Genomic DNA, 57,410 nt, shown 5'->3' on the forward strand with positions numbered 1-57,410 from the left:
TCAGCTGGCGCATCGCATCAACAGCGGCGCCATCGCCTTCATTTTTCATGCCACGGCCAACCCAACGGCCAGAAGCCAAGGCAGCTGCCTCGGTCACACGGACAAGCTCCATAGCCAAGTTACGGTCGGGACGAATTGGGGGCTGCTGCGACGTGGTCATTCGCTTGAGTTCTCCTCACGTGGGCACCGAGTGGGTGTCGCACACATGTTGCGGTTTTTAAGAGCAAAGTGGTCGGCCAAAGTTTTTTGGCCATCGCTATTCATTGTGGCACTTTTCCCACTGCTGTGCCCGACTTTTCTTCTGGTTTGTCCGGCTTTATGCCCCGGTTGTGTCCGACAACGCAGTAGGCCCACCCACAATAGGGGGTGGGCGCGCCGCCCGCAGCGCACTCACCCCACCCCCGCCACCACAGCGAAAAAACACCCCGCCACCCACGCCATCCCAACAAGCCCCAACCCCACTAACCGCCCACCCGGCGGCAAGCAAAGCAGTAGCTTGCGGTGTGGAATACTAGTGCCGTGAGTGAATCCAAACCCCGCCTATTCCAAGACTCGCGCGACATCCTCATGTCCCTGCTCGTCATCGTCGTCGTGATGGGTATCGCCGTGAGCTTCACCGGCCTGTGCAGCTTCAACAAAGACGACAAAGAATTCTCGCCGGTTCAAAAAGTGGACGCAGCCCAGATTCTCTCCCTGGAAGCCCGCTCCCTGCCCTTCCCGGTCCGATTCCCCGAAACACCCGAGGGCTGGACCACCATCAACGCCCGCCGCACCATGATCAACAGCACCCCCGCCGTCGTCGTCGGCTATCTCACCGACACCAAAGGCTATGTGCAGGTCATGCAAACAGACCAACCCGAAGACGCAGTCGCCAAAGATTTCGGCGACACCCCACGCGACAAAGACGGGCAGATGAACATCGACGGCGTGGACTTCTCCCACTACCCGCCGGCCGAGAAAAACGACGACGACCTCTGGATCGGACACATCGACGGCGCCACCCTGGCGGTCTCCGGAGTCGCCGACACCGCAGCGCTGATGGAAATGGCCGGCCGCTACACCGCAGCAACCCCACTGCCCGGGCGCGACACCCCCTAAGCCTCACAGCCCCTGAATAGTCGACACGAAAAAATCGTCTGTGGCATCTCACCATCCACGTGAGACGCCACAGACGATTTCTCATATCCCCCCAACTCAGCAAAAAGGGGAGAGGCGACTAGTCTTCCTCCTCCGAGGAGCCGTTATCCACAGCGCCCAAGGCCTTCTCAACCCGCTGCTGGGCCGCCCCCAACTGCTGCTCGCAGCGCCGCGCCAACGCCTCGCCGCGCTCCCAATACGCCAAAGACTCATCCAAGCTCATCTGACCCAACTCGAGAATCTTCACAGTCTCAATCAACTCATCACGGGCCTGCTCGTAGCTCAACGACTGCGGATCCGGAAGCTCAGCCGGGGTACCGCTGCCAAAAGTGTCTGGTGAAGTCATACCCAACATCCTAAAGAACAAACCCAGCCGACAAAGAAAAACACACAAACCCAGCGGGGAAACAAGACACCCAAAACCAGCGCCCGCCCCCCCGCAAACCGACGCTAGTCAGCAGGTTTACTCGCCATCGTCACCGCCACCAAGGAGCCATCAGCCACCCGGATGCGCAACTGAGTCGCCGGAGGAGCCTGCTCAAAAGAGGTCACCACAAATGGCGCCTGACCATCCTTCGGCTGCGCCTGCACCACCGCATAGCCACGCGCCAACGTCGCCGACGGCCCCAACGCACTCACCCGCGCCCGCAAACTCGACACCTCCGCCGACGCGGAAGCCACCGTATGGCGCACCTGGCGGCGCATCTGCTCAGTCACACGCAGCACCTCCTCCCGCCGCGCCTCAATCGAAGCACAAGGATCCGCCAACACCGGGCGACTGCGCAACGCCTCCAGCGACTGCTGCTCACGCCGCACCCAACCGCGCAACGCCTGCGCTGCCCGATCCCGCATACCGGCAATACCATCCAACTCCACCTGCACATCCGGAACCGCCTTCTTCGCAGCATCCGTCGGGGTAGCAGCACGCACATCAGCCACATCATCCAACACCGGATGATCCGGCTCGTGCCCAATCGCACTAATCACCGGCACCGGGCAATCCACCACCGCACGCGCCAAAGCCTCCTGGGAAAAAGGCAACAAATCCTCCACGGACCCGCCGCCACGCGCAATGATGATCACATCCACCCCCTCAGTGCGCGACAGCGTCTGCAACGCCGCCACAATCTCCGGCACCGCATTAGCCCCCTGCACCGCAGTATTTATCACCGCGAAATCCACCGCCGGCCAGCGCGCAGACGCCACCGCCAACACATCCCGCTCCGCCGCCGAACCACGACCAGTAATCAAACCAACACGGCGCGGCAAAAACGGCAACGGCTTCTTGCGCCGCGGATCGCACAATCCTTCCGCAAACAGCTGGCTACGCAACTGCTCAATGCGGGCCAACAACTCACCGACACCCACATGTCGGATATCGCTCACCCACAAACTAAAAGAACCACGGCCCGCATAAAACGCCGGCTTGCCGTACACCACCACCCGATCCCCATCCTTGATGGGAGTAGCCATATTGGCCAACAAACTCGTCGAACACGTCACCTGGACGCTGGCTTCCTCCTGCGGATCCCGCAGCGTCAAATACGACAACCGCCACGACGGCTTGGCATTGACCTGGGTGACCTGCCCCTCCACCCACAAATGCCCCAAACGCTCAATCCACTCCTTGACCTTCTGGTTGACCTCACGCACCGGCCACGGGGAATCCGGACTGGGCTTAGCGCCAGCACCAGAAGAAGAAACAGAGCTAGGACACACGAGCAGGAAACCACCTGAACACTAGGGGACAAACACCACAAACACCGCCGGATGGTCACACAGCACCACCTGGGGATTACACAAGCAATCCACGCCCGCACGCGGCGGGATAGACGCACGTAAACAATCCTAGTGCCCGCTTAGGGCTTCCTGCCCGGCAGGGTCATCGGGTTGTGCGTTAGAGTGTGTCCCATGACTGACCCCCAGGCGGAATCCCAAAAAACAGTGCTGCTGGCAGCCCCCCGCGGCTATTGCGCCGGCGTTGACCGCGCCGTCGAAACCGTCGAGCGCGCCCTCGAAAAATACGGCGCACCCGTCTACGTGCGCAAAGAGATCGTCCACAACCGCTACGTCGTGGACACCCTCGCCGAACGCGGTGCCATCTTCGTCGATGAAACCACCGAAGTTCCCGAAGGCGCCCACCTGGTGTTCTCCGCGCACGGCGTCAGCCCCGCAGTACACCAAGAAGCACGCCAACTGTCGCTGCACACCCTCGACGCCACCTGCCCGCTGGTCACCAAAGTCCACAACGAAGTCAAACGCTTCGCCAAAGCCGGCTACCAAATCCTGCTCATCGGACACGAAGGCCACGAAGAAGTCGAAGGCACCGCCGGTGAAGCCCCCGACGTGGTACACCTCGTCGACGGCGTCGAAGGCGTTGAAAAGCTCAACTTCGCAGACGACGAAAAACTGATCTGGCTGTCACAAACCACCCTGTCGGTGGACGAGACCATGCAAATCGTGCAGCTGCTCAAGCAGAAATTCCCGCACCTGCAAGACCCGCCCAGCGACGACATTTGCTACGCCACCCAAAACCGCCAGGTCGCGGTGAAGGCCATTGCTGAGAAATGCCAGCTGGTCATCGTGGTCGGATCCCAGAATTCCTCCAACTCCAAACGCCTCGTCGAGGTCGCGCTCCAAGCCGGCGCCAACGCCTCCTACCTGGTGGACTACGCCAGCCAGGTCAAACCCGAATGGCTCGACGGCGTCACCACCGTCGGTGTCACCAGTGGTGCCTCTGTGCCTGAGATCCTCGTGCGCGACGTGCTGGAACTGCTCGCAAGCCACGGCTACACCAGCGTCGAAGAAGTCACCACCGCCGCTGAAAAGCTCGTGTTCTCTCTGCCGCGCGAACTGCGCCCCGCAGACCGCGCACAACGCTAAACCAGCCCCGCGCCTGTTTCGCGCATCCGCACTGCCCGCCGTGAGCACAACCCGCTCATAAACGGCGGGCAGCTGGCTTTCTACTCCTCGCCCAGTCGGAGAGTAAAACAAGCACTCTTGCTCGCAAACGATTCAAGCCCCGACCTAAAAGGTCGGGGCTTGAACTGTGTAGGCAGCAATCAGGAGTCGAACAGGTCATCATCCAGGAAACGATTGCGCTTAATTGGAGGCGCCTGCGGGGGCTGCTGAACCCGCGGCACGGAACGCTCCGCACGCGGAATCACACGCCGTTTCCCATCGAACTCCGGGCGGTCGCTCGGATGACGACGAATGGTATCGGGAGCCGGCGGGCGCACCACCTGTCGGCTCGCACCATCGACAGGGCGGGGCTGACGCGCACCCGTGCCGGCGCTGCTCGGGCGCGGACGACGCTCCTGCCCTGCAGCACCCGGATTCGGGCGCATCACCCGCCGCTGACCATCCACCGGACGTGAGACCTGATCGCGAGAAACACGCGCTGCTGGTGACGCCTGCGGTGGCGGTACCCGACGGTAGGCATACTCGCCACCGGCCGCAGCAGCATCCGCATCCACTGCACGACGCTGCCCCTGCGGGCGTGCCCCAGGAACACGTGAGGACGAAGCAGCCGAGGATGCGGTACCCGCAGTGCTAGAACGCCGACGGCGCGTCGGGGTGCCCCGCTTCTTCAACAACTCCTCAACCGTGACCTGCTCCTTGGGATCCTCCAGGGCGCGGCGCGTGCGCGCACGCACCCGAGTGGTGGTCTCCACATTGGCGCGATCACTAGAACTCATCTGGCGGCGCGCCTTCAGCGCCGCAGCAGCGGCCCGCTCATCCTTGCGGCGGGCAGAGAAATACCGCAGCAACGCCAACACAGCACAGCCCACCGTCACGGCGGCCAACACCGGGAAAAACGTTGCCACCGGGAACACCGCAGCCAACAAGCCCGTCGTAGAGAAATCCTTCGGAGCCCCCTCCGGCGAGGTCACATCCTGCACAAACCAACCGGCAACAGGAGTGAACACCGCAAACAGCAACGGAATCTGGGCCACCGTGACGAACAAGCCGCGAGCCTCCACGAGGAGGGTGGTAGCCAAGGCCCCCAGCGCAAACGCAACAAGGTAGCCAACAGAAAGCTCTTTAGTCACCACGCTGAATACCAAACCGGTCATCAGCGCAGCAGCCTGGATGCTCGTCACAGACCACGTGGGCAGGCCAAAGCCACGACGGGCGGGCACGCCGGCGCTTTGAGCGCGTGAAGAAGTCTGTGAAGTCACGGCCGTAATGTTAGACGATGATGGGCCATCGACGGTGAACCGCAGGGCACAACCGGGCAGAAAACCCCAAAAACCCATGCGCACAAAGCCAAGAAAAGTTTTTAAGGTGTTGGCGAATCAGTCCCGCCCCGCATCCCTCACAATGCCCGCCGGGGCAGTGGTCTCCACAAAAAGATCCGCGCGGGCACGCTCCCCAGTTTTCACATCAATCCACTCCCCAACGAAACGCAGCACCACAGCCACCATCGCGGCCAGCGGCACCGCGAAAAACGCGCCAGGAATCCCAAACTGGGACGCCCCCACCGTCACCGACAACAGCACAATCACCGGGTGTAGATCCATCGCCTTCGACTGCAGCAGGGGAGAAAGCACGTTGCCCTCCAATTGCTGCACCGCAATCACCAACACCGCAACCATGATCGCGTGCGACATGCCATGCGACACGAAAGCCACCAGCACCGCCAAAGCCCCGGCCACCACAGCACCCACAATCGGCACGAAACCGGCGGCAAAAGTCAGCACCGCCAACGCCAACGCCATCGGGATACCCATCAACACCAGACCGCCACCAATGCACACAGCATCCACCAAAGACACCACAGCCTGGGCGCGAATAAAACCGCTCAAAGTCACCCAGCAGCGAGTTAACACCTCCCCGAGATAACCCCCAGCCCGCCGACCGGCGACCCTTTGCACCCATGGCAGAAAACGATGGCCATCTTTGAGGATGAAAAAGCACAGGACCGTGACGATCATCAGATTGACGATCACGCTTCCCGCCATCCCCAAACCTGCAAACACCTGGCCGGCGATCACCCCCATGCGCTGCTGCAGCCACACCGCGCCGTCAGTAAACCACCGATCCAGATCCTCATCCCGGATGTTCAGCGGTGGACCCTGCAGCCACAACTCCAACTGCTGCACGCCTTGGAAAGCCTGGAAGTACAAAGTGTGCGACTGGCGCGCCACGCTGGGCGCCAAACTGACAAACAACCCACCAGCGATACCGAAAGTCGACAGCAGCACGAGCAACGCGGAAAGGCCCGAAGGAATACCCCGCGAGGTCAACCAGCGGGCCGGGGCGATCAAAACGGTCGCCACAATCAAGGCGATTGCTAGTGGCAGCAGCGCCTGCCCCGCCGCCTGAATACCCCACCAGGCGGCATAGGCGGTCACACCAATGACGAGCAGGCGAACACACCACCACGCCACCTGTTTGACGCTTTCACCGATGACATCGGTGCGATCGGGGCGCGCGTCCGACCCAGAAACCTCTACCGCTTTCTGGTGATCTTGAAATTCGGAAAACTCGTGCGAAGTCACACCCATATTGTTCCATGTAAACCAGCCACAAAAGCACAACAGTTGTTGAAGATAGAAAAAGCCGCCGCGAAAAAGCCACACCAAAAGTGCGTTGCTTTCCGCGACGGCAGTACATCGACGGTGAAAGAGAAATCAGCCGCTGGTGGCTTTTACTCTTCTTCCTGAGCGATCAGTACGTCATCGGTGGCGTATTCGGCTTCACCGAGAACACCGGAGGCCTCATCGGGGTGTCGTCGAAGGGCCACGATGCTGGCGGCCAGGCCGCCCCAAATAATGACGATGAACAACACCATCATCATGATTGCGATACCGGACATTTACTTTGCCTCCTGCTCGCTCGCGAAACCTGCGTGGCGGGTCTCTTGGGGGGTGTACTTCTGCGGAATCTCGATGGTGCGTTCCATGTCGGGGTCGACACCGAAGTCGGAGCCAGGGGGGCCGATCAGGGAGACCTCGCCGCGCCAGGGCATCACGGACAGCATGAAGGAACCGACGAGGATGACGGCCAGCACGCCCCAGCCCCACATGATCAGCTGGGTGTTCGAGTAGTCGCCGCCGCCGTAGCCTTCACGCACCAGGGTCATCAGCTCCTGCAGCAGGGTGTAGCCCAGCACGATGGTGGTGATGTTGACGACGCAGATGCGCCAGATGGTGCCGACGTGGAAGGAGGACACCGCGTTGAGGTGCAGGGCGAATTCGCCGATGCGGCGCAGGATCCAGTCGATCACCACGATGGAGATCAGTGCGACTGCCACGATGCCCACGTTGTTGGTGAACTTGTCCATGATGTCCAAGGTGGCCAACGCGGAAGTGGTGGAGAACAAGGCCAGGGAGATCAGGGCCATGGCAACACCGACGGAAACAGCCGCAGTCTTGCGGGGCAGATCCAGCTTGTCCTTCACTGCGGAGACAACGACCTCCAGCAGAGAGAACATGGAGGTGAAGCCCGCGACGGTCAGGGAGCCGAAGAACAGGGTGCCGAAGATGGCGCCCATCGGCATCTGGTTGATGATCGTCGGGAATGCGATGAAGGCCAGGCCGATACCGGAGGAAACAACCTCATCGACCGGGACGTTTTGCTGCATGGACATGTAGCCCAGGGCGGCGAAGACGCCGATACCAGCCAGCACCTCGAAGGAGGAGTTCGCGAAACCGGTGACCAGGCCGGTGCCGGTCAGGTTGGTGCGGGGCTTGAGGTAGGAGGAGTAGGTCAGCATGATGCCGAAGCCCACCGATAGGGAGAAGAAGATCTGGCCATAGGCGGCCACCCACACGCTGGGATTCTTCAACGCGCTCCAGTTCGGGGTGAACAGGGCGTCCAAGCCTCCGCTAGCGCCCGGCAGGAACAGAGCCTGAATGACGACGATGATGAACAGGACCGTCAGGATCGGCATGAAGATCTTCGCGGTCTTACCAATGCCTTCATCGACGCCCATAGCCAGAACCACGATGGCCACGATCCAGACCAAGGCCAAGGTGATGGCGATCTGGCTGACGATCGAGGTGGAGAAGGTCTGATCGGCTTCCATCTTCAAGAAGTCGCTGAAGAAGTAGGTGTTGGGGTCGGCACCCCATGCCTTGGTGAAGCTCTTCACGGTGTACAGGCCAGCCCAGGCGATGATGGCGGCGTAGTAGATGGTGATGAAGAAGGAAATGCCGACCTGGATCCAGCCGACCGGCTCAGCCCAAGCCTTGATGCGGCGGAACGCCAGGGGAGCGGAGCCGCGGAAGCGGTGGCCCAGGGCGTAGTCCAGGAAGAGCAGCGGGATGCCCGCAGTCAGCAGGGCGATGATGTAGGGCACGAGGAACGCGCCGCCGCCGTTTTCGTATGCGACATAGGGGAAACGCCAAATGTTACCCAGACCCACGGCGGAGCCGATGGCCGCCAAGAGGAAGGCCAGACGGGAGGAGAACACTTCGCGGCTTGGTGACGCGGTGGTGGTGTCGGTCGACATGCGTGCCAGCCTTTCCGAAAGTTGGTGGAATCAAAACACTTGTGGGGCCACACCCAGTGGGTGTTGGTTTTGGCCCCGGGGAACCACTGGGAGGGGCAGTTGTCGTTGCGGACGCTTTTGCGTACAGCTTTGCGACAGCTGTCATCCAGGAGATTCCCAGTTAGTGATATGACAATATCAAATCTGTTCCACAGTGTGGAATATGTTGTCCAAATCGTTAGCTGAGCTACCCCCGAAAGTCCCCCAATCCAGGCATTGTTTATGTAAAGTCCCAGGTAACGACCCACAGGTAAACAAAACCTGATGAAAGTGGGATCCCAAACCTTGGGATTGGGGTGGTCGACGTTTCGAACGATAGGCGGATGGGGGAGGAATGACCCTCCACTGGGCGCGCCGGCAAGGGGGGTGATATGACTGTAAAAGCAAAAGGGACAATAGGCACTCCACTTGATAGGATTGCCCACCGTGAGCCTTACTCTTGGAATTGTCGGTCTGCCCAACGTGGGCAAGTCCACCCTCTTTAATGCATTGACCCGAAACGACGTCCTGGCGGCGAACTACCCGTTCGCCACCATCGAGCCCAACGTGGGCCTGGTGGAGCTCCCGGACGAGCGCCTAACCAAGCTCGCCGAGATCTTCGGCTCTGAGCGCATTCTCCCGGCCACGGTGTCCTTCGTCGACATTGCCGGCATCGTTAAAGGCGCTTCCGAGGGCGAAGGCTTGGGCAACAAGTTCCTGGCCAACATCCGCGAAGCAGACGCCATTTGTCAGGTCGTGCGCGCTTTTGCCGACGATGACGTCATTCACGTCGACGGCCGTGTCGACCCCCGCAGCGACATCTCTGTCATCGAGACCGAGCTGATCCTGGCCGACCTGCAGACCATCGAAAAGGCACTGCCTCGCCTGGAAAAGGAAGCCAAGAAGGATAAGTCCAAGGCTGAAGAAGTTGAGGCCGTTAAGAAGGCACAGGCTGTGCTCGAGGACGATCGCACCCTGTTCCACGCCAAGGACGAACTGAACTTGGATGCGCTGCGCGAGTTGCACCTGCTGACCGCCAAGCCCTTCCTCTATGTCTTCAACTCCGATGAGGGCGTGTTGACCGACGAGGGCAAAAAGCAGGAGCTGCGCGACATGGTCGCCCCTGCCGACTGTGTCTTCCTCGATGCCAAGACCGAAACTGAGCTGCTGGAACTCGACGAAGAAGAAGCGGCTGAGCTGCTCGAGTCCGTCGGCCAGCACGAGCCGGGCCTGCACTCCCTGGCCAAGGCTGGCTTCGCTACCCTCGGCCTGCAGACCTACCTGACCGCCGGCCCGAAGGAAGCTCGCGCATGGACCATCCACAAGGGCGATACCGCCCCGCAGGCTGCTGGCGTGATCCACACCGACTTTGAGCGTGGCTTCATTAAGGCTGAAATCGTCTCCTTCGACGATCTCGTCGCCGCGGGCTCCATGAACGAAGCCAAGGCTCAGGGCAAGGTCCGCCAGGAAGGCAAGGACTACATCATGAGCGATGGCGACGTGGTGGAGTTCAAGTTCAACGTTTAGCTTAAATAATGGTTTTCCTTGCGGATTGCTCAATGGTCGCAGGTACTTGTGTTTCGACGCTGACGTGTCGTGATGTTTCACGAAGCTTTAATCCCGTGAGCACATAGCAAAGCCGGCTGTTGCGGTGCGAGAATGCACTTTCGCAACAGCCGGCTGTTGTTTATCAAAGAACTGTTGCCGTTGGGCAGTGGGTCTTTGAAAAGCCTTGTGACGCCTTCCTGTGGATCTTAGGTTGCGGAGGCGGTCAGTACGCCCGGGCCGATTTCGCCCACGGGGCCGTTGGTGGAGGTCACAGTGATGACGCCATTGTCGCCCTCAGTGAAGGTCAGCTCGTCGGGAACACCGTCAGTGGTGTATACCCATGCCTCACCCGGAACCAGCTTCGGGGTGTCGTGCGGGCCTGCAAAGCCCTGGGTGGTGCATTCCAGTCCGCCCTTGCCGTCGCGGTAGGTCAGGATTGGTGAGGTCTGATTAGACGGAGGGCAATCCGGCAGTTCGTCTACTGCGGGGGCTTGTTTGGACAAGCACCTCATGTCAATGGTGCTTGCGGGTCCATCGGCAGGGCCGAAGGCAGCGATCTCGCAGCGGGTGGATCCGTCACTGCTGTCTACGGCTTGCATGTCCTTGAGATCCAGGTTCGAGGTATCCGAGGCGGCGACCTGGGTCGTCGTGTTCTCGGGGGTCTTCTCGCCGCTGGTAACGACGACATCTTCTGCCATGACGTCTTGCGTCTTGGTGACGGTTTCTGCCGTGGCGTTTGCCGTTTCGGCGACGGTCGAGGTTGCCTCAGCGTCACCGTCGGTGCTGCAGGCCATCAGTCCCAGGCCAAGGGTTGCGATGGCTGCTGCCCGTGTTGCGGTCTTCAGGTGTTTGCTTGTGATTGGGGACATTGTGCGTGTCCTTTCTTTCGATGTTCGGTGTGCTTCTAGGTGGGGAACCACCATCGAACAAAGCGTCGGAAGACTTGTCACCCTGTTTAGCAAACCCCACCCCAATTTCTCACCCGTTGGGGTGTGTGGTGGGTGGTGTGATGCTGCTGCATGCCCGATACTTCACGTCTGGCTGGGGAAAAGCTGGCAAGGGCAATCGGGGCTTTTCGTGTATTGCAGCCCTACTGTGTCACCAGCGGGCACAGCCGGTGCAGGGCACTTTGCTGTCCTGCAAACCGGGGGAGTGGTGGGCGTTGTGGTTCTGCCGCAAACTAGCAGTTGAGTGATGAAACCCTGTGAATGGGCTTTTTGGTGTCGTGTTGGTGACGACAGCTGGTGTTTTTCAGCGCTGGTGGCGGGGTGGTGCGACGCTACTGATTGTAGGCTGGCTTCATGGACCAACAGCGCAGATGCTTGAGTTTGGTGTCTTTCTATTTCGGTCGCTCGGTAGCGCGGGCGATCGAGGGCAAGGAGTGGGGAGAGGCTGCGGTGCGGTCGATTAGTGAACGCGCGTATCGGGATGTGTGTCGCACCATGCATGGGGTGGGGGCGTGGGAGGGCAATAGGCAGGCCAAGAAGGATGTTGCGGCTTTACTGAAACGTTTTGTTGATGGGCTTTCCGAGGTGAAGTCACAGGATGACTTCGACCTTCGGCATGAGCAGTGGTGCGAGTCGGTGATATCCATATTCACCGATGCTTCTTCCGGCGTGGTTTGTCACTACGGGCAGGTGCAGAAGTGGATCAATATGGCGTTGAAGTACTTTGCGGTCTTGGATCATCCGCAGGTGCGTAAGGCATATTCCTATCTGCATGTTCCGCTCGATAGGGATGTGTTGCAGCAGGCCAAGGATTTTTCTAAGGTGTCGGTGCCCGAGGGGGTGTGGTCGAAGATGTCGAAGTCGGAATACGATCGGGTGCAGCTGGCAATCCGTGATGCTGTGTCGTCGGAATCGCGCGAGGATCGGAAGAGTCCGAAGGATTGGAAATGCCCGATGGATTGGGAGGTGCATGCCTGGATGCAGGCTTGACCCACTGTGTGGGGCGGACGGTGTTGTGGTGTTGGTGGGGTGCTTGTGGCTTAGTTATGGTGTACCTGCAGGTGTTTTGAGTTGGCGAAAAGCCAGATCACGCCGGTGATAACTGCTAGGGCGCCGGCGAGGTAGGGTTGGCCGCCGCGTAGCGCGCCGGCGACGATGGGGGAGATCGCCCCGCCGAGGAAGCGGATTCCGGAGTAGGTGGAGGAGGCGACGGGGCGGGGGAGGTCGGAGACCTCCATCACGACTTCGGTCATCACCGTGTTGACGATGCCGAGGGCGGCGCCGGCGATGATGACGCACGCGATGAGGATGTGCAGGTGGTTGGCTTCCAGGGCCATGATCCCAAGGATGATGGCGAAGGTGATCAGCGCTGCGGCGAGGACGCGGACGTGGCCGTGGGTGTTGGTTAGTCGCGGTGCGACGATGACGGAGGTGATGGCCAATAGGGTGCCCCAGCCGAAGAAGATCAGGCCTAGCTCGTGGGCACCGAAACTGGTGTTGCCGGCAGCGTGTGCGGCGGCTTCCAGGGGGAAGGGGCTGTATGCCAGGAGGGTGAAAAATCCGAAGTTGTAGAGCAGTGCTACCAGGCAGACGGTGCGGATGCCGGGGTGGGTGAGTGCTGTGAAAGCGGCAAAGATGTCGTTGCTTCGGCGCGGGGGAGTTGTCGGGGTGGCGAGGTCACTAGCTGTAGCAGCTGGGCCGCCGCTTTTGGCTTCTGCTTGGTGTAATTCGGCCGTGTTTTGTGCCGCGCGCAGGGATGTCTTTTTGGGCTTTCCTGGCAGCATGATGGCGATGGCGATGACCCCAATGAGCATCAGGGCTGCGGTGCCGTAGAAGGGGCCGCGCCAGCTGATGCCGCCGAGGAAGCCGCCGAGCAGTGGTCCGGTGGCGATGCCGATGCCGAGGGCGGCCTCGTACATGATGATGGCCTGGGCGGTGTTGGCGCAGGCGCCGACGATGGTGGATAGTGCTGTGGAGATAAACAGGGCGTTGCCGAGCCCCCATCCGGCGCGGAAGTTGATGATTGCGCCAATTGAGCCGGCACTGCCGGCGAGTGCTGCGAAGGCCACGATGAGGGTGAGCCCTATCAGCAGGGTGTTTTTGGCGCCGATTTTTCCCGAGATGAAGCTGGAGAAAAACATCGTCGCCGAGGTGATGAACAGGTAGCTGGTGAACAGGAGCATCGACTGCGCTGGGGTGGCGTTGAGTGAGTGGCTGATCGCCGGGAGGATGGGGTCGACTAGGCCGATGCCCATGAAGGCGATGACGCAGGCGAAGGCGACGGCGTAGACGGAGCGGTTGGGTTGTGGTGTGGCAGTCGATGCAGACACGTGGGTGGGCTGTCCTTAGGGGGTCGGTGTGTGAAGGGGGCTTAGTGGTGGGGAGCTGCTGGTGGCTGGTGGGGGCTGGGGTTGTTTAGAGGTTGCTGTCGTGGTTATTCAGGGAGCGGTCGATGATTTCGACGGTGCGGCGCACGGCGGCGATGTCTTCGTCGCTGAGCCATTTGAAGCCGGGGGAGAGGTAGTCGGCGGCGCTTTTGCGGTTGTTGGCCAGGTGCTCGTGTCCTTTGTCGGTGAGGTAGAGGTGGGTGACGCGAGCGTCCTCGCCGGGTTGGCGGCGGACGAGGGCTTCGTCGACGAGTTTGCCGACGAGTCGGGTGGCCACCGGTTGGGAGCAGCCGTATCCGGTGGCGAAGGTGCCGATGGTGATGCCGGGGTATTGGTCGACGACGGACAGTGCCCGCCAGGTGGCGGCGCTGTCGCCGGCGAAGGCTTCGCGGGTGACGCGTCGGATCAGTTGTCCGGCGGCGATGAGGAGCTCGATGCTCACATTTTCTGAGTCGGTGTGCTGGTCTGCCATGAAATATGCCTCGTGGGTGATGGAAGTTTTGTAGATTAACTGGTGGGGGTTTGGTTCCCCCTTAAGTAATATACCTAAGGTATTTAAAGCGCAAGTCCTTTTCTGAGAAAACCTCTTTCACACCCCGCGCAACACAAAAATCACCTAGCCTTTCGACATGAACCCCGCAGCACCAATCCGCGTCGTCATCTGCCCCGACAGCTTCAAAGGCACCTGTACCGCTACCGAAGTCGCCCACGCCATCCGCACCGGATGGGCCGGCGTGCGTAGCGACGATGAGATCGTGCTTGCACCCATGGCCGACGGCGGGGAAGGCACCCGCCACGCATTCCACCTCGCCAACCCCACCCAGCCCGTGGTCGAACTCGCAGAACTCTGCGGCATCGAAACCCTCACAACACTCAATCCTTTCGGCGCCAGCACCCGCCCCTTCGGCGAACAGATCGCGCGTCAACTCCACCACCTATCCCACAGCTCAAGCGACAACAGCCACCACCAAGCCGAACCCACCACCCCCACCACGCTGTACCTGGGCATCGGCTCCAGCGCCTCTACCGACTGCGGGGCAGGAATGCTGCAGGGCATGGGAATCCGCATCCTCGACAAAAATGGCCACGACATCGCCGACGGACTCACCGGCGTGGCCACCGCCGAAAAAATCGACATCACACCAGCAGCCACAGTGCTGTCCCACCTCAACCACACCCAACTCGCCGTCATCACCGACGTCACAGCACCCCTTCTAGGCGCCGGCGGGGCAGTTCAAGCCTTCGGCTCACAAAAAGGCCTCACCCCACAAGACTTCCCGGCCGCCGAAGCAGCCCTCGAACGCTTCGCACACCTCATCGCAGACGCCCTACCCCACACCCCACCACTAGACCTACCCGGCGCCGGTGCCGCCGGCGGGGTCGGATTCGCGCTTGCCTGTCTCGGCGCGCAACTACTACCCGGCGCTGAGCACGTCGCCCAAGCCATTGATCTCAAAACCCACATCGCACACGCCGACGTCGTCATCACCGGTGAAGGCCGCTTCGATGCCACCTCCCAGCAAGGCAAAGTTCCCACCACCGTGCTGCGCCTAAGCCAACAGCACGACACCGAGTGCCTGCTGATCGCCGGAACCATCCCCCACAACACCCCCACCGCAGACTTCGCCGCAAGCATCGGGCTGACCGACATCGTTCCCACCGAACAAGCCCTCAACCAACCTCGCACAGCCATCGCCCAAGCCGCCGCACAACTAGCCCAGCACTACCCGCAACGGCTCGCACACAGCTAAAACACCCCGCCCCCGTTTGCGGTCGCCACACGTGTAGGCCTACAGGTCAGCGACCTTCGCGCACAACACCGGATCGGTGATATAGCCCTGCTGGCAACCGTACTGCGCCTACGACTCACCAGAGGTCGGGTTCGGGTTTCCCTGCGCATCAGTGCCATAGCCACACACCGCCGCCGGGCAATCAGGACTCGGCACATCACCACCAGCCGGCAGCGGCTCCCCACCCAAATTCGCCGGAGTACACAAGGAAGGATCCTTCACAAAAGCATCAGTACCCGGGCACTGATAACCAGCCCCCGGGGCCGTATACGGGGAATCAGCCGGCAAGGAAGCGCCGTAGCGATCCACACACAACTGGGAAAAGCCCTGTGAGCCGTCAGAAAAACGCGCCGGACCCGGCGTCCCAGGCAAACACTCCACCACTGTCGGCGCAGCCTGTGCCGGCGCAGGCGCGGTTGTCGTCAGCGTGGTTGTGGCCGAAAGGGCAGCCGAGGTAGAAGGGGGCGGTGCCGAAGACGTAGTGCTGGCAGCACTCGATGCCACAGACGTAGCCATACTGCTAGTGGGCGCAGACGTGACAACAGTCGATGAGATTTCAGGCTGCTCAGGAGTAGTAGAAGAACACGCCCCCAACAACACACAACCAGCTACCACAACCACACCAGACGCCCAAGAACGCAAAGCGCACCCCTTTTTCATCCACAAAACTCGAAAGATACCCACTGAGGTGTCCGCGCGCGTTAAGCGCCTCAGTGAAAAATACCCCACCAACGTTAGTGGCAAAGCCAAAACAAAAACACCGCGCACCCCCGCAAAAAGGGGAGTACGCGGTGTGACGTGAGGTGTCTGTTCTCACGGGGCGAAGGAAGTTACTTCTGGTCCTTCTTCTGTGCAGCAATCTTCTTGGCGCGAATCGCCTCAGCGGCAGCAGCGGCCGGGTTGTGGGCCGTGGCGCCGGTGCGGCGACCAGCCGCAGCCGCAGCCACAGCACGAGCGCGAGCTGCAGCCTTTTCCTTCGCGTCTACCTCTCGACGCTGGCGCTCCAGGTCGGCGCGAATCCGTGCCTGCTCCAGGGCCTTGCGCTGCGCATATTCCTGGGCCTTGCGCTGAGCTGCAGACTCCGCGACCGCAGCGATGGAACCGGCAGCTGGATCCTCCACGCCGGCAACCTCACGCACCTTTCGCTGTGCTGCCGCGCGGGTCTCTGCCTCAGCCTTGCGACGGGCCTCAGCTTCGGCTCGCTTGTGCGCTTCCATCTGTGCCAGTCGACGGGCTTCTGCTGCAGCCTTTTCACGGGCGAGCTCTGCTGCGTGCTTGCGAGCTGCTTCCTCAGCAGCACGACGTGCTGCATCTTCAGCTGCCCTACGACGAGCTTCTTCGGCAGCACGGCGACGTGCCTCGTCTGCAGCCTGTCGGCGGGCTTCCTCTGCGGCGCGACGGCGTGCCGCTTCTTCGGCTGCGCGCTTGCGGGCAGCTTCCTGCGCTGCGCGTTTGCGGGCTTCTTCCTCGCGGCGGAGACGTTCCCGTTCCTCTGCCTGGCGACGAGCTTCTTCCTCGGCACGGATCTTGGCTTCTGCTTCAGCCCTGATGCGTGCCTCGAGTTCGGCGCGAGCCTGAGCTTCGGCCTCAGCGCGGGCACGAGCTTCTTCCTCGGCCTGGCGGCGGGCTTCTTCTTCGGCGCGGGCCTGAGCTTCGGCTTCTGCTTGGCGGCGGGCTTCTTCTTCGGCGCGGGCCTGAGCTTCGGCTTCTGCTTGGCGGCGGGCTTCTTCTTCGGCGCGGGCCTGAGCTTCGGCTTCTGCTTGGCGGCGGGCTTCTTCTTCAGCACGGGCCTGTGCCTCGGCTTCTGCCTGAAGGCGAGCTTGTTCAGCAGCCAGCTGTCGAGCAGCCTCCTCAGCGGCACGGCGAGCTTCTTCTTCAGCCTGGCGTCGAGCCTCTTCCTCGGCCTTGCGTCGGGCTTCTTCTTCGGCGCGGGCGCGTGCTTCTGCTTCTGCCTTACGTCGGGCTTCTTCTTCGGCGCGGGCGCGAGCTTCGGCCTCGGCCTTACGACGGGCTTCTTCCTCGGCCTTACGACGGGCTTCTTCCTCGGCCTTGCGTCGTGCTTCGGCCTCTGCCTGAAGGCGGGCTTGTTCAGCAGCCAGCTGTCGAGCAGCCTCCTCAGCAGCCCGTCGTGCTTCTTCTTCGGAGCGGGCACGTGCTTCGGCCTCAGCCTGGCGACGGGCTTCTTCTTCGGCCTTGCGTCGGGCTTCTTCCTCAGCGCGGGCGCGAGCTTCAGCCTCGGCCTGGCGACGGGCTTCTTCCTCGGCCTTACGTCGTGCTTCTTCCTCGGCGCGGGCGCGGGCTTCTGCTTCGGCCTGGCGGCGTGCTTCTTCCTCAGCGCGAGCGCGTGCTTCGGCTTCTGCCTTGAGGCGGGCCTGTTCAGCAGCCAACTGTCGTGCAGCTTCTTCCTCGGCCTGGCGGCGGGCTTCTTCCTCAGCACGGGCACGGGCTTCTGCTTCGGCCTGGCGTCGAGCTTCCTCTTCGGCGCGAGCACGTGCTTCAGCTTCGGCTTGGTGGCGTGCTTCTTCCTCTGCACGGGCACGTGCTTCTGCTTCTGCTTGGCGTCGAGCTTCTTCCTGAGCCTTCAGGCGAGCTTCTTCTTCGGCGCGGGCGCGGGCAGCTGCAGCTTCGGCTTCCTGCTTTGCGAGGCGTCGTGCTTCTGCTTCGGCCTGGCGGCGGGCGGCTTCTACTGCGGCTGCAGTGGCGGCGAAACCGCTGGTTGTGGCGGCGGCGCTGAAGATGGTCTCGCTCTTGGCGTCGGATTCCTGCGGGGCAGGGGAGTACAGCTGATCATCCTCGGCCGGCTTGGCGTCCTTTTCGGCGTCGAAGCGGAAGGCGTCGCTAGGTGCGTCGTTGTGTGCCGCCGGCTGGATGTGCTCTTGCGATGCGGCATCTTCGTCGGTGGTTGCCGTCGCTGCCGGGGTGGACTCTTCTTCCAGTACCTCGTCGAAACTCATCACTGCGGGAAGGTCGTCGAAAACGGGGAATGCTTCGACGGGGTTGCTTGCCCGGTTGGTGTCGACCGGCGTTGCAGGGTCGAATGCGGACGGCAGTGCGGATTGCTGCTCGGGGTGCGTTTCGGCCGCAACGTCGTTGGATTCGGTGTAGGTGAAGGCATCGTTGCCTCGTGCCGGTTCGGTGTCCGGGGTGAAGGTGGACGGGCCACCTACGTGCACGGGAACTTCGTCGTCGAAGCTGTCGAGTTCCTCGACCTCCCGCAGCGCGTGGGAAGGGCGTTTCGCGTCGTTGGTGTCGTCTTGGAAGAACTCGTCGTCGTAGACGTCTTCGTCGGCTGCGGCATCTGCTGGCGCGGCTTCGAAGGTGTCGGATTCGGTGAAGCGGAAGGGATCCTCGGTGTGGTGATCCGCATCGGTGGCTTCACTTGCCGGGGTTTCGTGGTGCTCGGGGCGGTACTCGTGGGCACCGTAGGGGGCGTCGTCGGCGGAGTATTGCTCGTCGGCGTCGCCAAAGTCTTCCGGCTGGTGCTCGCCCTCGGGGATGTAGGGGCCTTCGGGAAGGTAGTCGGAGTCGACGGGCATGGTGTCGGGCGCCGGGGCAATGGGGGAGGCGGGAGCAAAATCCTGTTGGAGAACCTCGGCCTGATCCGGCACGTCGTCGTAGTCGTAGTCGTAATCGACTGCTTCCTCGTCGTAGGAGGAGGCGACAGATGCTTCGTCCTGCTCCGTGTTCTCGTCGGCGTCGTCTTCGACCACCGATTCCTCGGCGGCCTTCTTCTTGCGGCCGAACAGGCCGAAGATGCCGCGCTTTTTGGTCTTTGGTTCTTCCTCGGCGGCGGAGTCTTCCTCCGCTACGAGTTCTTCATCATCCTCGAGCTCGTGGGGAAGCTCGGTGTTTTCGTCGGCTGCGAGAGCCGCGGCGAGCTTGTTGACGCGGGCGTCGTAATCGGTGGCGTCGTCTTCGACGGCCGGCAGAACGCCGGTGTCTTCGGCGTCGTAGGTGTGCGGTTCACTAGACACGGCAGCGAACTCCTGGGTCTCGTCGATGGCGGGAGAGGACTCTGTTGCGGCAGCCTGATCCTCGGGGAAGGCAGTGTTGGCGTCGGTGGTGTGCACCGGCAGTTCTGCCTGTTCGGCGGCGGGGAATGCCGTCTCCTTCGCGTCGGCAGTGCCGGCGGGTTCTTCCACGAACTCTTCGTAGGTCGGCTCGAGGTGCTCGACCTGGGTGACGTCATCCGCGTCTTTGGCAGCTGCAAAAGCGGCTGCTGCGCCGACGGCGCCCACCGCACCGGCGGCACCGGCGGCAGCGCGGTTGGTGTGGTCTGCCTCGGGTGCAGCGTCTTCGACTGCAGCATCGGTGGCATCGGTGGCATCTGTATCCGTGTCGGTGGCTGCCGAACGCTTGCGGCCGAACCCGAACAGGCCCTTGCGCTTCTTCGCGGGCTGTTCCTCGGCGTCCGCCTCAGCATCTGCTTGCGCATCCACTTCGGCGTTTGCTGCTTCGGAGTCCTGGGGGAAGGCGTCATCACCGGCGGGGGAGACGCCAGCTGCGGCAAAACCACCCTCGGTAGTCGAGGAGGTGGCGTCGCCAACGAGTTCGGAGGGAACCTGAGTGGCCCGGTGCTCCTCGGCCAGGGCGGCCTGCTTCTTGTTGTGCTCGTAGCTAGCTTCGAATTCACCCGCCTCCGGGGCGGACGCGGGAACCAGCGCGGGGGCCGGCTGGGCTTCCTGCAGCACGGCTTCGTCGTCGTGGTCCTCGCCGTGGCCGAAGGGCAGAACCTTAGCGATGGCCACCAAGATGGCGCCGATGATCAGGCCCAGGATGGTGTACAGGGTGGTGGCGACGATCCAGGACATGGTGCGCCCGGAAGTGGTACGCGGGTTAAAGGAGTGCTCCATGTTGTGCACCACACCCATGGGGCCAGTAAGCCCCAATTCGGCTGCGCCTTGCAGGACGATGTGGCCACCAACCCACAGCATCGCAAAGGTTCCGACATAGGTCAGAATCGTCAAAATCACGGGCATGCCCTTGACTAGGGCTTTGCCGAGGCCGGAGTTGGACTTGCGGCTGAGGATGTGGAATCCCAGGTCGTCCATTTTGACTAGCGCGCCCACCACGCCGTAGACGCCGACGGTGATGATGAAGCCCACCAGGATGAGCACGACCGCCTGCGTTGCAATGTCCTGGTTGCGGACATTGTCGAAGGCGATCAGCATGATTTCCGCCGATAGCACCAAATCGGTGCGGATCGCGCCCTTGACGAGTTTGTCTTCTGCGTCGGGGCCCTTGGCGGCGACGGGGGCTGCGGTCTTGTGCCCGGAGAGCTTGTGATAAATCTTCTCGGCGCCCTCAAAGCACAGATAGAAGCCACCGATCATCAACAGTGGCGTCAGGAGCCAGGGCGCGATCCAGTTGAGGATCAAGGCGATCGGCATGATGATCGCGATCTTGTTGACGAGCGATCCTTGCGCGATGCGCCAAATGATCGGGAGCTCGCGTGCGGGAGTTACTCCCTGAAGGTATTGCGGGGTTACCGCGGTGTCATCAACGATGACGCCAGCTGCTTTTGCGCTGGTCTTTGCGGTCGCCGCGGCGACGTCGTCGACGCTTGACGCTGCTGTTTTAGCGATGAGCGCGACATCGTCGAGAAGGGCTGCCAATCCGCCGGCCATGTAAGTCGTCCTTGGTTGGGTGGTTTTGGGTATGGGCGTACCCCTCTAACAGTAGTTGTCCCCTAGCAACTTCGCAGTAATAGTCAAGGCAAACCTAACGGGATACAGTGGTTGCATGTTGTATTCCCATGCATTAGTTCTTACGCAACGACCTGCCCGCTACGGCAAACAGATGGCTGCTCACTTCGCGCACAAGCTGGAAACCAGCTGGGATGGCGAAATGGGAACCCTGCTTTTTGTGGGCCGCGGAAAAGATTGCGATGATCCCCGCTTCGCCTATGAGGGCACCGCTGTTGTGACGATGACCTGTGTTGAGCAGGGGCTTGACATCGTTATCGACGCGCCGGAGGAGCTTCTCTCGCGCTTCGAAGGCGTAGTCGTGCGTCACCTGGTTCGCTTTGGGGCTAGCGAAGACCTTGCGGTCACCTTCGAACAAAAGCAGCGCGCCGAGTAGGTACGGTGCTTCATCGCGATACCTATTTCTGGGTGAACGGACCCGTGGTGAGGGTGGTGGCTCCCTTGGCGCACACCACTGAGTCGAAAGGCACTGTGGTGGAGTCGTAGGAGTTCGGGGGGTAGATTTTTAGCCCCGCAGCCGGGGTGGGGGCGCATGTCGCCGGATCCATAAGGTGTGCGTTGGTGAGTCTCAGGGTTGCCTGTGCCTGCCCCTTTGGTCCCAGGCGTACGGGGCCTGGATCGTGGGCATCCTCGCGCTCGGCGGCGGCGCCGATCTGTTGACCCTGTGCATCAACCGCGGAAATACCGGGAAATCCTGCCAGGGTGCAGTGCGGGCCATTGTTGGTCGCGGTGATCGCGTAGTACTGGTGGCCTGCGCCGGCGTCGGTGGGGGTGACGCTGATGGCGAGCTGCTGTGGCTGGCAGGCCTCCCGCATGATGGGGTGTTCGGCAGTGTCTGATGGCGCAGCCACTACGTTGCTGTCGGGGGCTTGTGTCGCGTCGGCATCCGGGGTGGGGGTGCGGGTATCGGCGGGGGAGCTGTCCGCGGCGAGCTGTTGGGGTTGAGCAGTGTCCGTTTCCTGCGAATCAAGCAGGCTGCAACCGCTGGTGAGCAGTGCGAGGCAACACGCTCCGGTGAGGGTGAGGCGGCCACCGGCCCGAGTATCAGAAGAAAACAATTGCAACATACGTTAACTCTAGCCTCATGGGGTGAGGTCTGCAGCACAATAGCCACCCACCACCCCCACCGGGAAAGAAAACTCTTTCCCCACGACCCGCCCTGATCACCCATCAGGGATGCCAAAACTTCTGTCACCTCGCACGGAGTTCGCTAACACCGGCCGATGTCTAAGGCAGACCTATCCGCCGGTATGATGAGCACCGTTCCGCGGGAGCCCAGACGCAACTGGGCTGAGAATCTGGCATCACCACCCCAAGCATCCGCGCGGGGGAGATATTTTTCGCGCCAGAGACCGTCAACCACCTGATCCGGATAATGCCGGCGCTAGGGAGAGAGAAAAATCTTCATGACCCAGTCATCCCCATCCACCACATCCACCACATCCACCGCCACCTCCACGCGCTCCTGGCGCATCGTCGACATCGTCGTCGCCAGTGTGCTCGCCGTCGCGGTCGGCCTGATCTTCGTGTTGTGGAACTCCGCAGGCTACGCCTGGTACACCGCAGCCAACACCCTCACCCCGGGCCTGGGTGGCATCGCCACTGGCGGCTGGCTCATCGGTGGCGTGCTGGGCGGACTGATCATCCGGAAGCCCGGTGCTGCCCTGTACGTCGAACTGCTCGCCGCGCTGTTTTCCGTGGCCTTTGGTAGCCCGTGGTCGCTGACGACCTTGTATTCCGGCCTAGCCCAGGGCTTAGGCGCGGAACTAGTGTTCGCGTTGTTTGCCTACCGTGCCTTCGGCGTCAAAACCGCCATGCTCGCAGGTATGGGAGCAGCTGCCGTCGAATTCCTCTACGAGGGCCTGACCGGAACTTTCGCCAAAGGGATTGAGTATTCCGCCATCTACGGCGTCACCATGCTCATTAGCGGTGCGGTGATTGCCGGCTTGTTGATGCACCTTCTGGTGCGGGCGCTGGCCGCCACTGGCGCACTGGATCGTTTTGCTGCCGGCCGTGAACGCCAACAGTTGATCTAACACTTTCTTCTCGCCCCATCGCTCGGATGTTTCCGTGAGGTGGGGCGGTGGTTTTTCACCCCCCAAACTGTTTTCGAAAGGCAGTGCACAGCCAACCATGACCCATCCCGTCACTGCGCTCGGCGTTCGCGCGCGCGACTACGGCTTCCGTCACTCCGGGCGCAAAGACCCGGCCATTTCCCACATCAACCTCGATATCGCGCCTGGGGAGAGAGTGCTTCTGGTGGGGCCGTCAGGTGCTGGAAAATCCACATTGCTGGCTGCCTTGGGTGGCGTACTTGGTTCCAGCGCGGAAGATGGGGAACACACGGGCACTTTGCAGGCGGGCAGCCCCGGTGAGGTGGGGATGGTGCTGCAAGATCCGGAGGCACAAACCATCTACACCCGTGTCGGCGATGACGTTGCCTTCGGGTGCGAGAATCGGGGAATTCCGGCGGACGAGATTTGGCCGCGGGTGCGCCACGGCTTGGATGTCGTCGGCCTGGAGGTGCCGCTGTGGCACAACACCGCTGAGCTGTCTGGTGGACAAAAACAGCGGCTGGCGCTTGCTGGGGTGATCGCCATGGGGGCGGGCTTGATTCTGTTGGATGAGCCCACCGCCAATCTTGACCCGGAGGGTGCCGTTGAGGTGGTGAAGGCCGTCGTCGATGCGGTCAACGATTCAGGGGCGACGCTGGTGGTGGTGGAGCACCGCTTGGAACTGTGGGTCGAACACGTCGATCGGATGATCGTCTTGGGCCATGGGGGCCGGATTGTGGCTGATGGACCGCCACAGGAGATTTTGGATAGTCATGGCGAGCAGCTGGCCACCCAAGGGGTGTGGGTGCCGGAGCAACGCCCCAGCATGCTGGAGGCGACCACGGCCGCCTCATCAGCTACCCAGGCAGACAATGTGCGAGATGCGGCGGTGTGGACCGAGCAGCTGCAGTGCGGTTGGGATGCGCAAACTCCCACGGCGAGTCCACGCACTGTTTCTATCCCGCTGGGGCAGACCACCGCGATCACAGGCGCAAATGGGGTGGGTAAGACCACTTTTGCGTTGACGATTGCAGGGCTTCTACAGCCTTTGAGTGGCACTATGGGGGTGCATGAGTCGATCGCCCAGGGGTTGGCTGGGCGCCCTCATGATTGGTCGAGCACCCAATTGGCGAAAAGGATTTCCTACGTTTTTCAGGACCCGGAAGCCCAGTTTGTTGCCAGCACTGTGCGTGATGAGTTGCTGATTACTGCGGCTGCGGTCTCCGACAGCGTGCCGGCGCGAGGTTCACTGCGCCGGAAAAGAACTGCCGACGTGCCGCAACACTTGCACGAGCGTGCCGATGAGCTGCTTGAGCGCCTCGGGTTGAGCCACCTGGCGCAGGCTAATCCTTTTAGTTTGTCCGGTGGGCAAAAGCGACGTTTGTCGGTGGCGACGGCGCTGGTGGCTTCTCCCAGTTTGGTGTTGTTGGATGAGCCCACTTTCGGCCAGGATCGCAATACGTTCTTCGAGTTGTTGGAGCTGATTAAACAGCTCAACGGCGCTGGGGTGACTGTTGCGGCCATTACCCACGATCCCACCTTCGTATCCCATGTCGCCGACCATCACATTGAATTGGGAGCCTGACACCATGAGCACCCCGCATTCTCCCGCTATCGCCTTTGACCCGGCTTATCCTTCCCGCCCGCCGCGCAGCCCGCAGGCCGGGGTGAACGTGATTGCCGGCACCAACCCGGTTGCCCGGATCCTGGCTGTGATGATTATCGGCACCCCGCTGTTGATCACCGTCGATATTGTTTCTGCTCTGGTGACGGTCGTTATCACCTGGCTGCTTGCGCCACTGTGCGGGGTGAGCTGGAAGAAGATGGCGACCGCGCTGATCCCGGTGTGGATCGCTGCCCCGCTGGCGGGCATCAGCATGTTGCTCTACGGTCAGCCTGGCGGGCAGGAGTACCTCACCCTGTGGCTGATCACGATTAGTGATAATTCCATCACCTTGGCGATCGCTATCATGTTGCGCATCCTGGCGATTGCGAGCCCGGTGGTCATTGCGGCTGCCGGGATGGATCCCACGGAGCTAGGTGATGCGTTGTCTCAGGTGGCGCACCTTCCCAGCCGATTTGTGATTGGCGCGATTGCAGGTGCGCGACTCGGGTCTTTGTTTAGGCGCGATTGGGCGCAGCTGGAACGCTCCCGCCGCAGCAGGGGGCTGGGCGATGAAACCACCCTGGCGCGGTTGTCTAATCAGACCTTTGCGTTGTTGGTGTTGGCGCTTCGGCGGGGCACGAAACTTGCCACCGCTATGGAAGCCCGCGGCTTTGGCGGGCCCACGCGCCGCACCTGGGCGCGACCCTCCCGCCTGCATCGCTGTGACCTGGTCCTGGTGTGCGCCTCTGTCCTCATTCCGACCGCGGCTTTGGGGCTGGCGATCATCACCGGCAGTTTCACCATCTTTGGTCTTTCCTAATCCCTTAATCCGCAGGAGATCTCCCATGACTTCCACAACAGACTCCTACCTTGAGCGCGCCCGCAGCGCCCACATCATCTTGATCGATGGGCCCAGTGGCTCCGGGAAAACCACCTTCGCCACCTATTTGTCCACCGTGTTGGATCGCCCGTTGGTGCACTTGGACGACATCTATCCCGGGTGGGAGGGGTTGGCGGCGGCCGGCACCATCGTTGCCCGCGATGTGCTTGATCCGCACCGGCCGCACCTAACCCGGTGGGATTGGGCCAAAAACACCACTGGCGTCACCGAAACTCTCGACCACTCCCGCGGGTTGATCATTGAAGGTGCCGGCAGCATCACCAGTGACACGCTTGCCGCCGCACAAGCATTGGGCCCCACCTTGACCATCCTCATCGACGCCCCCGAGGCGGTGCGGAAAACCCGGGCGCTGGCCCGGGATGATTCATACGAGCCTTATTGGGACACCTGGGCGGCCCAAGAACGCCAACACTTCGCCAAGCACCCGGGTGCTGACATCACCTATCACCACAAGCAGTTGCCCCTGCTGGTGCTGTCCGCCATGATTATCAGCAACGATGAAGGCGAGATCCTTCACGTCCGGAAAACCGGCACCACCAGCTTCATCATGCCCGGCGGGAAACGCGAGCCAGGGGAGAGCCCGCAGGAGACCGCGCGTCGGGAAATCGCCGAAGAACTTGGCCTGGACACCGCCGGCGAAGCACTGGACTTTGTGGGCACTTTCTATGAAAAAGCCGCCAATGAGGCCAATACCGCGGTGGTGTGCGACGTGTTTCGGCTGTGCCGCAGCCACACTGAGCTGCCCGAGCCCCAAGCGGAAATCGCCGAGGTGCGTTTCCTTTCCCCCGACAGCTCCTTGAGCACCATCGCGCCCCTATCCAGGCGCGTGTTTGCGCATCTGCGCGACAGCATTACCGGCAACCACTAACCTCCGGGCTTCAAGCTAAAACCCCGCCGGCACACCACAAGGTGCCGGCGGGGCAATGCTGCCTGGCTCTAGCTGGAGCCGAAGCTAGAAGTATTCGCGGCTGCCACATCGGGCGACACCGGGGGTTGTGGCACTCCGAACGCCGGGGCCACGACAATGCCTGTGTGTCGGGAAATCCACTCCAGGTGCTCGGCCACCGGAACATAGAATGCGCGGGTGCCGGCCACCGGCAAAGGGGCTGCGGTGTTAGCCATGCTGGCCACCGCCACCACCTCATCACCCATCAACAGCGGGCCACCCGAATCGCCCTTGGTGAGCCGACCGCCGTGGGTTGCCACATCCAGATAGGCGGAGCCGGGCGGCGAGATCATGTTCTCGCCGGCCAAAAACCGGTGGCCTACCGTGCCGGGGGTCTGCTTGGCGACCAATAGCGAGGAACCCCAGCCGGCGATTGTTCCCTGCTGGCCGGGCTGCAGGTGCCCGCGGCCTAACACTGCGGGTCGGGCATCAACTGGGGCGTCCAGGCGCACCAGCGCCAAGTCCGCGTAGGGGCTCATGATGACGTCGGTGGCGCGCCGGGCGTGCCCGCCGATGCCGGCGCCCACAGAGATCGCATTACCGGCGCCTTCGCCAACACAGTGGCGGGCGGTGAGAATCCATTCGGGGGCAATCAGGGTGCCGGTGCAGCTGGCATTACCTAGTTTTAGCGAGGCGACCGCCGACTGGGCCACGCCTGCGGTCACCGGTCCCGCCAAAATCAGCGCGTCGGCGGGCGGTGCAGCACTAAGGGCGGAAATGGCTAGCATCCCGGCGCCCATGAGGCCGGCCAGTGTGGTGGAGCGTGTGCGGTGGGCCATGGCTTAGTGAGCGCTTTCGATCAGTTCGGCAACGGTGCTGGTGGGGCGGCCCAACACGGTCGCGCCGTCGGGCTGTCGGATCACAATGGGGCGGTTGATCAGTTTCGGGAAACGCACCATGGCCGCGATGATCTCGGCATCGGTGCAATCCCGATGAAGGCCTGCTTCGTGGTATTCGGCTTCGCCATCGCGCAACAACTGCGCGGGGCTGAGCCCCGAATTGGCGCAGATGGTTTGCAGTTCTTCCGCGCTCGGCGGGGTGTTGAGGTAGGCGACTACTTCTACGGGGTAGCCGGAATGTTCGAGAAGTGCCAGGGCCGCGCGGGATTTGCTGCAGCGGGGGTTGTGGAGGATGGTGAAGCTCGTCATGGGTGCCAACCTTAGCCGGTAGGGGAGTGAAGCTGATGGGCAACACCCCGCCGACAAAGCGTGGAAAACGTTTTGTGGCGGGGTGAAAAGGAAAAGGTGCGTTGCGACTAGCCGGCGGGGGCCAATTCGACGTTGTCTGCCCAGGTCAACTCGATGCCGATGGATTTCAGCCAGGCCATCGGGTCGTCGCCGTTGCGGGTGATGCCGTCGACGGCGGTGAGGGTGGTTTCGATGGCGCGTTCTGCCTCATCGGCGGTGATCAGCCCGGCGGAGGTGGCGGCGGCCAGCTCGTCGATGTCATCCACATCGACGGGGTTGCCGACGGTGGACAAAAGATCGACGTAGAGATCCCGGGTGGACCACACGTCCCCATCGACGGTGATGTCGGCGATGTCGAAGTAGAAGTCTTCGGTGCGATCGTGTCCGGGGCGGTAGTGGAAGATGTTGGCGCGCAGTCCCAGCTGTGGGATCAGCCAGCTTTCCAGGTAGCCGAAGTCCGGGTGGTCGGCGCCGCGGGCCATGTAGAGGCCGAAGTCGGTGACCTGGTAGGTGTCGACGTCGCGGAGGAAACCTTTGGGGTCGGTGTTGGTCAGTTCCTTGACGGAAAACGTCTCGGCCTTGACGGGGTGCAGATCAGCCATTGTTGTTATTTCACCTCAACGATTCCGCTGGTGGGGAGGAACTCACAGTTGGCGGTGCCGGTGTCGGTGGTGGTGGTCACGCCGCCGGAGAGCACGGCGATGATGGTTCCACGACCGGTGTGGGCGGTGCCTGCGACGGTGGTCGGGCCGTCCGGGTTGATGCCGGTGTAGCCGAGCTGGGTCACGCCGGTGCGCCCGGTGGTGATGTTGACCCAGTTGACACGCATGGCGGTGGTTTGGTGCTCGGCGATCTTGTCGGTGCCGAGCGCTGTGAAAACAAAGGCGGCGTGTTCTGCCTCGACGCCGGGAAGCGGCAGCGCGGCGGGGCCGGCCACGGCGAAAGCGGTGCCGGTGGCGTTGGAGGTGCCCCCGATGCAGTTGCCGGCGACGGTGGGCCAGCCGAACTGGGCGATCACCGGCGCTTTGTCGGGATCCGGGATATCTACGCCGGGTTCGCCGTCGCCGCGGAAGAAGCCGACGGCTTTGAGCAGGGCCTGCTTGATGTTGTCCGGCAGGGGCTGAGCATTGGCGAAGTCTTCCGCCTGCTGCAGGATGGACGGGGCGGGGCGCCCGAGCGGATCGAGCAGATCGCTGCTGGCGGCCTGCGCGGTGGCAGGAGAGAAGGAGAAGATGCACGCGGTAGCGGCCGTGGCAAGGATGGCTGCCAGGCGGGTGGTGCGCTGTTTAGTCACGTGGTGGGCTTCGCTTTTCTCGGTCGGGGGCGGTGTCTTTAAGAGCAAACTTCACAGAAGTTCACAGTAAGAACACAGTTAACTCGTGCAACTTTAATCACATGCAGTCACATGAGCAACAGTTGCTAGTGAATTTCACAGGTGTTATTTCCGGCGGCTGCCGGTTATAAACCCAGCGCCGTGGCGCGGGGGAAGCTTCTTTTCCTTCAGCGGCCGCAGCAGGCGCACGCGGTGTTGTGGGCCTTCGATGTGGCCGAAGAAGGAAAGTGAAACGCAGGTACTCATGCACGCCACCTACTGCAAAGCGGGCGACGGGTTCGCTCACGAGCGCGTGTCACTACTCACGTCGCTGCACCTGGCGCGAGCGTTACACAATCGTGATAATTCCTCGAAAAAATTCTCCGCCCGGCCTGAAAATTGCCTAGATGGCACCGCTAATGCGCCACGATATGCGCGAAAACGACAGGTCAGGGCAGTGTGGCTCGCAGGCGTTGGGTGAACGTTCCGCAGTGAGTTACATCGTCCGGCTTGGGCGTGAAAGCGAAAAGATGCCGGTGGTGGGGAGTGGGTATCTGGCGGACCTGGCGCGGGTGGGTGCGGGATGACAGTGGCGTTGCTGTGGCCTCAATGACGGGGATAGGCAAAAAGGGAGTACGCTGTGTGAAGGGCCTGTGTGTCTTGATGAAAACACGACCGCAACGCTTCGCGAATCAACAATGGGTGTTTTGCGAGCAGGTGGTGCTGTTAAAGGCACGGCTTAACTGGCCCTACGTCTTGCTGCCGAACGCGACAGGATGCGTCTTCGAGGCGCACTGACCGCCGCTTGGTAGCGGCGTTGGTGAGACCCCGCGCGAAAAAACGCGGGTGCAGCTCGCTCCCATTGATTATTTGTTTTTGTCCACCACGGATGTCGCGCATGAAGCGCCAGGCATCGTTGTCGTGGTGGCTCATGTGTGCTTGGCCCCGTGTGGGAAAGCGCCATGAACCAACTTCATACGGCCCCCGCCGCTTAATTTAAGGCACTGCGTTCGATGTGGACGACGTTCGATGTGGACGACAAAGTGTCGGCGTGAAAAACCCAGGGGGTCTAACAAAATCCAGGAGATTGAAACCCCCGTGACCCAAACCGAGTTCCGTAACGTCGCCATCGTCGCGCACGTTGACCATGGCAAAACCACCCTTGTTGACGCGATGCTGCGCCAGTCTGGCGCCTTTGATGCGCACGCTGAGTTGGTCGATAGGGTCATGGACTCCGGCGACCTGGAAAAGGAAAAGGGCATCACCATCCTGGCGAAGAACACTGCGATTCGTCGTCAGGGTGCCGGCAAGGATGGCCAGGACCTCATTATTAACGTCATCGACACCCCCGGCCACGCCGACTTCGGTGGCGAGGTGGAGCGCGCACTGTCCATGGTTGACGGTGTGGTGCTGCTGATTGATGCTTCCGAAGGTCCGCTGCCCCAGACCCGCTTCGTGCTGGGCAAGGCTCTGGCCGCGAAAATGCCGGTCATCATCGTGGTCAACAAGACCGACCGCCCCGATGCCCGTATCGATGAGGTTGTCGAGGAAGCACACGACCTGCTGCTCGAGCTGGCCTCCACCCTGGAAGATCCCGAGGCTGCTGAGGCCGCCGAGGGTCTGCTGGATCTGCCCGTGCTGTACGCCTCCGGCCGTGAAGGCAAGGCGTCGACCACCAACCCGGGCAACGGCAACGTGCCTGAGGCTGCGGACCTGCAGGAACTGTTCGACGTGCTCTACGAGACCCTGCCCGAGCCGACCGCCCAGCTGGACGCTCCGCTGCAGGCACACGTCACCAACCTGGACTCCTCCTCCTTCCTGGGCCGTATCGGCCTGGTGCGCGTGCACGCCGGCACCTTGAAGAAGGGGCAGCAGGTGGCCTGGATTCACTACGACTCCGAAGGTAACCAGCACACCAAGACCGCGAAGATCGCGGAGCTTTTGCGCACCGTCGGTGTGACCCGTGTGCCCACCGATGAGGTCATCGCCGGCGATATCGCCGCGATCTCCGGCATCGAGGAAATCATGATCGGCGACACCCTCGCCGATCTGGAAAACCCCATCGCTTTGCCGCGTATCACCGTCGATGAGCCGGCGATCTCCATGACCATCGGTGTGAACACCTCCCCGCTGGCCGGTCGCGGTGGCGGCGACAAGCTGACCGCCCGCGTGGTCAAGTCCCGCCTGGACCAGGAGCTCATCGGTAACGTCTCCATCAAGGTGCTGCCCACCGAGCGTCCCGACGCCTGGGAAGTCCAGGGCCGTGGCGAGATGGCCCTGTCCATTCTCGTGGAGACCATGCGTCGCGAAGGCTTCGAATTGACCGTCGGTAAGCCGCAGGTGGTGCCGCGCACCATCGACGGCAAGTTGTACGAGCCCTATGAGCACATGGTCATCGACGTGCCCAGCGAATACCAGGGCAACGTCACCCAGCTGATGGCCGCCCGCAAGGGCCAGATGGTGCACATGGATAACACCGGTTCTGACTGGGTGCGCATGGAATACAAGGTTCCGGCCCGTGGCCTGATCGGCTTCCGCACCACCTTCATGACCGAAACCCGCGGCACCGGTATCGCAAACCACTACTCCGAGGGCTACGAGCCGTGGGCCGGCGAGATCAAGGATCGCGCCACCGGCTCCCTGGTGGCTGACCGCTCCGGCCAGATCACCGCCTACGCCCTGCAGCAGCTCGCTGATCGTGGTTCCTTCTTCGTCGAGCCCGGCACCGAAGCCTATGAGGGCATGGTCGTCGGCGCGAACAACCGCGACGAAGACATGGACATCAACATCACCCGTGAGAAGAAGCTCACCAACATGCGCTCCGCCACCGCGGACGCCACGGTGACCCTCGCCAAGGCCCGCAACCTCTCCCTGGAAGAAGCCATGGAGTTCTGTGGCCAGGACGAGTGCGTGGAGGTCACCCCGGAGACCATCCGCGTGCGCAAGGTGATCCTCAATGCCACCGAGCGTGGCCGCGCCCGCGCCCGCGAGAAGCAGCGCAACAAGTAACCCCCGCAGTTCACGCCCGTGCCACCGTTAAATAGTGGCACGCGGTGCGTGACCCCGGCAGCCCCGGCACCCGCCCCACAAGAAACTGTGGGTGAGTGCCGGGGTTGTGTGTTTTCATCACCAAGATTCATGGCAAAACATGCATAAGTTTTTGAGGATTATTGGGGATGGGTTTCTGCAGCGTACGCCCGCGGGGGTGGGGGAGTGTCCGCAATTTGTGGATAGCATGCAATTCACGGTATTTTTTTCATCACCTGCATCTTTGTCATCTTTCGCAGTGGTGACTTTCGGCGGTGTCCTGCGGTTTTTCCGCGGGGAGGCTTAGGTGATGGGGGTGATGGATCGTTGCCGAACATAACAATTTGGTAACTCACATCACCAAAACGCATTCACGTCGCCTCAATCACACCTATATTGATGGTCACTTGCCCGGCTCACACGTCCCGGGTGCCCATCCCATACAGGAGGACAAGAAAACGTGTCTGTTAAGAAGTTTCTGACCATCCCTCTCAGCGCCGCACTGGCCTGCACCGTGGTTGCCTGCTCGTCCGACAGCGGCAGCTCCAGCGCATCCGGTGGTGAAGGCGGAGGAGACAACTACATCCTCGTCAACGGCACTGAGCCGCAGAACCCGCTCGTCCCGGCCGACACCAACGAAACCGGCGGCGGCAAGATCATCGACCAGATCTTCTCCGGCCTGGTCTACTACGATTCCGACGGCAAGGAGCACAACGACCTTGCCGAGAAGATCGAGACCGAGGACTCCCAGCTCTACACCATCACCGTTCGCAAGGACGCGAAGTTCTCCGACGGCAGCCCCGTCAAGGCCGAAAACTTCGTCAAGGCATGGAACTACGCCGTCGCCAACGACCTGATGAGCGCCTCCTTCATGGAGCCCATCAAGGGCTACGCCGAGGGCGCCAAGGAAATGGAAGGCCTGAAGATCGTCGACGACCAGACCTTCACCGTCGAGCTGACCCAGCCGGAAGCTGACTTCCCGCTGCGTCTCGGCTACTCCGCCTTCTTCCCGCTGCCCGACGTCGCCTACGACGACATCAAGGCATACGGCGACAACCCGGTGTCCAACGGCCCCTACAAGCTCGCCGAGTGGAACCACGACACCGACGCCCTGATCGTGCCGAACCCGGAGTACAACGGCCCCCGCGAGGTCAAAAACGACGGCGTGAAGTTCGTCTTCTACCCGCAGCAGGACGCCGCTTACGCTGACCTGCTCTCCGGCCAGCTCGACGTGCTTGACTCCGTCCCGGACAACGCCCTGACTGCCTTCGAGACCGACCTGGATGGACGTTCCGTCAACCAGCCCGCCGCTGTCTTCCAGTCCTTCACCATCCCGGAGCGCCTCGAGCACTTCTCCGGCGAGGAAGGCAACCTGCGCCGCCAGGCTATCTCCATGGCGATCAACCGCGACGAGGTCACCGATAAGATCTTCCAGAAGTCCCGCACCCCCGCCAAGGACTTCACCTCCCCGGTCATCGCCGGCTACAGCGACGACATCAAGGGCAGCGAGGTGCTGAAGTACGACCCGGAGAAGGCCAAGGAACTGTGGGCCAAGGCCGATGAGATCAGCCCCTGGTCCGGCAAGTTCGAGATCGCCTACAACGCCGACGGTGGCCACCAGGGCTGGGTCGATGCGGTCACCAACAGCATCCGCAACACCCTGGGCATTGACGCGGAAGGCAAGCCCTACCCGGACTTCAAGTCCTTCCGTGACGACATCTCCAAGCACACCATCACCACCGCCTTCCGCACCGGCTGGCAGGCCGACTACCCCGGCCTGGGTAACTTCCTGGTGCCGCTGTACACCACCGGCGCATCCTCCAACGACGGCGAATACTCCTCCCCGGAGTTCGACGCAGCCATGAAGAAGGCAGCCGGCGCCACCTCCGTCGACGAGTCCAACAAGCTCTACAACGACGGCCAGGAAATCCTGTTCAAGGATCTGCCCGCCACCCCGCTGTGGTACTCCAACGCCACCGGCGGCTGGGCCGACACCGTGGACAACGTCAAGTTCAACTGGAAGTCTGTCCCGGACTACAACGAGATCACCAAGAAGTAAACACCTGCTTCACCGCCAACCCCCCGACCCCCCTCGTACCCGGGCGGGGGAGTGGCCCGGAGCTTTTCACACTCGGATGATCCGACTCTCGCGACAAGCACCCCGCTTTTGACTGTGATTGACACCAATTGCCGCAGTGGGGTGCTTTGCGCGTCGCCTGAAAGCACCGCACTTTCAACACAGTGCATCCTCAGTTATTCTTCAAACCACGCCCGCAACTGTGTCGTGTAACACGTTCGCTGTGTGGCGGCGGACGCCTAAAAACGGCGCCCGCCCACGACAAGCCGACGCACCCACCCGCGCGGGCCCGCGTGGCCTTAGAGCCACACCCGCCCCACCCATCAGCACCCGAACCACGAAAGGGGTCGACATGCTGCGCTACGTCGGACGACGACTACTGCAGATGATCCCCGTATTCTTTGGCGCCACCCTGCTTATCTACGCCATGGTGTTCCTCATGCCCGGCGACCCCGTGCAAGCACTCGGCGGCGACAGGGGACTCACCCCTGGAGCGGAAGCACGCATCCGCGCAGAATACAACCTGGATAAACCCTTCATCATCCAGTACCTGCTTTACATCAAAGGCATCCTCACCCTCGACTTCGGCACCACCTTCTCCGGCCGCCCCGTCCTGGAAGTGATGGCCCACGCCTTCCCCGTCACCATCAAACTCGGCGTCATGGCCCTGCTGTTCGAAGCCATCTTCGGCATCATCCTCGGTGTCTACGCCGGTATTAAGCGTGGCGGCTTCTTCGACTCCACCATCCTGCTGGTGTCCCTGTTCGTCATCGCGGTGCCCTCCTTCGTGATCGGCTTCGTCTTTCAGTTCGTCATCGGCATCAAACTCGGCTGGCTGCCCACCACCGTCGGCAGCCACGTCTCCTTCCAATCACTGCTCATGCCAGCACTGGTGCTCGGCGCCGTCTCCACGGCGATGGTCATCCGCCTCACCCGCCAGTCCGTCAGCGAAAACCTCTCCGCCGACTTCGTGCGCACCGCCCGCGCCAAGGGACTGTCCGGCTCCAAGGTGATGCTGCGCCACGTGCTGCGCAACTCGCTGATCCCAGTGGTCACCTTCCTGGGTGCCGACCTGGGTGCCCTCATGGGTGGCGCGATTGTCACCGAAGGCATCTTCGGCATCAACGGTGTCGGCGGCCAGCTCTACCGCGCCATCATCAAGGGCGAACCGACCACCGTCGTGAGCTTCGTGACCGTCCTGGTCGTCGTCTACATCATCGCCAACCTCCTCGTGGACCTGCTCTACGCCGTTCTCGACCCAAGGATCCGCTATGCCTGATGCAGATAAGAACCTCCACGTCCCCGTCAACGTGCGCGTCGGGCAGGAACGCTTCGTCGCCGCCGTCGACGAAGGCGGCCTCGGCGCCGTCGACGCCGTCTCCGACGACAGCGCCCCCTCCTCCCAGTGGGCCGAAGCCTGGCGTTACCTGCGCCGCCGCCCCCTGTTTTGGGTCTCGGCCTTCATGATCGTCCTGGTGGTCATCATGGCGATCGCCCCCGGGCTGTTCACCAGCATCGACCCCCGCTTCTGTGAGCTTGGAAAATCCGCCAACCCCGCAGAACCCGGACACCCCTTCGGCTTCGACCGTCAAGGCTGCGATATTTACTCCCGCACCATCTACGGTGCCCGCGCCTCCGTCACCGTCGGCATTCTCGCCACCATCCTGGTGGTGATCTTCGGCGGCACCATCGGCGCCCTCGCCGGCTACTTCGGTGGCATCCTCGACTCCATCCTGTCGCGCATCACCGACATCTTCTTCGCCATCCCCTTCGTGCTGGCCACCATCGTGTTCATGCAGATGTTCAAAGAACACCGCAACGTCTACACCGTGGTGCTCATCCTGGCGGCGTTCTCCTGGGTCAACATCGCCCGCATCACCCGTGGCGCGGTCATGACCGTCAAAAACGAGGAATACGTCACCGCCGCCCGCGCAGTCGGTGCCTCCCGCACCCACATGCTGCTCGGCCACATCATCCCGAACGCCTCCGCACCGATCATCGTCTACGCCACCGTCGCGCTGGGCACCTTCATCGTCACCGAAGCCACCCTGTCCTTCCTGGGCATTGGCCTGCCACCGTCGGTGGTCAGCTGGGGTGGCGACATCTCCGCCGCCCAAGCATCCTTGAGAACCGCCCCCATGGTGCTGTTCTACCCGGCGCTCGCACTGGCACTGACCGTGCTGAGCTTCATCATGATGGGTGACGTCGTCCGCGATGCACTCGACCCGAAGTCCAGGAAGCGATAGACATGGCCACCACCGATAACACCACCCAGCCCTTGGATCCCACCGCGCCCCTGGTCGACATCAAAGACCTCCACGTCAGCTTCACCACCTCCAACGGAGTGGTAGAAGCCGTGCGCGGCGTCAACCTGACGATCTACCCCGGACAATCCGTGGCAATCGTCGGCGAGTCCGGCTCCGGTAAATCCACCACCGCCATGGCACTAATCGGCCTTCTTCCCGGCACCGGCAAAGTCACCGGCGGAGAAATCAACTTCGACGGCAAAGACCTCGCCACCTTCGACGAGAAGAAAATGCAAAGCATCCGCGGCGACCAGATCGGCCTGGTCCCGCAGGACCCGATGAGTAACCTCAACCCGGTGTGGCGCATCGGCACCCAAATCAAAGAATCGCTGCGCGCCAACAACATCGACCTCAAAGGCAAAACCGCCGACGAACGCGTCGCGGAACTGCTGGAAGAAGCCGGCCTGCCGGACGCGGCGCGACGCGCCAAGCAATTCCCGCACGAATTCTCCGGCGGCATGCGCCAGCGCGCCCTGATCGCCATGGGTCTGGCCGCCCGCCCCCGCCTGCTAATCGCCGACGAGCCGACCAGCGCGCTGGACGTCACCGTGCAACGCCAAATCCTCGACCACCTCGAGGGGCTGACCCAAGAACTCGGCACCGCCGTGCTGTTTATCACCCACGACCTCGGCCTAGCCGCCGAGCGCGCCAGCCACCTGGTGGTCATGCACCGCGGACGCGTCGTCGAATCCGGGCCCTCCCTGGAGATCCTGCAAGACCCCCAGCACCCCTACACTCAGCGTCTCGTGCAGGCCGCCCCCTCCCTGGCCTCCGCCCGCATTCGGGAAGCCAAAGCCCACGGTGAGCACGCCGACGACATCATGATGGCCAGCGAGCCCAGCTCCAACGAAACCGTCATCAAGGTCGAAAACCTCAGCAAGGAATTCCAGATCCGCGGCGCCAAAGGCGACAAGAAAACCCTCCTCGCCGTCGATGACGTGTCCTTCGACCTGAAAAAGGGCCACACCCTGGCCCTGGTGGGCGAGTCCGGCTCCGGCAAATCCACCGTCGCCAACATGGTGCTCAACCTGCTCGACCCCACCAGCGGCAAGGTGTACTACAAAGGCACCGACCTGTCGACGCTGGGCCGCAAAGAACTGTTCGACATGCGGCGCAAACTGCAGGTGGTCTTCCAAAACCCCTACGGTTCACTCGACCCGATGTACTCCATCTTCCGCTGCATCGAAGAACCGTTGAGCGTGCACAAAGTCGGCAACCGCAAAAGTCGCGAAAAACGCGTTGCGGAACTGCTCGACATGGTCGCCATGCCCCGCTCCGCGATGCGACGCTTCCCCAACGAACTATCCGGCGGACAGCGCCAGCGCATCGCCGTGGCCCGCGCGCTCGCGCTCAACCCGGAAGTCATCGTCCTCGACGAGGCGGTGTCCGCACTGGACGTGTTGGTGCAAAACCAAATCCTGCACCTGCTGGCAGACCTGCAGGAAGAACTCGGCCTGAGCTACCTGTTCATCACCCACGACCTGGCGGTGGTACGCCAAACCGCCGACGACGTGGTCGTGATGAAACAAGGCAAGGTCGTCGAACAAGGCCGCATCGACGACATCTTCGACAACCCCCAAGACCCCTACACCGAAAACCTCATCAACTCGGTTCCGGGTCTGGGCATCACCCTCGGCGCCTCCTAGCCGAGAAAACACCCCCCGGCGCACCCCGCCCCGCACTGACACCGACAACCCAGGTGACAGTGCCGGCCGGGGTGCTGCTTTTTGGGCGCGCATCGGCCGTGTGCACAGCAAATTTTGGTAAGAATAGACAAATGAAACCCCAACGCCCCACCCGTCGCGTGAGAAGTCGCCGAACCTTCGCTGCTGTCGTGTCCGTGGGGCTGAGCCTATCTGTGGCTGCGTGCGCCGCCCGCCCCGGCCCGCCACCAGTGGTCGACCCCGGCGCCCACGCCGCGCCACCACCACCGCAGGTGCAACACGTCAACCAACAGCGCAGCATCACCATCGGCATCGACAGCCTGCGCAACGGCTTCAACCCGCACCTCATAGCCGACGACGACGCGTTTACCCAAGCACTCGCCCGGCTGGTTCTCCCCAGCGCATTCGTCGACGGGGTACTCAACAAAGACCTCCTCAACGGCGCAACAGAGGTGCCCGCGGCCGCCGGGGCGGCGATGACGGTGCGCTACATCATCAACCCCGCCGCCCAATGGAGCGACGGCACCCCAATCACCGGCACCGATTTCGCCTACCTGGCCCAACAGCTAGCCAACCAGCCGGGAGTCGAAGACTCCGCCGGCTACCGCGCGATCAGCAACATCCGCACCTCCAACGGCGGCAAAACCGTCGATGTGGACTTCGACACCCCCATCAAAGACTGGACCCCACTGTTCAGTAACATCCTGCCCAGCCACCTGGTGCGAGTCCTCGACGTGCCCTTCGACCAGGTTCTCGGCGACACAATTCCCGCCAGCGGCAACCTCTACATGGTCAAAGGCGTAGACCGGGCCCGCGGACTGGTCACCCTGGCCCGCAACGACCGCTACTGGGGGCCAAACCCCGCCAAAATTGAACTACTGACCTTCAAGACGATTCGCTCCACCGCAGAAGGCTCCGAAATGCTGCGCAGTGGCCAACTGGCCGCCGCGGATCTCACCCCGGATCAAACCTCCAAAGAAAGCTACTCCCTAGTACCCGGCACCCAGGTCATCGACTACCAGCACCCGGCACGCCTAGACCTCGATTTCTCAGTCACCTCCCCGCTGTTGTCCTCGGTAGACCTCCGACGCGCCGTGGCCAGCCTGATTGATATCCCAACCGTGGCGCGCTTGGCATCCGGGCGCACCAGCGACCTCACACCGGCGCAACCCTGGCCGGGACTACCAACACCTCCACCGCAGACGGAACAAGACCAAACCCCCACAGAACAGGCAGGGGAGAACCCCACTGCCCCTAACGCCGACCCGGCAGCCCAGTCGGTAGAGAACTTAAAAAACGCCACGACGAACCGGCAGTTGGTGGTGGCAGCCGACGCATCCGACGACGTAGCCGTAGCCGCAGCACTGACGATCGCGGACGTACTGCAAGCAGCCGGCGTGCAAGCACAGCCGCTGCTCACATCCCCGGCGGCCATTTCCGCCGGAGTCAGCACCGGCACCATCGACGCGGTGGTCAGCTGGCACCGCGCAGGCACTAACCCCGTCATATTGGCATCACAGTTCCAATGCGACCATTTCACCGTCGATGACGCACGCGCGCATGCGGATGGTGCCGGTGGCCGCCCGGTCGTCCTCGACACCCCGGCCGGCGCCCAACCATCACAAACCCCCACAGGATCCGCGGACCCCGCAGTCACCTTGCTGCCGGAAGGGGATGTGGAAACCCCCACAACAACCCGCCGCACCCTAGGTGGCTGGTGCGACCCAGACACCGACGCCTTCGTGTCGCAAATGCTCGCCGGCACGGTCGATATCGCCCAGGGACGACAACACCTCGCCGAGCTATCCGGAAAACAAGCCCTATCGGTACCCCTGCTGGAGCAACAGCGCCTCTTCTTGGTCGGATCCACCATCCTCGGGCCCGCCCCAGAACTCACCCAATGGCCACTGCTCCTACCCGCCGGGCCGCTGGCGTCCGCCGGCAGCTGGACTAAAACCCAAGACACCCCAAACCGAAACACCGCACCAACGCCGGATGAGAAACAACCAAAACCCTAATCACCGGCGCCCACAAAAACCTTCGGCGCGTAGCCTAAAAACACATTCCCCCCTTGAACACGAAACACATCGAAAAGCACACGAGATGACGACATCTGAATTAGCCGGACTGAAAGTAGTCGCGGTCCACGCCCACCCGGATGACGAAGCGATCTGGACTGGCGGATTGCTCTGCGACTTAGCGCGCCGGGGCGCGCAGGTCACTGTGGTGACCTGCACCCTGGGGGAGGAAGGCGAGACCATCGGCCCGGATCTGCAGTACCTGACGGTCGATCACGCCGACCAGCTGGGCGGGTACCGCATCCAGGAACTTGCCGAGGCGCAGCGCATCCTCGGGGTGCAGCATCGTTTCCTTGGTGGTGCCGGCCGCTTTCGGGATTCCGGCATGGAAGGCTCCCCGGCGCATGCCGACCTGCGGGCCTTCGTTAACGCCGGCAGCGCCAGCGTTGATGCGCTCGATGAGATCTTGCAAGAAATCCAGCCGCAGCTCATCGTCACCTACGGGCCCGATGGCGGCTACGGCCACCCCGATCACATCGCAGCCCACAAGATCGTGCACGCCGCCAAATACACCCCGCAGCGCATCCTGTGGTGTGTGACCTCCAAGCCCATGATCCACACAGGTAGCGCCGCCATCACCGCGCCCGCTGGGTGGCGTACCGCACCGGGGGAGATCGCCTGCGTCGATACCTGGGATGTGGCCCACCCTTTAAGCCCGGAGGTTTTTGACGCGAAAATCCAGGCGATGCGGGCGCACGCCACCCAGGTGTGGATCGCCGACGGCAGACCCCACCCCTTGGGAGCTGGAAGTGCCCGGGCGATTGTCGAAGATGTAGAGGCAGCCCCTGTCGTGTGGGCGCTATCAAACCTGATCGCCCAGCCACTGACCCCGGTCGAGTACTACCAACTCGGCGCCGGTGAACCGCTACCGGACGGTGCCAATGATGTGACCGCCGGGCTCGTCGTTTAAGGTGCTTGACGTGAGCACGAAGAAAAAACGCTCAAAAGCGGCCCCCAGCACCCGCCCCGGGCAACCTGACCCGCAGCCAAACCCGCCGGCACCTGCCAGCGCGCCACAATCACGCCCCCGCTACCCGCGCGGCGAAATCGCCACCGCCATGGTGTGGCTGGGCATCGGCTCGCTGATCAGCGTGCTGCTGGAAGTCATCTATCTTGGCACCTGGTGGACACTGCCGGGTGGGGTCACAGTGGTCGCCCCATTTACCATCGTGATCGCTTTCCTGTTCACCATGGTCTTAAGTAAAACAGCCTTGCTGTGGACCAACAATCGCCTGGTAGCGGGCATTCCGCTGTGGGTGTGGTTGCTAGGATACCTAGCCCTTACTTTCTCTTCTGCCTTAAGTGGAGATACTTTAGTTCCGTCCGACGTGCGCAGCATTGGTCTGCTTCTCGCCGGACTGGCCGGCGGTGGATGGCCGCTGGTGGTGTCGATGACAAACAATCTGGAGACGGAAAACCAACAATGACCTACACAATCGCGCAGCCGTGCGTCGATGTCATGGACAAGGCATGCGTCGAAGAATGCCCGGTGGATTGCATCTACGAAGGCAAGCGCTCCCTGTACATTCACCCCGATGAGTGCGTGGACTGCGGTGCCTGCGAGCCGGTCTGCCCGGTCGAAGCCATCTTCTACGAAGACGATGTTCCGGATGAGTGGGTCGACTACAACGATGCAAACGCAGCGTTTTTCGATGACCTCGGATCCCCCGGTGGCGCCGCCAAACTCGGCGCACAAGACTTCGATCCGCCGCTGATCGCAAACCTTCCGCCGCAAGCAGAAGACTAAACACCCCGGCCCCTTTGAGTTTGGGGCACGCACCACAACCCGGTCCCGCACCACCATCAACCCCACACCAGGGCAGGTAGAGGAACCGGGTTTTCGTGTTGGCACAACCCCCACCACAGCCCCCGGAAGCTCGCGGGACAAACCCAAGATGGGGAAGTGGCATCGCGAAAGACTAGAATCAACCTGATACGTGCACGCGCCCGCAACAGCGGGCCAGCACCCACCCACACGAATCGACGAAACGCCCCGCCAACCACCCCTGGCGGTGCCTTCGGGACAGAAAAGACGAGCACATGGAACGCACACCACTGGGCAGCCGACTGCCTGACTTCCCCTGGGATTCACTGGCCACCGCCACCGCCACCGCAGCCGCCCACCCGGACGGCATCGTCAACCTGTCCGTCGGCACCCCCGTCGACGAGGTAGCCCCCAGCATCCAGCTCGCCCTGTCCGAAAACGCCGCTGCCCCCGGCTACCCACAAACCGTCGGCACACAGCAGCTGCGCCAAGCCATCGTCGATGCGCTCGCCCGCCGCTACAACATGACCGGCCTGGACATCGACTCCGTGCTGCCCGTGATCGGCACCAAGGAAGCCATCGCCTGGCTGCCCACCCTGCTGGGCATTGGCGCCGGCCACACCGTCGTCATCCCCGAGGTGGCCTACCCCACCTACGAAGTCTCCGTCCTCATGTCCGGAGCCACCCCCCAACGCGCGGACTCGCTGACCCAAATTGGGCCGGCCAAACCCACCCTGATGTTCATCAACTCGCCGTCCAACCCCACCGGCAAGGTGCTCGGCAAAGACCACCTCCGCAAGGTCGTCCAATGGGCCCGTGAACGCGGCACCATCCTGGCCAGCGACGAGTGCTACCTCGGGTTGAACTGGGGCGAAGACAAGGCATACTCCATCCTCGACCCGGAAGTGTGCGACGGTGACCACACCGGGCTTATCGCCATCCACTCCCTGTCGAAGACCTCCAATATGGCCAGCTACCGCTCCGGCTACTTCGCGGGAGATAAAAAACTCATCAAGGAACTCCTCGAAATCCGCAAGCACGCCGGCCTGATGATGCCCGGCCCCATCCAAGCGGCCACCGTCGAAGCCCTCAACGACGACATGCAGGAAGACATGCAGCGCCTGCGCTACGCCAAGCGCCGCGAAATCCTGATGAAGGCTGTCATCGACGCCGGCTTCACCGTCGACTACTCCGACGCCGGACTCTACATTTGGGCCACCCGCGGTGAAGATAGCCGCGCGACCGTCGACTGGTTTGCTTCCTTGGGCATCCTGGTCGCGCCGGGCGAGTTTTATGGCCCGAAGGGCACCAAGCATGTGCGTATCGCTTTGACGGCCAGCGATGAGCGGATTCAGGCGGCCGCGGATCGTCTCGCGCAGGCGAGCACCTAGGCTGCTGGGCTGGGCGTTTTCGCCCCGTAGAGCACCTATTCGCTTCGCTTGACGTCAAAGGGGTTTTCCACGGCAATGACAACCGAGAATTCGCAGGTTGCGCCTGCGCCAACTCCGCACCACCGCCGCGCCGGACTTTTGCAGTTTCTCAAGTTCGGTATCGTTGGTGGCTCCGGCGTGCTGGTGAACATGGCGGTCACCATCATCGTCACCAAAATCATTTTGTGGACGGCCGGCATCGTGCCCAAAGACGCGTTTTTTAACCTCCTGGGCAGCCAGTTCCACGTCCGCTGGTACCACGTGATCGTGACGATCGCGTTTTTGGTGGCCAACACCTGGAACTATCAGCTCAACCGGATGTGGACGTTTAAAGCCGACAATCGCAGGAGCTGGTGGCGGGAATTCTTTCCCTTCCTCACCACCGGTATTGGCAGTTTCTTGTTGTCGCAGATCGTGATCACCTTGCTGATGAATCCGACCTCGCCGCTGCATTTGCCGGCCGACATCTTTGACGACTCCTCCGGTGTGCGCAACATGTTCTACTGGGCCACGTTGATCAGTATCGTCGTCGCGATGCCGGTGAATTTCATCGTCAATCGCCTGTGGACTTTCCGTGGCTCCAAGGTTGCCCCCGCGGTGATTGTGGTGGATCAGCCCCCGCGCTAGCAACCTCAAGCGCCTGATAACGCAGCTTCGCCGGGATCTTCTATGTTGAAGATCCCGGCGAAGCTTTTTGTGTGGATTTTTAGTCCTCGGTGTTTTCCTCCAGGCGCTGCTGATCCTTGCGGCGCAGGAAGGACGATAGCCAGCGGGTGAAGAAGTAGGCGATGATGCCGCCGACAAGGCCGCCGACGACAACGCCGGTCATCACGCTCATCGTGTCTTCCGGATCGGTGATTAGCTGCGGGGAAAGCCCCTTGACCGCGATGGGGGCGACCATGAGGACGGCGAGAGCCACGAAGACGGTGAGGTATCCGCGGATGCTCTTGTAGTAGCTGGAGGACATTTCAGGGGAGGGGATCCGCTGGCGCATCCAATCGCCACTGATCGTGCCGACCAGCATCAAAGCGATGAAGGGGAATAGCCCCAGCCACCAGTAGCCGGCAGGAGCCAGCCAGGATACTGCGGCGCAGGAACCGGTGACAAAGATTTGTCCCAGCACCCATGCGTAGGAGTTGGATTCGTGAAAGACCTGGCGCTCGAACTCGTCCGAGTAGAGATCTTCCATGGTGCGCATCGTGGCGACGAAGGGGTATTTCATTATCTGTCCTTTCATCAGGTGGTGCGCTATGCACTCTGTGGTGGGGTGGGGGAGGTGTCGTCGGCGGGGCGGAAGAGTTCCTCGACGGTGCATCCCAGGGCGGCTGCGATGTCTAAGGCGAGGATGACGGACGGGGCGTAGTCGCCTTTTTCGATGTTGGCGATCGTTTGGCGGGTCACGCCACAGGCCTCGGCAAGCTCTGCTTGTGTCAATTCGCGCCACCGACGCATCTTGCGAACGATGTTTGCTGCCATACCCATAATGTAAAGAAGCTTTAACATTATGGCAAGGGTTTTAGGAGAATTGTCGCTGATGCTTATCCCAAAAGAATCCAACCACCCACCACAAAAAGCCACGTCAGGCATAAAAAATCACCCCGCCACCAGGCGGGGTGAAAAAACCTCAAAAAGAAGTTTTAGTTAGCGTGCAACGCCTCGTTGAGAGCAACCGCAGCAGAAGTCCACGCAACAGCCTCAATAGCGCCCGAAACAGAATTACGGCGGTAGAGAATGTTGGATGCGCCGGACAGCTCGGATGCCTTCACCGCATCGCCATCCTGCAGGCTCAAGGCCTCAGCCACCTTGCCACGCACCAAAACCTTGGAACCGGCGGTCACATACAGGCCAGCCTCCACCACGCAATCATCGCCCAGGGAGATACCACAACCAGCGTTTGCGCCCAGCAAGCAGCGCTTACCGACAGAAATCACTTCCTTGCCACCACCGGACAAGGTGCCCATGATGGAGGCGCCACCACCGACATCGGAGCCGTCGTCAACAACAACACCAGCGCTGATGCGGCCCTCAACCATGGAATTACCCAAGGTGCCGGCGTTGAAGTTTACAAAACCCTCGTGCATGACAGTGGTACCCGGAGCCAAGTGGGCGCCGAGACGGACACGGTCAGCATCACCAATACGAACGCCAGTCGGCATCACATAGTCGATCATGCGGGGGAACTTGTCGACAGAGTAGACGGTGACCTGGCCGCGCTTCTGCAAGCGGGCACGAGTCATCTCAAAACCATCGACAGCGCACGGGCCAAAGTTGGTCCACACCACGTTAGTCAGCAAACCAAACACGCCATCCAGATTCTGGCCGTGCGGGCGCACCAAACGGTGCGACAGCAAATGCAGGCGCAGGTACGCGTCGAAAGCATCCTTCGGCGCAGCGGACAGATCCTCGATCTCAGTGCGGATAGCGACACGACGAGTACCGCGGTCCTCATCGGCAACAGCCAACGCAGCAAGCTCGGCGGGAGCATCGTCGATGAAAGACGTGCCAGTGGTGGACGCATCACCCAGCTTGGGCTCCGGGAACCAGCAATCCAGAACAGTATCGTCAGCGGTCAAAGTGGCAAGGCCAATAGCGTATGCAGAAGTCATGACGGCAATGCTACCTGACCCCCACCCCACGCCCGCACCGTGCCCACCGAAAACACCTCACCGCCCAACACAGCCCGCACACACGCAGCTGGCGCTAGCGGCCGTGGAAAACCACGACGACTAGCGCCAGCGAAATCAGCTACACAAGCTTGCCCGCGGCAAAGCTGTTAAGCCACAACCGTGTCCTTGTGCTTACGGCCCGGGGACAAAAAGCTCAACGCAGCCAGCACCACGGCCAAAACAATCACAGCCACAATCTGGTTGCGCGAAGCCTCATCGAAAAGCATCAACACAGTCAAGCCGGTCAGCATGAGCACCGTCAACCACGGCAAAACAGGGTAGCCCCACATCTTTACCGGCATCTGACCATTGCACTCAGCCTCCAGCTGCGGACGCAACCGAATCTCCGCCAGAGTAATCATGAACCAAATAACCACCAGGCAGCCACCGACAGCGTTAAACAAAATGCCGATCAGCTCCTTTTGGTCCGAGAACTGCAACGCCACCGAAGCAAAAGCGAAAAACACCGACAACAACACAGCATTCGTCGGCACACCATCACCCTTGGTACGAGCAAACACAGCCGGGGCGTTACCACGCTTAGCCAGCGAATACACGAAACGCGAGGTGCCATAAATCTGGGCGTTGAAAGCACTGAGCAAGCTGAGCACAATCACAGCCTCCATGAAACCAACCACGCCCGGAATATGAGCCATGCCCAAAATGATGGTGAACGGGGAATCCGCCGCGGAATCCGCAGCCCCAATCATGTCGTAGGGCAGCAGGAAACAAATCACCAGCACCGCGCCCAAGTAGAACAAAGAAATACGCCAAATAGTGGAGCGAATAGCGGTCTTAACGGACTCTGCCGGCTTATCAGACTCCGCGGCAGCAATCGTGACAATCTCAATGCCACCAAAGGCGAAAGCAACAGCCAGCAAACCGCCGGCAACACCAGCAATGCCATTGGGCATGAAACCATGATCGCCAATGAAATTGCTCAAGCCCACCGGCTCAGAGCCCGGAAGCAGACCGAAAATCAGCAGCACGCCGATGATCAGGAAGAACGCAATCACCGCGATCTTGATAAAAGCGAACCAGAACTCGAACTCGCCAAAACCGCCCACGGCGGCCAGGTTGATGATGGAGAACAAAATCACGCACACCAGCGCGGGAATCCACGGCTCAATACCGAACCAGTGGCCCATGATGGCGGAAGCGCCCGTCATCTCGGCACCCATCACCATGGTGAGCATGAACCAGTACATCCAGCCGAGCATGAAGCCCGCCCAGTGGCCAAAGGCCATCTCACCATAGGTGGAAAAAGAACCCGATGCGGGACGTACCGCAGCCATCTCGCCGAGCATCTGCATCACAAAGACGACGATGGCGCCCGCGAAAATGTACGCCAAAAGGACTGCGGGGCCGGCAATTTGAATACCGACGCCAGTGCCGAGGAACAAGCCGGCACCGATCGCCGAGCCCAAGCCCATCATCGTCAGGTGACGAGTTTTCAGGCCAGTGCCCAGCTCAGTGTTGGGAGTTTTGGTGTTGGTCATGCACAAAGACTAACCGCAACCTGCGCGCCAGGTGAATTATCCCTGGCAATTCCCTTGGAGAAACCACCCCCGCGGGGGGAGAAAATACATAGTGTTCAGCATCGGTGCTGAAATCCAGCACGCATAAGGGGGTATCCACACAATGCGAATACCCCTACCCCACGCGACGACGGCCCCCACTGGCCAGCAGACAACCGCCCAAAAAACCTACACCGCGCGGCGCGCCACCACTTCCGCGCGACCTGGCTCCATCACCAGTTGCCAATCAGACTGGCCCGCAATCGACTGGGCAGGCGCCAAGGTCATCGTGTCCGGGAAATACAGCATGGTATCCGGCTCCACAATCACATTGTTATCAACATGGCAGTTATCGCCCAAAGGAAGATCAATCACCCCGGAGCTCACCCCAAAAGTGCAATTACGACCCACCATCAACGACGGCCGATTGTTGTTCTCATCGGCACGGGTCATCACCGTCGCCGACAAACCCACCTTGGTTCCTTCACCCAAGACCACACCGAAGGAAAGACGCCCCTCAATCTTGGCTGGCCCCAAAGAACCCGAATTCAACGACACAAAGCCTTCACGCAACACCCGGGTGCCGGGAGCCAAATACGCGCCCAAGCGCACCCGCTCAGCCTCCGCAATCCGCACCCCAGAAGGCACCACATAATCCACCATGCGGGGAAGGCGATCAACCGCATACACGTGAATCAAACCCCGGGAACGCAGGGAAGTGCGCACCGACTCAAAATTATCCGGCAGACACGGGCCCTTGTTCGTCCACACCACAGTCTCCAGGAGATCTAAAGCGCCCTCCATGTTGATCTGCAGCGGCTGCGCCAAACGATGCGACAGCAAATGCAGGCGCAAATACACATCGTGAGCATCCACCGGAGGCAGCGCCAAAGACTCAATATCGGTGCGCACCGCAATCTGCTCGACCATGCGGTCCTCATCAAGCTTGACCAAAGACAACATCTTCGGCGACAAGTGCTGTGCCCCAAGGCGCACCGTGCGGGATCCAGAAACCTCCCCCGGCTCCGTCAACGTGGGGTGCGGGAACCACGTATCCAACACCGTCCCATCCATAGCGATATTGGCGATTCCGATAGCACTAGCACCCTGATTCAACATATAAGCCAGTCTATTACGAGCAGCCCAGCAGAATCACGCCACCACCATCCCGCGCCAGACTAAGCAGGCAAAAGCAAGCCACCAAGGGCGACAACAGTCCGTGGTATGCCCAAACACTAAAGCGTGCGCATCGCATTGATCACCACATCGCTAAACCGAGGGCATTAGGCTTGGAAGAATTATGAACCGCACAGACTCCACTTCGACCACCCCAAACCAGCTCGACCTGCTGGCCGACCCAGTAGAACTCACCCGGCAGCTGGTCGATATCGAAAGCCCCTCCCACCACGAGGAGGCCATCGCAGACGCCATCGAAGATGCACTGCGCCAACAGTGCCCCGGCATTGAGGTTGTTCGTTTCAACAACAACGTCATGGCCCGTACCAATCTCGGCAAACCCACCCGCGTGATTCTTGCCGGTCACATCGATACTGTGCCCATCGCCGACAATGTGCCATCTCACGACGACACCGTGGACGGCGAAGATGTCATCTTCGGGTGTGGCACCGTCGATATGAAAAGCGGCGACGCCGTGTTCCTCAACGCCCTGGCCCAGCTGTCCACCACAGGCACGCTGGAACGCGACATCACCCTCATCATGTACGAAGGCGAAGAAGTTGCCGCCCGCTACAACGGCCTCGGCCACATCGCAGCCGAACATTCCGAATGGTTGCGCGGCGACGTCGCCATTCTCGGCGAACCCTCCGGCGCGGTCATCGAGGCCGGCTGCCAAGGCACCATTCGAGTAAAAGTCACCGCCCACGGCGTGCGGGCGCATTCCGCTCGCGCCTGGATGGGCACCAACGCCATGCACGTACTTTCGCCCGTCATCGCCCGCGTTGCCGCCTACCAGCCCGAACGCATCACCATCGACGGCTGCGAGTACCGCGAGGGGCTCAACATCGTCAAATGTGAATCCTTCGTCGCCACCAACACCATCCCCGACGAAGCCTGGATGTTCGTCAACTACCGCTTCGCACCAAACAAAACCCTCGACGAAGCCATGCAGCACCTTGAAAACGTCCTCGACCTCGACGAGCGCTACACGCTCGACGTCGACGACGCGGTCTCCGGGGCACTACCCGGGTTGGCACAACCCGCCGCCGCAGAACTCGTCGCCGCCACCGGCGGAAACTTCCGCGCAAAATACGGCTGGACCGACGTTTCCCGATTCGCCGACCTCGGCATCCCCGCCGTCAACTTCGGCCCCGGCGACCCCGCCCTGTGCCACAAAAAAGACGAACACTGCCCGACCGCAATGATCAGCGACGTCTCCCGCACCCTGATGAGCTACCTCAGCGCCCAGTAGCGGCCACCCCACCTTGGGCCATCGGCGGTATCCTCGCCCCTGGCCCGTCTTTTTGCGCACAAGGAAAACAACACCATGGATAATTCCCGCCCAGACAACGTCAAAATGTGGCTCCGCGGCCCCGTCATGCACCGCAACGGCGGCAAACAGGAATCCACCACCGACCAACGCCTCCTCGACGAGCAATGCTCCACCGACTGGCTGCACTCCGACCCCTGGCGTGTGCTGCGTATCCAATCCGAATTTGTCAATGGTTTCGGCGCCCTTGCCGAACTGCCCAGCGCAGTCACCGTTTTCGGTTCCGCCCGCATCAAACAGGACCACCCCTATTACGCGCTGGGTCGTGAACTCGGCGAAAAGCTCTCCGCCGCCGACTACGTCGTCATTACCGGCGGCGGCCCTGGCTTGATGGAAGCCCCCAACCGGGGCGCCATGGAAAACGGCGGACTATCCGTCGGCCTGGGCATCGAGCTGCCGCACGAGCAACACCTCAACGACTACGTCCAACTGGGCTTAAACTTCCGCTACTTCTTCGTCCGCAAAACCATGTTCCTGAAATACTCCCAGGCCTTCGTCTGTCTGCCCGGAGGCTTCGGAACCCTGGATGAACTCTTCGAAGCGCTGTGCATGGTCCAAACCCAAAAAATCACCAACTACCCAGTGGTACTTATCGGCACCGAATTCTGGGGCGGGCTGATTGACTGGATCACGCAACGGCTCCTCGCCGAAGGCATGATCTCCGACAAAGACCTCGACCTGTTCATCGTGACCGACTCCGTTGACGAAGCCGTCGCCCACATCCAAAAAGTCCACAGCCAAATGCGCGACGCCGCTAACCACACAGACCAGGACTGATAACCCATGGCCATCATCCTCGGCATCATCATCGTCCTCGTTGCCTTCGCCATCACCTTCGTGCTGATCGGATTCGTTCAACGCCTCAGCGCCGGCGAGGTCGCCCCCTATGAGGACACCCGCCATACCTCGGCGCAACGCATCCAAGACAACGCCGAAGCGCTTGCCACCGCCAACTACGACGGACTCAGCTTCGACATCACCACCCGTGGCTACGACACCGCGCAGGTCGACGCCGTCATTCAAGGACTACGCGCACAACTCGCGGCGCATGCCACCTCAGCTTCAGCCGTCGAATCCACCCCCGCAGTCCCCGCAATGCCCGCCCGGTCGCAGACCCCACCGGCGAGCACGCCCTGGGGCAGCGACGATGAGGTCAAGCCCGTTGACTTCACCGTCATGGAAGAAACCGACCGCCCCAGCGAGAACTAAACCCACAGGGTGAAAGACAAGGCGCAGGTCACACCCGTAAACCCCTACGCGCACTGCGCAAGTAGGGGTAAACTCGATGCCGTTACGTGCACGTATTTTCTTGAAAGATCGACAACGTACAGAAAGCTCACAGCACAAGCTCGCAGCACACCGCCCAGGCCAACGCTGAGCTCGACGTCGCGGAACCGATCTCGCTCTATGTGTTTGACTAAAAATCTTAAAAAAATTTGTGAAGTGAAGGAGCGTCGGTTGCTATGGCAGCGATGAAACCCCGTACCGGTAACGGTCCTATGGAAGCAGCGGAAGAGGGACGCAAGATCGTCATGCGCATCCCCACCGACGGTGGCGGACGACTGGTCGTCGAAATGAACAAGGAAGAAGCCGCCGAACTCGGCGCACTTCTGGTCGAAGCTTCCCAATAGTTGCACCGCACCCCACGGTCCGACACCCCCGGCGCCCGCACAGGGCCCGGGGGTGTCGTCTACTCCAGCCTCCGGGGTGCGGGGTTATGCGGGGCGCATGCGTTCGCCTCCGTCGGGAGTTTTGTAGGATAGTGTCCACCCCGCACGCGGCCGTGAAAAAGTCACCGCTCGCGTCAGCGGTGCGCCACAAGCGACACCGCCCCAGCGGGGAGAGAAAAAACCCTTGTCTTTTATGGGAGAGTGTGAAAGTCGTGCTGACCGATATCGTTGATGTGCTGGCGACCCCTGGCGATTTTCAACCGCTTTCCATGGCCGATGATGGCTTGTCCCTCGTTGCCGCCGACGGCCGCAGCTTTCCGATCAACGAATCGGGCTACGTCACCATCGCCGGCGCCGAAGGTTTGCGCTACCAGGGCGACGATGCGGAGATGATCTCTGCCCGCGAGGCGTTTTTGTCCCGCGGCCACTACGCCACCTTCGTCGAAGCGGTCACCGCTGCCGTCCACGACGCTCTGGACGATGCTGGCGTTGATGACGACGCCTCGCCCGTACTGCTTGAGGTGGGCGCCGGCACCGGCTACTACCTATCCCACAGCCTGGACTCCATTCCCGGTTCCACCGGTGTGGGTATCGATGTGTCGCTGCCGGCAGCGTCAATCCTTGCGCACTGCCACCCGCGGGTGGGTGCGGTTGTTGCTGATGCGTGGGCGCAGCTGCCGCTGAAGGACAACAGCGTCGATGTTATTGCGGTGGCGTTCGCTCCCCGTAATGCCTCGGAGTTTGCCCGCGTCCTTAAGCCAGGAGGCCAGGTCGTCGTTCTGACCGACGTGCCGGGGCACCTGTTGGAGTTGCGTGAGCCGCTCGGCATTACCGACGTGGAGGAAGGCAAACTGGAACGCCTGATCGATCAGGCCTCCAGCCACCTCACCCCGATTGCGGAGCCGGAAATCATCGAATTCCCGATGACCCTGGATCAGCAGTCCATTGCCGCCCAGATCGGGATGAGCCCCTCGGCGCGGCATATCCACCCTGATGTTTTGGGTCGTCGCATTGCTGCGCTTCCGGATCACATGACGGTTACTGCGCGGGCCGCGATTTTGCGGTTTGCTGCCCGCTCCGAGGAAAACTAGGCACCAAAACCATTCACGGGTGGCGCCCTCACAATTGTGGGGGCGCCACCCGTGTTTTTTTAGCTGCCGGTGTGGGCTAGAGATTTCGCAGTGGTGTTTGGGCGGAAATGATGTCGCTGTGCAGAATCTTTGCGCCCCCGGTGGTGCTGGCTGTGATGACTGGTTCGCCGGAGAAATCGATGCGGCTGGCCATGGCCACCACACCGCCGTCGGCGAATACTTCGATGGTGCAGCCGTCGACGATGACGGTGAGGGTATCGGAGTCCGCGGCAATCAGGGGAGCGACGGCCGGCGCGTTGTCGTTGCCTTCGACTGTTGCGCCACGCTCCAGGGTGAGGGTGTCTCCAGCGTGGGTGACAGTGGCGGCAACTTTTCCGGTGTCATCGGCAACGGTGACGGTGACACTGCCGGTGCTGGTGTCGATCAGCCCGGTCCATGCGGCGGCCCTGGCGCTGGTGGTGATGGCGGCCCTTAAGCCCGGGGTGGGGGTTTGGTAGAGGGTGCCGTCCTGCAGTGTTGCTTGGCGGGGTAGGGACAGGCAGTTGGCCCAGCCCTCGGTGTCGAGGGTGGCGTGCGCGCTGCCGTCGTCGAAGCGCCCGGCCCCGTTGAGTAGGCCGAAGATGGTGGCGGTGTCGAAGGTTTCGTCGCCGATGACGTTGGTGTTGCGGGGCCGGGTGAAGTCGTGGCCATAGTCGATGGGGCGGAAGCCATGGGTGACGGTGAAGGTGGTGCCTTCGAGGTTTCCCACGAGGTAGCCGGTGTGATCCCGGTTGCCTTCTTCGACGGTGGTGATGAAGATGTCGCAGAGTTGTTCTGTGACTTCGTCGCGCAGGCGAATCAGGCGCGGGCTGACCAGGCGGGTGCCTTTTGCGATCCCGGTGTCGCCGACAAAGTCGATGGCGCCGTCGCAGGTGAAGCGTTGGCCGTCGGCGGAGGAGGCGAGCAGCATGCGGGAGGCGCCATGGTCGTCGTCGGCGCACAAGAGCATGCGCCACTGCCCGTCGATTGCCGGCAGTACGCAAGGGGAGCGCAGCCGGGAGTAGCCGGGGATGTCGTCGATGATGGGGCCTTGGATGTGGACGGTGTCGTCGACGGCGAAGATGTCATCGTCGAGGTGTTCGACGGTGTCTGAGAGGTCCTCAATAATTGCCCGGGTCAGCGCGGTGGTGGTGGGGGTGGCGCTGGTGAAGTAGAGAGCGGCACCCGCAGCGTGGGGGACTGCTGATCCGGCCCAGATGTTGGTGTCTTCGGTGGCGTTGTCCAGCGATGAGCTGGCGATGACGTCGGTGCAGACGTCCCAGTCGTAGGCGTGCCCGAAGCTGACTTGGTGTGCCCAGCGGGAGGGGCTGTCGGGGGTGGGCCGGTATTGGTGGAAGATGTGCCAGGTGTCGCCGGCAACGATGGCGCCGGCTGGCGCGTTGAGGACACCTGTCTCGGCTGTGATGTGCAGTTCGGGGCGTTGGGGGCGATAAACCATGGCTATTGTTTGACCTCCGTGGTGTGGAGTTGTTGGTCGAGATCTTCGGGGCTGAGTTCAGCGCGGGAGAAGTCGTGGGTGAGCGGGAGTCGTAGTTTGAGGTCGGTGGCGGGGCACACTTCGATGGTGGCTTCGCCGACGGTGAAGTCGAGGATGTGGCCGCCGCGGGTGCGGTCGTCGTCGATGAAGTGCACGTGGCAGCCGGGGACCGAGATTCCTTTTTCGTAGACGGGGGTGCGGAATCCGGCGATGACTCCGGTGATGTCGGTGAAGGTGTGTTCGGCGTCGTCCCCGGTGGCGTCGACCATGGGGCGGTAGGGGCGCTGTTGTTTGGTCACGGTGCGCACTTTGACGAAATCAAAGCGGCCGGTGATGCGTAGCGCGTACATGTAGTTTTTTGAGGGCAGCAGGGAGTCGATGAACGTGGACAGGTCCGCGCGGACGGTGCCGGCCGGTGCTGTTCTTACGATGCGGGGCACGAAGTTGGTGGCTACTGCGAAGGGGCTGCGTTGGGTGAGGTCCGCAACGGTGGCGGTGCCGTCGCCGCGCAGTTGGTAGCAGGTGCCGTCGATGATGACCATTTCTCCGTCGAGGGCGTCGAAGGTGCCCAGCCCAAAGTTGCCGTGCCCGAGCAGCTCGCTGACGGTCATTTCGCCGTCGTAGATGCCGTCGAGGAGGGCGGACATGAGGGAGTTTTGGAAGATCGTGTGCCGTTCAATCGGCAAAGTGCTGTTGGCGCTCACCTGGCCTACCCTAGTGATTTATTGATTGACGTGTCGGGGAACACGCTGTGTGGGGTGGGGGAGGTGTGGGGATAAAAGTGATCCCTTGCCGCGCCCCGTGGGCGGGGTGGGGCGGCAAGGGATGGCCTGTTTTTGGGCTGGGTCTAGAGCAGTGTCTTGTACACCTGGATGGTTTGTTCTGCGATGGCGGCCCAGGAGAAATCGGCGACGGCGCGGGCGCGGCCGGCTTCGCCGTAGGCGGTGGCCTTGGCGGTGTTGGCGACCAGGTCGTTGATGGCGGAGGCTAGGCCGGCTTCGAATTGTTCTGGCTTGGTTTCGTCGTAGTGCACCAGGGTGCCGGTTTCGCCGTCGACGACGACCTCGGGGATGCCGCCGACGTCGCTGGCGACGACGGCGGTGCCACAGGCCATGGCTTCGAGGTTGACGATGCCGAGGGGCTCGTAGATGGAGGGGCAGGCGAAGACGCTGGCGGCGCTGAGGATTTCTTGGATCTGGTCGCGGGGGCGCATGTCTTTGACCCAGAACACCCCGTCGCGTTGCTTCCGCAGCCCGTCGACGAGTGCGGTGACTTCTGCTTCGATTTCGGGGGTGTCGGGTGCGCCGGCGCACAGTACGAGCTGGATGTCTTTGTCGAAGCTTTGGGCTGCGCGCACCAGGTGGGCGACGCCCTTTTGGCGGGTGATGCGCCCGACGAAGGCGACGATGGGGCGGCTGGGGTCGACGCCGAGTTCTTCGAGCACGGAGGTTTCGGCGTGGTCGAAGGTGGGGCGGGGCTGCCACAGTTGGGTGTCGATGCCGTTGAGGACCACGTGGATCTTGTCGGCGTCGACGCGCGGGTAGGCCTCGAGGACGGCGTCTTTCATTTTGGCGGAGACCGCAATGACTGCGTCGGCGTATTCGAAGGCGTTGCGTTCGGACCAGGAGGAGACTTCGTAGCCGCCGCCGAGCTGTTCGCGTTTCCAGGGGCGGTGGGGTTCGAGGGAGTGGGCGGTGACGACGTGGGGGATGCCGTAGAGGCGTCCGGCGAGGTGCCCGCCGAGCCCGGTGTACCAGGTGTGGGAGTGGACGACGTCGGCGTTGCCGGCTGCGTCGGCCATGCGCAGTCCGGTGGACAGGGTTTTGATGGCGGGGTTGGCGTTGTCTAGGCCGGGGTCGACGCCGTAGACGTAGACGTCTTTTTCGTCGCGGGGTTTGCCCATGCAGTGGACGTCGACGTGTTCTAGCTGGCGCATGTAGCGCACGAGCTCGGCGACGTGAACGCCGGCGCCGCCGTAGATCTCCGGTGGGTACTCCTTGGTCATCATTGCAACTCGCATACCTTCTAGCGTATGCCGGCGACCGGGTGTAGCGCTTCAACTAATCCCCAAAGCAGCTATGAACAAAATCACAAAACCCCCTACGCTGTGACGTATGCCCCTAATGGGAATGAAGTTCGCACATTCCCCGGCAAAACCGCACGTACATCACTAGCGTTAGAAGACGTGAGAGCCCAACCGCATGTCCTAGCCATCGTCCTCGCTGGCGGCGAGGGGAAGCGTCTATTTCCCCTGACCGCCGACAGGGCTAAACCCGCCGTCCCCTTTGGAGGCACCTATCGTCTGATTGACTTCGTGTTGTCGAATCTCGTCAACGCGGGGTACATGCAGATTTGTGTGCTGACCCAGTACAAGTCCCACTCGCTGGACCGCCACATTTCCCAGTCGTGGCAGCTGTCCGGCCTGGCAGGGCAGTACATCACCCCTGTCCCCGCCCAGCAGCGCCTGGGTAAGAGGTGGTTCACTGGATCCGCCGATGCGATTCTGCAGTCCCTGAACCTGATTTACGACGAGGATCCCGATTACGTCATCGTTTTCGGCGCTGACCACGTCTATCGCATGGATCCGAAGCAGATGGTCGATGAGCACATCGCCTCCGGCGCGTCGGTGTCGGTCGCGGGCATCCGCGTTCCGCGCTCTGAGGCCAGCGCTTTCGGCTGCATCCAGTCCGATGAGAGCGGCACCATTACTGAGTTCATCGAAAAGCCCGCCGACCCGCCGGCTACTCCCGACGATCCGGACATGACCTACGCGTCGATGGGTAACTACGTTTTCACCACCAAGGCCCTCATTGAGGCGCTGAAGGAGGATGCAGAAAACGAAGACTCTGAGCACGACATGGGTGGCGACATCATCCCGTACTTCACCAAAAAGGGTGAAGCCCACGTCTATGACTTCATGGCGAACAAGGTTCCCGGTGCTACCGACCGTGACCGCGGCTACTGGCGCGACGTTGGTACCATCGACGCCTTCTATGAGGCGCACATGGATCTCATCAGCGTCCACCCGGTGTTCAACCTGTACAACCGCTCGTGGCCGATTCACAACACCGACGACGGCAATCTGCCCCCGGCAAAGTTT

The 57,410-nt window shown here is 61.8% G+C and carries 53 protein-coding genes (2 of these 53 only partly in view); 27 read left to right on the top strand and 26 right to left on the bottom strand.

Features of this window, described 5'->3' with window-relative positions; genetic code table 11:
* Positions 1–160, bottom strand: partial view of a class II fructose-bisphosphatase gene (glpX, locus tag CAQU_RS04395; RefSeq protein ID WP_075725562.1) — the beginning only. The gene continues 845 nt to the left of window position 1, outside the view; 160 of the gene's 1,005 nt are visible here — the first part of the coding sequence; its start codon is at positions 158–160; its stop codon lies off the left edge, out of view.
* A 359-nt stretch (positions 161–519) separates the two neighbouring features.
* Here glpX and CAQU_RS04400 point away from each other — a divergent pair, with 359 nt between their 5' ends.
* Complete coding sequence (locus CAQU_RS04400) at positions 520–1,098, top strand: DUF4245 domain-containing protein (protein WP_075725563.1); 579 nt, start codon at positions 520–522, stop codon at positions 1,096–1,098.
* A gap of 118 nt (positions 1,099–1,216) precedes the next feature.
* Here CAQU_RS04400 and CAQU_RS04405 read toward each other — a convergent pair whose 3' ends face one another.
* Positions 1,217–1,483, bottom strand: a complete 267-nt coding sequence (locus CAQU_RS04405) for an exodeoxyribonuclease VII small subunit (protein WP_075725565.1) — start codon at positions 1,481–1,483, stop codon at positions 1,217–1,219.
* Between the two features lie 104 nt (positions 1,484–1,587).
* Positions 1,588–2,856: an exodeoxyribonuclease VII large subunit gene (xseA, locus tag CAQU_RS04410; RefSeq protein ID WP_075725567.1), complete on the bottom strand. Its 1,269-nt coding sequence runs from the start codon at positions 2,854–2,856 to the stop codon at positions 1,588–1,590.
* A gap of 192 nt (positions 2,857–3,048) precedes the next feature.
* On the opposite strand from xseA, the gene CAQU_RS04415 reads away from it, so the two are divergent.
* Complete coding sequence (locus CAQU_RS04415) at positions 3,049–4,020, top strand: 4-hydroxy-3-methylbut-2-enyl diphosphate reductase (RefSeq protein WP_075725569.1); 972 nt, start codon at positions 3,049–3,051, stop codon at positions 4,018–4,020.
* 179 nt (positions 4,021–4,199) lie between these two features.
* Here the strand turns inward: CAQU_RS04415 and CAQU_RS04420 are convergent, their stop codons facing one another.
* The 4 genes from CAQU_RS04420 to CAQU_RS04435 all read right to left on the bottom strand — a co-directional run bounded on the left by CAQU_RS04420 (position 4,200) and on the right by CAQU_RS04435 (position 8,596).
* Positions 4,200–5,318, bottom strand: a complete 1,119-nt coding sequence (locus tag CAQU_RS04420) for a DUF6542 domain-containing protein (RefSeq protein ID WP_157108898.1) — start codon at positions 5,316–5,318, stop codon at positions 4,200–4,202.
* 117 nt (positions 5,319–5,435) lie between these two features.
* Positions 5,436–6,641 (bottom strand): AI-2E family transporter, encoded by a 1,206-nt coding sequence (locus CAQU_RS04425; protein WP_245797293.1) that lies wholly within the window; start codon positions 6,639–6,641, stop codon positions 5,436–5,438.
* A 149-nt stretch (positions 6,642–6,790) separates the two neighbouring features.
* Entirely contained in the window at positions 6,791–6,958 is a 168-nt protein-coding gene (gene metS / locus CAQU_RS04430) for a methionine/alanine import NSS transporter subunit MetS (protein WP_075725575.1), read from the bottom strand.
* Positions 6,959–8,596 carry a sodium-dependent transporter gene (locus tag CAQU_RS04435; protein WP_075725577.1) on the bottom strand — a complete coding sequence of 546 codons (1,638 nt, stop codon included), beginning with the start codon at positions 8,594–8,596 and terminating at the stop codon, positions 6,959–6,961.
* A 465-nt stretch (positions 8,597–9,061) separates the two neighbouring features.
* On the opposite strand from CAQU_RS04435, the gene ychF reads away from it, so the two are divergent.
* Positions 9,062–10,141: a redox-regulated ATPase YchF gene (gene ychF, locus CAQU_RS04440; RefSeq protein ID WP_075725579.1), complete on the top strand. Its 1,080-nt coding sequence runs from the start codon at positions 9,062–9,064 to the stop codon at positions 10,139–10,141.
* A 227-nt stretch (positions 10,142–10,368) separates the two neighbouring features.
* Here ychF and CAQU_RS04445 read toward each other — a convergent pair whose 3' ends face one another.
* Positions 10,369–11,031, bottom strand: a complete 663-nt coding sequence (locus tag CAQU_RS04445; protein ID WP_075725581.1) for a hypothetical protein — start codon at positions 11,029–11,031, stop codon at positions 10,369–10,371.
* Between the two features lie 453 nt (positions 11,032–11,484).
* Here CAQU_RS04445 and CAQU_RS04450 point away from each other — a divergent pair, with 453 nt between their 5' ends.
* Positions 11,485–12,099, top strand: coding sequence for a hypothetical protein (locus CAQU_RS04450; RefSeq protein ID WP_157108899.1), 615 nt, complete (start codon positions 11,485–11,487; stop codon positions 12,097–12,099).
* A gap of 50 nt (positions 12,100–12,149) precedes the next feature.
* On the opposite strand, the gene CAQU_RS12370 is transcribed toward CAQU_RS04450, so the two are convergent.
* Entirely contained in the window at positions 12,150–13,439 is a 1,290-nt protein-coding gene (locus tag CAQU_RS12370) for an MFS transporter (protein ID WP_245797294.1), read from the bottom strand.
* 85 nt (positions 13,440–13,524) lie between these two features.
* Complete coding sequence (locus CAQU_RS04465) at positions 13,525–13,968, bottom strand: MarR family winged helix-turn-helix transcriptional regulator (protein WP_075725585.1); 444 nt, start codon at positions 13,966–13,968, stop codon at positions 13,525–13,527.
* Between the two features lie 157 nt (positions 13,969–14,125).
* On the opposite strand from CAQU_RS04465, the gene CAQU_RS04470 reads away from it, so the two are divergent.
* Complete coding sequence (locus tag CAQU_RS04470) at positions 14,126–15,247, top strand: glycerate kinase family protein (RefSeq protein WP_075725587.1); 1,122 nt, start codon at positions 14,126–14,128, stop codon at positions 15,245–15,247.
* A 108-nt stretch (positions 15,248–15,355) separates the two neighbouring features.
* Here CAQU_RS04470 and CAQU_RS12590 read toward each other — a convergent pair whose 3' ends face one another.
* Complete coding sequence (locus tag CAQU_RS12590) at positions 15,356–15,928, bottom strand: hypothetical protein (protein WP_169836024.1); 573 nt, start codon at positions 15,926–15,928, stop codon at positions 15,356–15,358.
* 188 nt (positions 15,929–16,116) lie between these two features.
* Positions 16,117–20,913, bottom strand: a complete 4,797-nt coding sequence (locus tag CAQU_RS13235) for a DUF808 family protein (RefSeq protein ID WP_075725589.1) — start codon at positions 20,911–20,913, stop codon at positions 16,117–16,119.
* Between the two features lie 115 nt (positions 20,914–21,028).
* Here CAQU_RS13235 and CAQU_RS04480 point away from each other — a divergent pair, with 115 nt between their 5' ends.
* The gene (locus CAQU_RS04480) at positions 21,029–21,367 is read left to right on the top strand and encodes a DUF2218 domain-containing protein (protein ID WP_075725591.1); all 339 of its coding nucleotides are present in this window, start codon (positions 21,029–21,031) and stop codon (positions 21,365–21,367) included.
* A gap of 22 nt (positions 21,368–21,389) precedes the next feature.
* On the opposite strand, the gene CAQU_RS04485 is transcribed toward CAQU_RS04480, so the two are convergent.
* Complete coding sequence (locus tag CAQU_RS04485; RefSeq protein ID WP_075725593.1) at positions 21,390–22,058, bottom strand: DUF4232 domain-containing protein; 669 nt, start codon at positions 22,056–22,058, stop codon at positions 21,390–21,392.
* 339 nt (positions 22,059–22,397) lie between these two features.
* Here CAQU_RS04485 and CAQU_RS04490 point away from each other — a divergent pair, with 339 nt between their 5' ends.
* The 4 genes from CAQU_RS04490 (at position 22,398) to CAQU_RS13240 (ending at position 26,420) form a co-directional block, all read left to right on the top strand.
* Positions 22,398–23,027, top strand: coding sequence for an ECF transporter S component (locus CAQU_RS04490; protein ID WP_075725595.1), 630 nt, complete (start codon positions 22,398–22,400; stop codon positions 23,025–23,027).
* Between the two features lie 97 nt (positions 23,028–23,124).
* The gene (locus CAQU_RS04495; protein WP_075725597.1) at positions 23,125–24,630 is read left to right on the top strand and encodes an ABC transporter ATP-binding protein; all 1,506 of its coding nucleotides are present in this window, start codon (positions 23,125–23,127) and stop codon (positions 24,628–24,630) included.
* Positions 24,631–24,712: 82 nt separating this feature from the next.
* Entirely contained in the window at positions 24,713–25,471 is a 759-nt protein-coding gene (locus CAQU_RS04500; protein WP_075728380.1) for an energy-coupling factor transporter transmembrane component T family protein, read from the top strand.
* Between the two features lie 25 nt (positions 25,472–25,496).
* Positions 25,497–26,420, top strand: a complete 924-nt coding sequence (locus CAQU_RS13240; protein WP_075725599.1) for an NUDIX domain-containing protein — start codon at positions 25,497–25,499, stop codon at positions 26,418–26,420.
* A gap of 68 nt (positions 26,421–26,488) precedes the next feature.
* On the opposite strand, the gene CAQU_RS04510 is transcribed toward CAQU_RS13240, so the two are convergent.
* The 5 genes from CAQU_RS04510 to CAQU_RS12595 form a co-directional block, all read right to left on the bottom strand.
* Positions 26,489–27,277, bottom strand: coding sequence for a S1 family peptidase (locus tag CAQU_RS04510; RefSeq protein ID WP_075725601.1), 789 nt, complete (start codon positions 27,275–27,277; stop codon positions 26,489–26,491).
* A gap of 3 nt (positions 27,278–27,280) precedes the next feature.
* Complete coding sequence (gene arsC, locus CAQU_RS04515; protein ID WP_075725603.1) at positions 27,281–27,646, bottom strand: arsenate reductase (glutaredoxin); 366 nt, start codon at positions 27,644–27,646, stop codon at positions 27,281–27,283.
* Positions 27,647–27,753: 107 nt separating this feature from the next.
* Complete coding sequence (locus tag CAQU_RS04520; RefSeq protein ID WP_075725605.1) at positions 27,754–28,287, bottom strand: ribonuclease FAU-1 family protein; 534 nt, start codon at positions 28,285–28,287, stop codon at positions 27,754–27,756.
* Between the two features lie 5 nt (positions 28,288–28,292).
* A complete protein-coding gene (locus CAQU_RS04525; RefSeq protein WP_075725607.1) occupies positions 28,293–28,979 on the bottom strand; it encodes an Rv1157c family protein in 687 nt (228 codons plus the stop codon).
* A gap of 144 nt (positions 28,980–29,123) precedes the next feature.
* Positions 29,124–29,264: a hypothetical protein gene (locus CAQU_RS12595; protein ID WP_157108902.1), complete on the bottom strand. Its 141-nt coding sequence runs from the start codon at positions 29,262–29,264 to the stop codon at positions 29,124–29,126.
* An 831-nt stretch (positions 29,265–30,095) separates the two neighbouring features.
* Between CAQU_RS12595 and typA the strand changes: the two genes are divergently transcribed.
* The 11 genes from typA (at position 30,096) to CAQU_RS04580 (ending at position 43,971) form a co-directional block, all read left to right on the top strand.
* Positions 30,096–32,006 carry a translational GTPase TypA gene (gene typA, locus CAQU_RS04530; protein ID WP_075725609.1) on the top strand — a complete coding sequence of 637 codons (1,911 nt, stop codon included), beginning with the start codon at positions 30,096–30,098 and terminating at the stop codon, positions 32,004–32,006.
* A 478-nt stretch (positions 32,007–32,484) separates the two neighbouring features.
* Entirely contained in the window at positions 32,485–34,083 is a 1,599-nt protein-coding gene (locus CAQU_RS04535) for a peptide ABC transporter substrate-binding protein (RefSeq protein WP_075725611.1), read from the top strand.
* A 370-nt stretch (positions 34,084–34,453) separates the two neighbouring features.
* A complete protein-coding gene (locus CAQU_RS04540) occupies positions 34,454–35,380 on the top strand; it encodes an ABC transporter permease (protein WP_075725613.1) in 927 nt (308 codons plus the stop codon).
* On the top strand, positions 35,373–36,347 hold the full coding sequence (locus CAQU_RS04545; protein ID WP_075725615.1) for an ABC transporter permease: 975 nt from the start codon (positions 35,373–35,375) through the stop codon (positions 36,345–36,347). Before CAQU_RS04540 ends, CAQU_RS04545 begins: the two co-directional genes overlap by 8 nt.
* A gap of 2 nt (positions 36,348–36,349) precedes the next feature.
* Entirely contained in the window at positions 36,350–38,053 is a 1,704-nt protein-coding gene (locus CAQU_RS04550; protein ID WP_075725617.1) for an ABC transporter ATP-binding protein, read from the top strand.
* A gap of 131 nt (positions 38,054–38,184) precedes the next feature.
* The gene (locus CAQU_RS04555; RefSeq protein ID WP_075725619.1) at positions 38,185–40,089 is read left to right on the top strand and encodes an ABC transporter family substrate-binding protein; all 1,905 of its coding nucleotides are present in this window, start codon (positions 38,185–38,187) and stop codon (positions 40,087–40,089) included.
* A gap of 85 nt (positions 40,090–40,174) precedes the next feature.
* Positions 40,175–41,059, top strand: coding sequence for an N-acetyl-1-D-myo-inositol-2-amino-2-deoxy-alpha-D-glucopyranoside deacetylase (gene mshB / locus CAQU_RS04560; RefSeq protein WP_075725621.1), 885 nt, complete (start codon positions 40,175–40,177; stop codon positions 41,057–41,059).
* Between the two features lie 136 nt (positions 41,060–41,195).
* Positions 41,196–41,576: a hypothetical protein gene (locus CAQU_RS04565; protein ID WP_075728382.1), complete on the top strand. Its 381-nt coding sequence runs from the start codon at positions 41,196–41,198 to the stop codon at positions 41,574–41,576.
* A complete protein-coding gene (gene fdxA, locus CAQU_RS04570) occupies positions 41,573–41,896 on the top strand; it encodes a ferredoxin (protein ID WP_075725623.1) in 324 nt (107 codons plus the stop codon). The genes CAQU_RS04565 and fdxA overlap by 4 nt, the downstream gene beginning before the upstream one ends.
* A gap of 293 nt (positions 41,897–42,189) precedes the next feature.
* Entirely contained in the window at positions 42,190–43,305 is a 1,116-nt protein-coding gene (gene dapC, locus CAQU_RS04575) for a succinyldiaminopimelate transaminase (RefSeq protein ID WP_075725625.1), read from the top strand.
* 75 nt (positions 43,306–43,380) lie between these two features.
* On the top strand, positions 43,381–43,971 hold the full coding sequence (locus CAQU_RS04580) for a GtrA family protein (RefSeq protein ID WP_075725627.1): 591 nt from the start codon (positions 43,381–43,383) through the stop codon (positions 43,969–43,971).
* Positions 43,972–44,050: 79 nt separating this feature from the next.
* On the opposite strand, the gene CAQU_RS04585 is transcribed toward CAQU_RS04580, so the two are convergent.
* The 5 genes from CAQU_RS04585 to CAQU_RS04605 all read right to left on the bottom strand — a co-directional run bounded on the left by CAQU_RS04585 (position 44,051) and on the right by CAQU_RS04605 (position 48,646).
* Positions 44,051–44,566, bottom strand: a complete 516-nt coding sequence (locus CAQU_RS04585; RefSeq protein WP_075725628.1) for a hypothetical protein — start codon at positions 44,564–44,566, stop codon at positions 44,051–44,053.
* Between the two features lie 26 nt (positions 44,567–44,592).
* A complete protein-coding gene (locus tag CAQU_RS04590) occupies positions 44,593–44,820 on the bottom strand; it encodes a helix-turn-helix transcriptional regulator (protein ID WP_245797296.1) in 228 nt (75 codons plus the stop codon).
* Positions 44,821–44,981: 161 nt separating this feature from the next.
* Complete coding sequence (dapD, locus tag CAQU_RS04595; protein WP_075725632.1) at positions 44,982–45,950, bottom strand: 2,3,4,5-tetrahydropyridine-2,6-dicarboxylate N-succinyltransferase; 969 nt, start codon at positions 45,948–45,950, stop codon at positions 44,982–44,984.
* 167 nt (positions 45,951–46,117) lie between these two features.
* A complete protein-coding gene (locus CAQU_RS04600; protein WP_075725634.1) occupies positions 46,118–47,509 on the bottom strand; it encodes an amino acid permease in 1,392 nt (463 codons plus the stop codon).
* Positions 47,510–47,716: 207 nt separating this feature from the next.
* Positions 47,717–48,646, bottom strand: coding sequence for a DapH/DapD/GlmU-related protein (locus CAQU_RS04605; RefSeq protein ID WP_075725636.1), 930 nt, complete (start codon positions 48,644–48,646; stop codon positions 47,717–47,719).
* 181 nt (positions 48,647–48,827) lie between these two features.
* On the opposite strand from CAQU_RS04605, the gene dapE reads away from it, so the two are divergent.
* The 5 genes from dapE (at position 48,828) to CAQU_RS04630 (ending at position 52,794) form a co-directional block, all read left to right on the top strand.
* Positions 48,828–49,955: a succinyl-diaminopimelate desuccinylase gene (gene dapE, locus CAQU_RS04610; RefSeq protein WP_075725638.1), complete on the top strand. Its 1,128-nt coding sequence runs from the start codon at positions 48,828–48,830 to the stop codon at positions 49,953–49,955.
* Between the two features lie 75 nt (positions 49,956–50,030).
* Positions 50,031–50,810, top strand: coding sequence for an LOG family protein (locus CAQU_RS04615; RefSeq protein WP_075725640.1), 780 nt, complete (start codon positions 50,031–50,033; stop codon positions 50,808–50,810).
* Positions 50,811–50,816: 6 nt separating this feature from the next.
* Positions 50,817–51,242 carry a hypothetical protein gene (locus CAQU_RS04620; protein ID WP_075725642.1) on the top strand — a complete coding sequence of 142 codons (426 nt, stop codon included), beginning with the start codon at positions 50,817–50,819 and terminating at the stop codon, positions 51,240–51,242.
* Positions 51,243–51,496: 254 nt separating this feature from the next.
* Positions 51,497–51,664, top strand: coding sequence for a DUF3117 domain-containing protein (locus CAQU_RS04625; protein ID WP_075725644.1), 168 nt, complete (start codon positions 51,497–51,499; stop codon positions 51,662–51,664).
* A 251-nt stretch (positions 51,665–51,915) separates the two neighbouring features.
* Positions 51,916–52,794 carry a methyltransferase domain-containing protein gene (locus CAQU_RS04630; protein WP_075728384.1) on the top strand — a complete coding sequence of 293 codons (879 nt, stop codon included), beginning with the start codon at positions 51,916–51,918 and terminating at the stop codon, positions 52,792–52,794.
* Between the two features lie 76 nt (positions 52,795–52,870).
* Here the strand turns inward: CAQU_RS04630 and CAQU_RS04635 are convergent, their stop codons facing one another.
* From CAQU_RS04635 to glgA, 3 genes are all read right to left on the bottom strand, one after another.
* The gene (locus tag CAQU_RS04635) at positions 52,871–54,271 is read right to left on the bottom strand and encodes a GH32 C-terminal domain-containing protein (RefSeq protein ID WP_075725646.1); all 1,401 of its coding nucleotides are present in this window, start codon (positions 54,269–54,271) and stop codon (positions 52,871–52,873) included.
* A gap of 2 nt (positions 54,272–54,273) precedes the next feature.
* Entirely contained in the window at positions 54,274–55,014 is a 741-nt protein-coding gene (gene budA / locus CAQU_RS04640; RefSeq protein ID WP_075725648.1) for an acetolactate decarboxylase, read from the bottom strand.
* A 143-nt stretch (positions 55,015–55,157) separates the two neighbouring features.
* Positions 55,158–56,330, bottom strand: coding sequence for a glycogen synthase (gene glgA, locus CAQU_RS04645; protein WP_075725650.1), 1,173 nt, complete (start codon positions 56,328–56,330; stop codon positions 55,158–55,160).
* 165 nt (positions 56,331–56,495) lie between these two features.
* On the opposite strand from glgA, the gene glgC reads away from it, so the two are divergent.
* A protein-coding gene (glgC, locus tag CAQU_RS04650) for a glucose-1-phosphate adenylyltransferase (protein WP_075725652.1) crosses the window boundary here: on the top strand, positions 56,496–57,410 show its 5' portion. The gene runs 303 nt beyond the window's last position; the window shows 915 of its 1,218 coding nt (coding positions 1–915); its start codon is at positions 56,496–56,498; its stop codon lies off the right edge, out of view.

This window comes from Corynebacterium aquilae DSM 44791 (assembly GCF_001941445.1).
GTDB lineage: Bacteria > Actinomycetota > Actinomycetes > Mycobacteriales > Mycobacteriaceae > Corynebacterium > Corynebacterium aquilae.

What these genes read in the sequence shown, in the direction of transcription:
- CAQU_RS04490 (WP_075725595.1), top strand. Translation starts at nt 22,398, where the DNA reads ATGACCCAGTCATCCCCATCCACCACATCCACCACATCCACCGCCACC.
- CAQU_RS04635 (WP_075725646.1), bottom strand. Translation starts at nt 54,271, where the DNA reads ATGGTTTATCGCCCCCAACGCCCCGAACTGCACATCACAGCCGAGACA.
- CAQU_RS04620 (WP_075725642.1), top strand. Translation starts at nt 50,817, where the DNA reads ATGGCCATCATCCTCGGCATCATCATCGTCCTCGTTGCCTTCGCCATC.
- CAQU_RS04550 (WP_075725617.1), top strand. Translation starts at nt 36,350, where the DNA reads ATGGCCACCACCGATAACACCACCCAGCCCTTGGATCCCACCGCGCCC.
- dapD (WP_075725632.1), bottom strand. Translation starts at nt 45,950, where the DNA reads ATGACTTCTGCATACGCTATTGGCCTTGCCACTTTGACCGCTGACGAT.
- CAQU_RS04580 (WP_075725627.1), top strand. Translation starts at nt 43,381, where the DNA reads ATGACAACCGAGAATTCGCAGGTTGCGCCTGCGCCAACTCCGCACCAC.
- CAQU_RS04470 (WP_075725587.1), top strand. Translation starts at nt 14,126, where the DNA reads ATGAACCCCGCAGCACCAATCCGCGTCGTCATCTGCCCCGACAGCTTC.
- CAQU_RS12595 (WP_157108902.1), bottom strand. Translation starts at nt 29,264, where the DNA reads ATGAGTACCTGCGTTTCACTTTCCTTCTTCGGCCACATCGAAGGCCCA.
- CAQU_RS04405 (WP_075725565.1), bottom strand. Translation starts at nt 1,483, where the DNA reads ATGACTTCACCAGACACTTTTGGCAGCGGTACCCCGGCTGAGCTTCCG.
- CAQU_RS04495 (WP_075725597.1), top strand. Translation starts at nt 23,125, where the DNA reads ATGACCCATCCCGTCACTGCGCTCGGCGTTCGCGCGCGCGACTACGGC.
- CAQU_RS04600 (WP_075725634.1), bottom strand. Translation starts at nt 47,509, where the DNA reads ATGACCAACACCAAAACTCCCAACACTGAGCTGGGCACTGGCCTGAAA.
- CAQU_RS13240 (WP_075725599.1), top strand. Translation starts at nt 25,497, where the DNA reads ATGACTTCCACAACAGACTCCTACCTTGAGCGCGCCCGCAGCGCCCAC.
- dapE (WP_075725638.1), top strand. Translation starts at nt 48,828, where the DNA reads ATGAACCGCACAGACTCCACTTCGACCACCCCAAACCAGCTCGACCTG.
- CAQU_RS04555 (WP_075725619.1), top strand. Translation starts at nt 38,185, where the DNA reads ATGAAACCCCAACGCCCCACCCGTCGCGTGAGAAGTCGCCGAACCTTC.
- CAQU_RS04540 (WP_075725613.1), top strand. Translation starts at nt 34,454, where the DNA reads ATGCTGCGCTACGTCGGACGACGACTACTGCAGATGATCCCCGTATTC.
- fdxA (WP_075725623.1), top strand. Translation starts at nt 41,573, where the DNA reads ATGACCTACACAATCGCGCAGCCGTGCGTCGATGTCATGGACAAGGCA.
- metS (WP_075725575.1), bottom strand. Translation starts at nt 6,958, where the DNA reads ATGTCCGGTATCGCAATCATGATGATGGTGTTGTTCATCGTCATTATT.
- CAQU_RS04520 (WP_075725605.1), bottom strand. Translation starts at nt 28,287, where the DNA reads ATGGCTGATCTGCACCCCGTCAAGGCCGAGACGTTTTCCGTCAAGGAA.
- CAQU_RS04615 (WP_075725640.1), top strand. Translation starts at nt 50,031, where the DNA reads ATGGATAATTCCCGCCCAGACAACGTCAAAATGTGGCTCCGCGGCCCC.
- CAQU_RS04445 (WP_075725581.1), bottom strand. Translation starts at nt 11,031, where the DNA reads ATGTCCCCAATCACAAGCAAACACCTGAAGACCGCAACACGGGCAGCA.
- CAQU_RS04480 (WP_075725591.1), top strand. Translation starts at nt 21,029, where the DNA reads ATGTTGTATTCCCATGCATTAGTTCTTACGCAACGACCTGCCCGCTAC.
- CAQU_RS04585 (WP_075725628.1), bottom strand. Translation starts at nt 44,566, where the DNA reads ATGAAATACCCCTTCGTCGCCACGATGCGCACCATGGAAGATCTCTAC.
- CAQU_RS04485 (WP_075725593.1), bottom strand. Translation starts at nt 22,058, where the DNA reads ATGTTGCAATTGTTTTCTTCTGATACTCGGGCCGGTGGCCGCCTCACC.
- CAQU_RS04605 (WP_075725636.1), bottom strand. Translation starts at nt 48,646, where the DNA reads ATGTTGAATCAGGGTGCTAGTGCTATCGGAATCGCCAATATCGCTATG.
- CAQU_RS04465 (WP_075725585.1), bottom strand. Translation starts at nt 13,968, where the DNA reads ATGGCAGACCAGCACACCGACTCAGAAAATGTGAGCATCGAGCTCCTC.
- mshB (WP_075725621.1), top strand. Translation starts at nt 40,175, where the DNA reads ATGACGACATCTGAATTAGCCGGACTGAAAGTAGTCGCGGTCCACGCC.
- CAQU_RS04415 (WP_075725569.1), top strand. Translation starts at nt 3,049, where the DNA reads ATGACTGACCCCCAGGCGGAATCCCAAAAAACAGTGCTGCTGGCAGCC.
- glgA (WP_075725650.1), bottom strand. Translation starts at nt 56,330, where the DNA reads ATGCGAGTTGCAATGATGACCAAGGAGTACCCACCGGAGATCTACGGC.
- CAQU_RS04590 (WP_245797296.1), bottom strand. Translation starts at nt 44,820, where the DNA reads ATGGCAGCAAACATCGTTCGCAAGATGCGTCGGTGGCGCGAATTGACA.
- dapC (WP_075725625.1), top strand. Translation starts at nt 42,190, where the DNA reads ATGGAACGCACACCACTGGGCAGCCGACTGCCTGACTTCCCCTGGGAT.
- CAQU_RS04625 (WP_075725644.1), top strand. Translation starts at nt 51,497, where the DNA reads ATGGCAGCGATGAAACCCCGTACCGGTAACGGTCCTATGGAAGCAGCG.
- CAQU_RS04545 (WP_075725615.1), top strand. Translation starts at nt 35,373, where the DNA reads ATGCCTGATGCAGATAAGAACCTCCACGTCCCCGTCAACGTGCGCGTC.
- CAQU_RS13235 (WP_075725589.1), bottom strand. Translation starts at nt 20,913, where the DNA reads ATGGCCGGCGGATTGGCAGCCCTTCTCGACGATGTCGCGCTCATCGCT.
- CAQU_RS04435 (WP_075725577.1), bottom strand. Translation starts at nt 8,596, where the DNA reads ATGTCGACCGACACCACCACCGCGTCACCAAGCCGCGAAGTGTTCTCC.
- CAQU_RS04510 (WP_075725601.1), bottom strand. Translation starts at nt 27,277, where the DNA reads ATGGCCCACCGCACACGCTCCACCACACTGGCCGGCCTCATGGGCGCC.
- arsC (WP_075725603.1), bottom strand. Translation starts at nt 27,646, where the DNA reads ATGACGAGCTTCACCATCCTCCACAACCCCCGCTGCAGCAAATCCCGC.